This is a genomic window from Martinezella paranaensis (genome assembly GCF_014200235.1).
Taxonomy (GTDB): Bacteria; Pseudomonadota; Alphaproteobacteria; order Rhizobiales; family Rhizobiaceae; genus Rhizobium; species Rhizobium paranaense.
In genome coordinates this window covers 55,872-101,672 of the sequence record NZ_JACHBI010000018.1, presented here as the reverse complement: position 1 = coordinate 101,672, position 45,801 = coordinate 55,872, and the positions used below count along the sequence as shown (strand labels likewise).

Annotated in this window: 45 protein-coding genes (1 of these 45 cut by a window edge); 33 read left to right on the top strand and 12 right to left on the bottom strand. The window is 60.1% G+C overall.

Features of this window, described 5'->3' with window-relative positions:
- Positions 1 to 398, bottom strand: a 398-nt coding sequence (locus GGD50_RS28915) for a cytochrome b N-terminal domain-containing protein (RefSeq protein WP_183940621.1), incomplete at its 3' end; no start/stop codon positions are given.
- A gap of 10 nt (positions 399 to 408) precedes the next feature.
- Positions 409 to 987, bottom strand: coding sequence for a ubiquinol-cytochrome c reductase iron-sulfur subunit (gene petA / locus GGD50_RS28910; RefSeq protein ID WP_183940619.1), 579 nt, complete (start codon positions 985 to 987; stop codon positions 409 to 411).
- 358 nt (positions 988 to 1,345) lie between these two features.
- Here petA and GGD50_RS33435 point away from each other — a divergent pair, with 358 nt between their 5' ends.
- Positions 1,346 to 1,690 (top strand): hypothetical protein, encoded by a 345-nt coding sequence (locus tag GGD50_RS33435; RefSeq protein ID WP_183940617.1) that lies wholly within the window; start codon positions 1,346 to 1,348, stop codon positions 1,688 to 1,690.
- Positions 1,691 to 1,701: 11 nt separating this feature from the next.
- Here the strand turns inward: GGD50_RS33435 and GGD50_RS28900 are convergent, their stop codons facing one another.
- Positions 1,702 to 1,857 (bottom strand): hypothetical protein, encoded by a 156-nt coding sequence (locus GGD50_RS28900; RefSeq protein WP_183940616.1) that lies wholly within the window; start codon positions 1,855 to 1,857, stop codon positions 1,702 to 1,704.
- Positions 1,858 to 2,048: 191 nt separating this feature from the next.
- Between GGD50_RS28900 and GGD50_RS28895 the strand changes: the two genes are divergently transcribed.
- From GGD50_RS28895 to GGD50_RS28870, 6 genes are all read left to right on the top strand, one after another.
- A complete protein-coding gene (locus GGD50_RS28895) occupies positions 2,049 to 2,594 on the top strand; it encodes a cytochrome c oxidase subunit 3 (RefSeq protein ID WP_246451594.1) in 546 nt (181 codons plus the stop codon).
- Positions 2,591 to 2,878: a cytochrome C oxidase subunit IV family protein gene (locus GGD50_RS28890; RefSeq protein ID WP_183940614.1), complete on the top strand. Its 288-nt coding sequence runs from the start codon at positions 2,591 to 2,593 to the stop codon at positions 2,876 to 2,878. The genes GGD50_RS28895 and GGD50_RS28890 overlap by 4 nt, the downstream gene beginning before the upstream one ends.
- Before the next feature lie 152 nt (positions 2,879 to 3,030).
- Entirely contained in the window at positions 3,031 to 3,483 is a 453-nt protein-coding gene (locus GGD50_RS28885; RefSeq protein ID WP_183940612.1) for a c-type cytochrome, read from the top strand.
- Positions 3,484 to 3,502: 19 nt separating this feature from the next.
- Positions 3,503 to 4,843 (top strand): cbb3-type cytochrome c oxidase subunit I, encoded by a 1,341-nt coding sequence (locus GGD50_RS28880; protein ID WP_183940610.1) that lies wholly within the window; start codon positions 3,503 to 3,505, stop codon positions 4,841 to 4,843.
- Between the two features lie 25 nt (positions 4,844 to 4,868).
- Positions 4,869 to 5,681, top strand: a complete 813-nt coding sequence (locus GGD50_RS28875) for a CbbQ/NirQ/NorQ/GpvN family protein (RefSeq protein WP_183940608.1) — start codon at positions 4,869 to 4,871, stop codon at positions 5,679 to 5,681.
- 11 nt (positions 5,682 to 5,692) lie between these two features.
- On the top strand, positions 5,693 to 7,588 hold the full coding sequence (locus GGD50_RS28870) for a nitric oxide reductase activation protein NorD (protein ID WP_183940607.1): 1,896 nt from the start codon (positions 5,693 to 5,695) through the stop codon (positions 7,586 to 7,588).
- Between the two features lie 168 nt (positions 7,589 to 7,756).
- Here GGD50_RS28870 and hemN read toward each other — a convergent pair whose 3' ends face one another.
- A complete protein-coding gene (hemN, locus tag GGD50_RS28865) occupies positions 7,757 to 9,109 on the bottom strand; it encodes an oxygen-independent coproporphyrinogen III oxidase (protein ID WP_183940605.1) in 1,353 nt (450 codons plus the stop codon).
- 215 nt (positions 9,110 to 9,324) lie between these two features.
- Here hemN and GGD50_RS28860 point away from each other — a divergent pair, with 215 nt between their 5' ends.
- The 4 genes from GGD50_RS28860 to GGD50_RS28845 are packed head-to-tail and all read left to right on the top strand — an operon-like array spanning position 9,325 to position 11,788.
- A complete protein-coding gene (locus GGD50_RS28860; protein WP_183940603.1) occupies positions 9,325 to 9,609 on the top strand; it encodes a DUF2249 domain-containing protein in 285 nt (94 codons plus the stop codon).
- A gap of 14 nt (positions 9,610 to 9,623) precedes the next feature.
- Positions 9,624 to 11,000 carry a hypothetical protein gene (locus GGD50_RS28855; protein ID WP_183940601.1) on the top strand — a complete coding sequence of 459 codons (1,377 nt, stop codon included), beginning with the start codon at positions 9,624 to 9,626 and terminating at the stop codon, positions 10,998 to 11,000.
- Complete coding sequence (locus GGD50_RS28850) at positions 10,984 to 11,505, top strand: DUF2249 domain-containing protein (RefSeq protein WP_183940599.1); 522 nt, start codon at positions 10,984 to 10,986, stop codon at positions 11,503 to 11,505. Before GGD50_RS28855 ends, GGD50_RS28850 begins: the two co-directional genes overlap by 17 nt.
- Complete coding sequence (locus tag GGD50_RS28845; RefSeq protein WP_183940598.1) at positions 11,492 to 11,788, top strand: metal-sulfur cluster assembly factor; 297 nt, start codon at positions 11,492 to 11,494, stop codon at positions 11,786 to 11,788. The genes GGD50_RS28850 and GGD50_RS28845 overlap by 14 nt, the downstream gene beginning before the upstream one ends.
- Positions 11,789 to 12,237: 449 nt before the next feature.
- Here the strand turns inward: GGD50_RS28845 and GGD50_RS33590 are convergent, their stop codons facing one another.
- Positions 12,238 to 12,585 carry a hypothetical protein gene (locus tag GGD50_RS33590; protein ID WP_414125626.1) on the bottom strand — a complete coding sequence of 116 codons (348 nt, stop codon included), beginning with the start codon at positions 12,583 to 12,585 and terminating at the stop codon, positions 12,238 to 12,240.
- Positions 12,586 to 13,598: 1,013 nt separating this feature from the next.
- Positions 13,599 to 14,834: a cytochrome-c peroxidase gene (locus GGD50_RS28835; RefSeq protein ID WP_183940632.1), complete on the bottom strand. Its 1,236-nt coding sequence runs from the start codon at positions 14,832 to 14,834 to the stop codon at positions 13,599 to 13,601.
- Between the two features lie 160 nt (positions 14,835 to 14,994).
- Between GGD50_RS28835 and GGD50_RS28830 the strand changes: the two genes are divergently transcribed.
- Positions 14,995 to 16,572, top strand: a complete 1,578-nt coding sequence (locus GGD50_RS28830; RefSeq protein WP_183940594.1) for an acid phosphatase — start codon at positions 14,995 to 14,997, stop codon at positions 16,570 to 16,572.
- A gap of 268 nt (positions 16,573 to 16,840) precedes the next feature.
- Here the strand turns inward: GGD50_RS28830 and GGD50_RS28825 are convergent, their stop codons facing one another.
- Positions 16,841 to 17,944, bottom strand: a complete 1,104-nt coding sequence (locus GGD50_RS28825) for a saccharopine dehydrogenase family protein (protein WP_183940592.1) — start codon at positions 17,942 to 17,944, stop codon at positions 16,841 to 16,843.
- Positions 17,945 to 18,081: 137 nt separating this feature from the next.
- Here GGD50_RS28825 and GGD50_RS28820 point away from each other — a divergent pair, with 137 nt between their 5' ends.
- Positions 18,082 to 18,513, top strand: a complete 432-nt coding sequence (locus tag GGD50_RS28820; protein ID WP_183940630.1) for an Lrp/AsnC family transcriptional regulator — start codon at positions 18,082 to 18,084, stop codon at positions 18,511 to 18,513.
- 337 nt (positions 18,514 to 18,850) lie between these two features.
- Here GGD50_RS28820 and GGD50_RS28815 read toward each other — a convergent pair whose 3' ends face one another.
- Both GGD50_RS28815 and GGD50_RS28810 read right to left on the bottom strand, forming a co-directional pair.
- Positions 18,851 to 19,837, bottom strand: a complete 987-nt coding sequence (locus GGD50_RS28815; protein WP_183940590.1) for a sugar-binding protein — start codon at positions 19,835 to 19,837, stop codon at positions 18,851 to 18,853.
- 47 nt (positions 19,838 to 19,884) lie between these two features.
- Positions 19,885 to 20,865, bottom strand: coding sequence for an NAD-dependent epimerase/dehydratase family protein (locus GGD50_RS28810; RefSeq protein WP_183940588.1), 981 nt, complete (start codon positions 20,863 to 20,865; stop codon positions 19,885 to 19,887).
- Positions 20,866 to 21,044: 179 nt separating this feature from the next.
- Here GGD50_RS28810 and GGD50_RS28805 point away from each other — a divergent pair, with 179 nt between their 5' ends.
- The 3 genes from GGD50_RS28805 to GGD50_RS28795 all read left to right on the top strand — a co-directional run bounded on the left by GGD50_RS28805 (position 21,045) and on the right by GGD50_RS28795 (position 23,826).
- Complete coding sequence (locus GGD50_RS28805) at positions 21,045 to 21,848, top strand: ATP-binding cassette domain-containing protein (protein WP_331371174.1); 804 nt, start codon at positions 21,045 to 21,047, stop codon at positions 21,846 to 21,848.
- 38 nt (positions 21,849 to 21,886) lie between these two features.
- Positions 21,887 to 22,885 carry an ABC transporter permease gene (locus tag GGD50_RS28800; protein WP_183940584.1) on the top strand — a complete coding sequence of 333 codons (999 nt, stop codon included), beginning with the start codon at positions 21,887 to 21,889 and terminating at the stop codon, positions 22,883 to 22,885.
- 353 nt (positions 22,886 to 23,238) lie between these two features.
- Positions 23,239 to 23,826: a DUF1349 domain-containing protein gene (locus tag GGD50_RS28795; protein ID WP_183940582.1), complete on the top strand. Its 588-nt coding sequence runs from the start codon at positions 23,239 to 23,241 to the stop codon at positions 23,824 to 23,826.
- A 37-nt stretch (positions 23,827 to 23,863) separates the two neighbouring features.
- Here the strand turns inward: GGD50_RS28795 and GGD50_RS28790 are convergent, their stop codons facing one another.
- The gene (locus tag GGD50_RS28790) at positions 23,864 to 24,736 is read right to left on the bottom strand and encodes a helix-turn-helix domain-containing protein (protein ID WP_183940580.1); all 873 of its coding nucleotides are present in this window, start codon (positions 24,734 to 24,736) and stop codon (positions 23,864 to 23,866) included.
- 95 nt (positions 24,737 to 24,831) lie between these two features.
- Here GGD50_RS28790 and GGD50_RS28785 point away from each other — a divergent pair, with 95 nt between their 5' ends.
- Both GGD50_RS28785 and GGD50_RS28780 read left to right on the top strand, forming a co-directional pair.
- Positions 24,832 to 26,394 (top strand): 4-hydroxyphenylacetate 3-hydroxylase N-terminal domain-containing protein, encoded by a 1,563-nt coding sequence (locus GGD50_RS28785; RefSeq protein ID WP_183940578.1) that lies wholly within the window; start codon positions 24,832 to 24,834, stop codon positions 26,392 to 26,394.
- Positions 26,395 to 26,404: 10 nt separating this feature from the next.
- Positions 26,405 to 26,917, top strand: a complete 513-nt coding sequence (locus GGD50_RS28780) for a flavin reductase (protein WP_183940576.1) — start codon at positions 26,405 to 26,407, stop codon at positions 26,915 to 26,917.
- 133 nt (positions 26,918 to 27,050) lie between these two features.
- Here GGD50_RS28780 and GGD50_RS28775 read toward each other — a convergent pair whose 3' ends face one another.
- Together GGD50_RS28775 and GGD50_RS28770 are read right to left on the bottom strand one after the other, a co-directional pair.
- On the bottom strand, positions 27,051 to 28,529 hold the full coding sequence (locus GGD50_RS28775) for an aldehyde dehydrogenase (RefSeq protein ID WP_183940574.1): 1,479 nt from the start codon (positions 28,527 to 28,529) through the stop codon (positions 27,051 to 27,053).
- Positions 28,530 to 28,586: 57 nt separating this feature from the next.
- Positions 28,587 to 30,041 carry an APC family permease gene (locus GGD50_RS28770; RefSeq protein WP_183940572.1) on the bottom strand — a complete coding sequence of 485 codons (1,455 nt, stop codon included), beginning with the start codon at positions 30,039 to 30,041 and terminating at the stop codon, positions 28,587 to 28,589.
- 315 nt (positions 30,042 to 30,356) lie between these two features.
- Between GGD50_RS28770 and GGD50_RS28765 the strand changes: the two genes are divergently transcribed.
- The 15 genes from GGD50_RS28765 to GGD50_RS28695 all read left to right on the top strand — a co-directional run.
- Entirely contained in the window at positions 30,357 to 31,127 is a 771-nt protein-coding gene (locus tag GGD50_RS28765; protein WP_183940570.1) for an IclR family transcriptional regulator, read from the top strand.
- Positions 31,128 to 31,139: 12 nt separating this feature from the next.
- On the top strand, positions 31,140 to 32,396 hold the full coding sequence (locus tag GGD50_RS28760) for a Tm-1-like ATP-binding domain-containing protein (protein ID WP_183940568.1): 1,257 nt from the start codon (positions 31,140 to 31,142) through the stop codon (positions 32,394 to 32,396).
- Positions 32,393 to 33,043 carry an HAD family hydrolase gene (locus GGD50_RS28755; RefSeq protein WP_183940566.1) on the top strand — a complete coding sequence of 217 codons (651 nt, stop codon included), beginning with the start codon at positions 32,393 to 32,395 and terminating at the stop codon, positions 33,041 to 33,043. The genes GGD50_RS28760 and GGD50_RS28755 overlap by 4 nt, the downstream gene beginning before the upstream one ends.
- 16 nt (positions 33,044 to 33,059) lie before the next feature.
- Positions 33,060 to 34,415, top strand: coding sequence for an aspartate aminotransferase family protein (locus tag GGD50_RS28750; protein ID WP_183940564.1), 1,356 nt, complete (start codon positions 33,060 to 33,062; stop codon positions 34,413 to 34,415).
- A 2-nt stretch (positions 34,416 to 34,417) separates the two neighbouring features.
- A complete protein-coding gene (locus tag GGD50_RS28745) occupies positions 34,418 to 35,701 on the top strand; it encodes an aspartate aminotransferase family protein (protein ID WP_183940562.1) in 1,284 nt (427 codons plus the stop codon).
- Between the two features lie 7 nt (positions 35,702 to 35,708).
- Entirely contained in the window at positions 35,709 to 36,716 is a 1,008-nt protein-coding gene (locus tag GGD50_RS28740) for a homoserine kinase (protein WP_183940560.1), read from the top strand.
- 66 nt (positions 36,717 to 36,782) lie between these two features.
- Positions 36,783 to 37,169 carry a 5-carboxymethyl-2-hydroxymuconate Delta-isomerase gene (locus tag GGD50_RS28735; protein WP_183940558.1) on the top strand — a complete coding sequence of 129 codons (387 nt, stop codon included), beginning with the start codon at positions 36,783 to 36,785 and terminating at the stop codon, positions 37,167 to 37,169.
- 42 nt (positions 37,170 to 37,211) lie between these two features.
- On the top strand, positions 37,212 to 38,729 hold the full coding sequence (gene hpaE, locus GGD50_RS28730) for a 5-carboxymethyl-2-hydroxymuconate semialdehyde dehydrogenase (protein ID WP_183940556.1): 1,518 nt from the start codon (positions 37,212 to 37,214) through the stop codon (positions 38,727 to 38,729).
- Between the two features lie 40 nt (positions 38,730 to 38,769).
- On the top strand, positions 38,770 to 39,750 hold the full coding sequence (hpaD, locus tag GGD50_RS28725) for a 3,4-dihydroxyphenylacetate 2,3-dioxygenase (RefSeq protein ID WP_183940554.1): 981 nt from the start codon (positions 38,770 to 38,772) through the stop codon (positions 39,748 to 39,750).
- 58 nt (positions 39,751 to 39,808) lie between these two features.
- Positions 39,809 to 41,263 (top strand): NADP-dependent succinate-semialdehyde dehydrogenase, encoded by a 1,455-nt coding sequence (gene gabD, locus GGD50_RS28720; RefSeq protein WP_183940552.1) that lies wholly within the window; start codon positions 39,809 to 39,811, stop codon positions 41,261 to 41,263.
- Positions 41,264 to 41,417: 154 nt separating this feature from the next.
- Positions 41,418 to 42,824 (top strand): pyridoxal phosphate-dependent decarboxylase family protein, encoded by a 1,407-nt coding sequence (locus GGD50_RS28715; protein WP_183940550.1) that lies wholly within the window; start codon positions 41,418 to 41,420, stop codon positions 42,822 to 42,824.
- Positions 42,825 to 42,878: 54 nt separating this feature from the next.
- The gene (locus tag GGD50_RS28710) at positions 42,879 to 43,709 is read left to right on the top strand and encodes a fumarylacetoacetate hydrolase family protein (protein WP_425503999.1); all 831 of its coding nucleotides are present in this window, start codon (positions 42,879 to 42,881) and stop codon (positions 43,707 to 43,709) included.
- On the top strand, positions 43,709 to 44,512 hold the full coding sequence (hpaH, locus tag GGD50_RS28705; protein ID WP_183940546.1) for a 2-oxo-hept-4-ene-1,7-dioate hydratase: 804 nt from the start codon (positions 43,709 to 43,711) through the stop codon (positions 44,510 to 44,512). The genes GGD50_RS28710 and hpaH overlap by 1 nt, the downstream gene beginning before the upstream one ends.
- Before the next feature lie 11 nt (positions 44,513 to 44,523).
- A complete protein-coding gene (gene hpaI / locus GGD50_RS28700; protein WP_183940544.1) occupies positions 44,524 to 45,330 on the top strand; it encodes a 4-hydroxy-2-oxoheptanedioate aldolase in 807 nt (268 codons plus the stop codon).
- A gap of 172 nt (positions 45,331 to 45,502) precedes the next feature.
- On the top strand, positions 45,503 to 45,801 hold the beginning of the coding sequence (locus tag GGD50_RS28695) for an SDR family NAD(P)-dependent oxidoreductase (RefSeq protein WP_183940542.1). It continues 490 nt past the right edge of the window; 299 of the gene's 789 nt are visible here — the first part of the coding sequence; its start codon is at positions 45,503 to 45,505; its stop codon lies beyond the right edge, outside the window.

Here is a 45,801-nt window from a genome sequence, read left to right as displayed (position 1 = left end):
ATCACGCCGAGGATCCAGAGGATTTCGCGCGGCGCCTTGTAGGAGCCGTAATAAAGACCGCGGGCGATGTGCAGATAGACCGCCACGAAGAAGAAGGAGGCGCCGTTGGCGTGCATGTAGCGCAGCAGCCAGCCGTGATTGACGTCGCGGACGATCTTTTCGACCGAGTTGAAGGCGATCGTCGTATCGGCCGCATAATGCATGGCGAGAACGACACCGGTCAGGATCTGCAGGACCAGCATGACGGCCAGCATGGCGCCGAACGTATAGGCATAGTTCAGATTGCGCGGGACCGGATAGGCGATGAAACTGTCATACATCATCCGAGGAAGAGGAAGTCGTGAATCGACCCACTTCTCAAGCGTGGTCGAAGGCTGATAGCTGGAATGCGCGCTCATGGATTCGTCCTCAGCCGATCTTTACGACCGTGTTTGACACGAACGCGTACGGCGGGATCGCCAAATTCTGCGGCGCCGGTCCCTTGCGGATGCGACCGGCGGTATCATAGACCGAACCGTGGCAGGGGCAGAACCAGCCGCCATATTCTCCGGCCTGACCGAGCGGCACGCAGCCCAGATGCGTGCAGGAGCCGATCATGACGATCCAATTCTCCTTGCCCTCACCCGCCGAGCGTTCTGTGCCTGTAGCCGTGGCATTCGCCGGCAGGTTGGCATTACGCGCGGTAGGATCCTTTAGCTCCGAAAGAGGCACGGCAGCAGCCACAGCCACCTCTTCCGGGGTGCGATTGCGGATGAAGACCGGTTTGCCGCGCCATTTCGCCGTCAGCGACATGCCAGGTTCCAGGCTCGAGACGTCGACTTCGATGGAAGCAAGAGCGAGCGTGGACGCGTCGGGGCGCATCTGGTCGATAAACGGCCATGCAACGGCGGCAACGCCGGCGGCACCTGCCGCGCCAGTCGCGAGATGGAGGAAATCGCGCCGGGTCGCACCGCCACCCTGCCCCTCATGTTCATTTTCAATGTTCAATGCCCGCACCTTTCCGGTCTTGATTGATCAGTGGAGACGGACGTGCCGACTCCAGCGCTGGCGACGTGTAAGATGCGGGAACAAAGCCGTATTTGCGCTGGGTCAAAGATCGGGACGAAGCGCTTGTTCAGGCGAAGAACGGGGTCGAGGCAGCGACCGAGCTTCGATCGCGTTCCCGTGTACGCTGGGAGATATCGTCCAGTTTGCCGCACTCAAAGCCCGGATACTAAGCGGCTTCCGTGGCGACGTCAGTCCGTTGCGCTAGTGCCGCGGCCTCGAGCGCTTTGCGGATTCGTCCGATGAGCTGTCGCTCCTCTTTGATGTGACTACGCATCGGGCAGAAGAATGAGCGCAGGAGATGGCCGACAGCATCCCACGAAAGCGGGCACTTGCCCGCTTTCAATGCGACGAGCACGTCCACGACATCCTGGGCCGACTTGCGTGCGAACATCCGGCTCATCTTCATACGTTCGATCGCGCCGGCCAGTTCTTCGCTTGTCATTATCAGAACAAGGCGCGAAGCTATCTCCTGCTCTTCCATATCGCAGGTGCTGTCCAGGCAAGAGAGCAACCCTTTCGTGATCGTTTCACAAAACCGCTCATCGATATGGCAGGGAAGGAAGTCGGCCACAGCCTCCAGAAGATCGCACCAGGAAAGAAGCTGATCATAGCAGCCTTCGAGGCCGTGAAAGGCATTGTTTGAAGATCGCATGTCTACCTCTGCATATATAGGCTGGCCGCGATGGCGACGGCAGCCAGAACGGCGGAAACAACGCCCGTGCGTTGCAGAACGCCCATGCGGTAGAGCGCTAGCGCGAACACCACGATCACCGGGGTCGCTATCGATAGTCCAATCTGTGCGTCGGTCATTGGGCCTCCAATCGTGGCGACCATAGGAGCGCTCAGCGGACGTTTCATTGCGATCGATCAAATAAACCGATCGGTTTCGGGAGCCCCGGCAGTCATAGGCCACTAACTCAGGGTTCTCAGTAGTCCCGCGACCATGTTCGTCGTTGCGTTACGGCAAAGAAGGAAGCAGCGAATGGACATACAGCTCTTCCATGACCATGACCGCAACATCACAGCCGGACGGGAACGTTGCGGACACCGACGAGGGAGACCTGCTCGTTTGGATACTCGCCTGGAGCGAGCTTGTGGCATTCGGCGCGCTTCTCGCTGCATTCGTTGCCGCAGGGTGGCTCCATCCTGCCGATTTCGAGGCCGGAAGAGCGCATTTGCATCAGGGCATCCCTGTATTGAACACCATAGTTCTGCTCACAAGCGGCTGGCTTGCAGCCTCCGCCGCTTCCCCGACCTCGCGAAGCAGACTTCGGCTCCTCGGAGCCGCAGCGGGCGGTCTGCTCTTCGTCGTCATCAAACTATACGAATACCAAGTGGAGGGGATATCGATCGTCGCGACTGACACCTTCACCCAACTCTACCTGCTGCTGACAGGGTTCCACCTCGCGCATGTTTTCTTTGGATCTGTGATCCTGGCGATTGTCGCGTGTTTCCCCAACCGGCAAAACGCCCATCTCATCAGCACGCTCTGGCATGTCATCGATATCGTTTGGCTGGTGATGCTCCCCGTGGTGTATCTGATATGAAATTTCACCGGGACGAGACAGCGCTCACGCAGACCTTCGCACTCCTCGTGCTTCTGACTGCCGGCGTCTTGGCGTCTTCGTGGTATTTGACCGGAGCCATGCCCAAATATCTTCTGCCGGCCCTTATCGCCTCGATGATCGTAGCGAAGGTGAGACTCGTCGTGCTCGACTTTTTGGACCTTCGACGGAGCCGCTCTCCCATTGGTCCGGCTCTGATTGCCTGGGCGGCGGCTATCCTGCTTCTTGCGCTCGCGAGGCCCCTGGTTCTCGCCGTCTGGCAGTAAAGCGTCGATAACCAAGGACGCGACCGCATTCGCCCGGATGCTTGCGAATTAACAAAGACCCCTCCCCCGAATTCAATCATGCAGAGGTCACGAGCAGATGGCTCGAACTTCGACGTCACGGCGGTTCCGCCAATGACATGAAAGGGTGATCGATGGCTGAACGCCTGACAAAAACCGCGGCCCGCAACGTCTTTTACGGCGGTTCCGCCTTCTTCTTCGCAATCTTCGTGGGACTGACGGCCCACAGCCACTACTACATTCGCACCGTTGCCACCAACGAGGCGACACTGACGGACGGCGTCGCCCGCGGAAAGCGGATCTGGGAGCGAAATTCCTGCATCAACTGCCACACGATCGATGGCGAAGGCGCCTACTTCGCGCCCGAACTTTCCAACGTGTGGATCCGCTGGGGCGGGGACAAAGATCCCGCCAGTGCCCGCGAGGCACTGCATGCATGGATGGCAGCTCAGCCATCCGGCATCGAGGGACGCCGGCAGATGCCCCAGTTCAACTTGACGGACCAAGAAGTGAACGATCTCGCCGACTTCCTCGAATGGGTCAGCAAGACGAAGACGCAGAACTGGCCACCGAACCAGGCCGGCTGAGACGCGAGAGGACAAAATCATGAGATACAAGACACAGAGCGTCGCAATGCTCTATTTCTACGGGGCTCTCGGCCTTTTCATGGCCCAGCTCCTGTTCGGCGTGCTGGCCGGCACGATCTACGTGCTGCCGAATACCCTTTCGGTGACGCTGCCATTCAATATCGTCCGAATGATCCACACGAACGCGTTGATCGTCTGGCTTCTGATGGGTTTCATGGGAACCACCTACTTCCTTCTTCCCGAGGAATGCGAGACGGAATTGTACAGTCCCAAGCTGGCGATTGCGCAGTTCTGGCTGTTTTTCGTCGCTGCGGGCGTGGCGGTCGTCGGATACCTCTTCCACATCCATGAAGGCCGCGAATTTCTCGAACAGCCCTTCCCCATCAAGGTCGGCATCGTCGTCGTCGCGCTGATGTTCCTTTTCAACGTCACGATGACGGCGCTCAAGGGCCGCAAGACGACGATCACGAACATCCTGCTCTTCGGCCTCTGGGGCGTGGCGATCTTCTTCCTTTTCTCCTTCTACAATCCATCAAACCTTGCGCTGGACAAGATGTACTGGTGGTGGGTCGTTCATCTGTGGGTGGAGGGCGTCTGGGAACTGATCATGGCCTCGGTTCTCGCCTTTCTGATGATCAAGCTCAACGGTATCGACCGTGAAGTCGTCGAGAAGTGGCTGTACGTCATCATAGGCCTCGCACTCTTCTCTGGTATCCTCGGGACCGGCCATCATTATTACTGGATCGGCGCGCCTGGTTACTGGCAGTGGATCGGCTCGCTCTTCTCGACGCTGGAAGTCGCACCGTTTTTCACGATGGTCGTCTTCACCTTCGTGATGACGTGGCGGGCCGGACGTAAGCATGAAAACAAGGCGGCACTGCTTTGGTCTATCGGCTGCTCCGTGATGGCGTTCTTCGGAGCGGGCGTCTGGGGATTCCTCCACACGCTGTCATCGGTAAACTATTACACCCACGGAACACAGGTCACGGCAGCGCACGGGCACCTCGCATTCTTCGGCGCCTACGTCATGCTGAACCTTGCGGCCATGACTTACGCGATCCCGCAGATACGCGGCCGGGCTCCCTACAATCAGTGGCTCTCGATCGGCAGCTTCTGGATCATGTGCGGGGCCATGTCCGTAATGACCTTTGCGCTCACCTTCGCCGGCATCATCCAGGTGCATCTGCAGCGCGTTCTCGGTCAGTCCTACATGGACGTCCAGGACCAGCTCAGCCTGTTCTACTGGGTGAGACTCGGTTCCGGGATATTCGTCTTCATCAGCGCGCTCATGTTCATTTGGTCGGTCCTTGTTCCAGGCCGCGAGCGCGTCATCAACGCCACAGTTCAGCCCGCCGAATAGGCGGGCTACCTCACGGAGATCGGAAATGACGATAGCTCTCAATCTTCCGCTGAACCCAAAGGCGGAAATCCCTCACTATACGCCTCAAGGCAACGAATGCGCACTGTTCGAACGCGCATGGACCCGGCAGTTGCCGGTCCTCCTTAAAGGGCCGACAGGCTGCGGGAAGACTCGGTTCGTACATCACATGGCCGCGCGGCTTGGACTGCCAGTCTCCACCGTTTCCTGCCACGATGACCTCACGGCCGCCGACCTGACCGGCCGCTACCTGCTCAAGGGCGGTGAGACGGTCTGGGTCGATGGCCCCCTTACAAGGGCGGTCCGCGACGGCGGCGTCTGCTACCTGGATGAAATCGTCGAAGCGCGCAAGGATGTCGCGGTCGTGCTGCATCCGCTCACCGACGATCGTCGAATCCTTCCGCTTGAACGGACGGGCGAGATCTTGGAGGCTCAGTCCGGATTCATGGTCGTCGTGTCCTATAATCCGGGCTACCAAAACCTGATGAAGGCTCTGAAGCCGAGCACCCGTCAGCGTTTCGTGTCGATCGAGTTCGACTTCCTTGCCCGTGAAAAGGAGATCGCCACGGTGGCGACCGAGAGCGGACTTCCGGAAGGAAAAGTCGCTCCGCTCGTCGATCTGGCGCGGCGCCTGCGCGCGCTCAAGGGGCAGGATCTGGAAGAAGGTGTGTCGACCCGACTGCTGATCTACTGCGCCACACTCCTCGACGCCGGACTGCCGACCTTTGACGCCGTCCGCGCCGCCATCATAGAGCCGCTCACAGACGAGCCCGACGTGAAGGCCGCGCTCCTTGAAGTGGCCAAGGCAACGTTTGCATAGGATCGGATACGATGCTGGAATTTCTGGAACTTGAAGAAACCGTAGGGCGCGCATGGCATCGCTTCGTCGGCGACACGAGCTCATGGCCGCGCCATCCGGATCAGGCGGTACAACTCGCGGACGTCAAGTCGCAGCTCGCCGTCTGCTTCCGCGCCTTCGGCGGCGAGTCTACTCTTCAGATCCAGAAGTCGAGGCAGAAGACCTCCGCCCATCGCCTTCGCCTGCGCCAGGTCGTAGGCCTCGGCGAAGAGAGGAGCGATCATCCGACCTGGGACAACTCGGCGCTGTACCTTCCGGCGACGATCGAAATCTTCGACGACACTCAGCTCAATCGCGACCTATACTTCTGGCTGGCGGGATATTTCGCGGTCGCAGTCGCGGTTGCGCCTGATCAGATGTCCTCCGACCTAGCCGTCCGGGATGTCGCCCGCGTCGAAGCGGGCCGCCGTAACTCACGGTTATTGGTGGAGACATTTCCCGGCATGAGCAGCCGGTATGCACGCCTGAGCCATGCTCTGGTTTCCTGCCGGCAGCGAGGCAGGCTTCCCTCGGTCGAGGCTCGGATCGAGACCTTCGCAATGACGGCCCTGTCCTTTCCGATCGAGCATGATCTCCCGCCCAACGCCCGGCCCGAGATTCATGCGGCGCCGGCGGGTTATCTCCCGATGCTGCCGATTCCACTCTGGCCGGATTTCCGGGGCGGGGCGGACGGCATGAACGCGGAGCGCGACGATCTTCCCTCCGATGCTTCGCAGCGTGACGAAACGGAAAAGCCAACACATGAAGGCAAGCGCCAGAAGGACGCCGACGATCGCAAGCGCGATCCGTTCATACTGAACCGGTTCGAGAAGATTCTCGCCATGGCGGAGATGGTGGCTGTGGACCGCCCAACGGATGACAGGGAAGACAACGAGCCCTCCGCCGCGGACGATCTGGACGAAATCACGCTCAGCGAGACGAGGGAGAAGCCGAAATCGAAGTTTCATTTTGACCTCGATCTTTCCCCCGAAGCCGCTGATCCCAGGCGCATTCACGGGGAATTCGTCTATCCCGAATGGAACTATCGCAAGGGGGAGTATCTCCCCGATCATTGCCGGGTCGTGCTCGGGACGGCTCAGGACGATGACCGGATGGCACTGGCCAGCGATCAGTCCGTCATTCGCAAGGTGAAGAAGCAGTTCGAAACACTTCGTCCAAAGCGCGAAATACGACGGGCGCAGTTGGACGGAAGCGATCTCGATCTCGAAGCGGTCGTCCGCTCGCGTATCGATCTTCTCGCCACGGGGCAGCCGAACGATCACATCTACGAGTGCGCCCGACCGGCTGCGCATGAACTCGCAACCTCGCTGCTCGTCGACGTCTCCCTGTCTACGGATTCATGGGTGGACAACAGAAGGATTCTCGATGTGGAAATGCAGGCCCTCGACGTGCTCGCACGCGGTCTTGACGCCTGCGGCGACAGGTTCTCCATCGAAACCTTCACCTCGCGCCGACGCGACTGGATCCGTATCGATTCGGTCAAGCGCTTCGACGAAAGCTTCTCACCGGCGGTCGCCTGCCGCATAGCCAGCCTGAGGCCCGGCTACTACACCCGCATGGGCGCCGCGATCCGGCACGTCTCGCAGCAGCTCGACAAGCAGGGCGCTAGGAAGAGACTGCTGATGATCTTGACCGACGGGAAGCCAAACGATGTCGATCACTATGAGGGAAGGTTCGCGCTGGAGGACTGCAGGCGGGCGGTCATCGAGGCGCGGGGCCGTGGCCAGGTCGTTTTTGCGGTCACGGTGGATCGAAGTTCGGGCGACTACCTTCCCGCGATCTTCGGCCGCCACGGATATGCGCTTGTCTCTGATATCGCCAAGCTGCCAAGCACCCTCCCTGCGATCTACAGGAGCCTGACGGCGTAGCCGGTGCCTTCGGGTGCATAGCTTCAAGAAAGGGAAACGACCTTCCTGGGGGAAGGTCGCGCATGGCTTTCGCGTTGTGGAGACGGTCATATGAAAATCGAACGTCTCGGAGCCAGCGGTTTCGCCGGGGCTTTACGACCCAATCAGCAGTGAAGGTTGCGGCGGCGCCTAAGCCGCCTTGCTATGCGTTCGTCCCAGCGCTCCTAAATAGGCATCGAACACCGCTGCCACAGCACGGACCATAAAGCGCGAGTCCTTGGAAACGGTGACGCGGCCTTCGACAATGGCAACCACTCCGTCGGCCACCAACTCGCGAAACCTGTCGTTCCGCTCTAGCAGGAATCCTGCATCGTATCCGGCCTCGCGGCTAAGCGCCTCGAGATCGACCTCAAAATCACACATGAGCCGTTCGATGACCCGGCCGCGGAGCCTGTCTTCCTGGGTGAGAAGATAGCCCTTCGCAGTTGGAAGGATGCCGGAAGAGACCATATCGGCATACCGTCCGATCGCGACATGGTTCTGGTAGTAACCGGATGGCAGACGTCCGATGGAGGAGGCCCCCAGGCCGACGAGGGTTTCGCAATCGTCCGTCGTATATCCCTGGAAGTTTCTTCGCAGCGTGCCGGAGCGGGCCGCGATCGCGAGTTCGTCATCAGGCAGCGCAAAATGATCGAGGCCGATTCGGACGTATCCTGCGGCGACGAGGGCCTCTGCAATGGCTTCAGCCTGCTCGTTGCGCTCTTCGGCCCCTGGAAGCGCGGACTCGTCGATGAGCCGTTGATGCTTCTTGAATGCGGGGACGTGAGCGTATCCGAAAACCGCGAACCGCTCCGGCCGCAGCTCGATCGCCATCTTCACCGTTTCGACGCAGGAGTCGACGGTTTGAAAAGGCAGGCCATAGATGAGGTCGAAGTTGATGCTCGAAACGCCGTAAGCCAGCAGGCCTGCAACCGCCGCCTTCGTCTGGCTGAACGTCTGGATGCGGTTGATCGCCTTCTGGACGACCGGATCAAAGCTCTGGACGCCAAGACTTGCTCTGTCGACGCCGTTCTCGCCGAGCGCGATGATCATTTCGCTTGTAAGCGTCCGAGGGTCGATCTCGACCGCCACGCTGGCTTCCGGCACAAAGGAAAACGACGTTCGAAGCTTCGTCATGAGAGCTGAAAATTCGTGCGGCTTCATGATCGTCGGCGTGCCGCCGCCGAAATGCACATTCTTGACCGGCATGTTGCCGCCGGCAGCCTTCGAAACCAGTTCGATCTCCCGGCTCATCACGTCGAGGTAGTCGAGAATAGGGCCGTCGTGGCGGGTGATGGTCGTATGACAGCCGCAATACCAGCACATGGCGCGGCAAAAAGGGACGTGGAGATATAGCGACACCGGGCCGCCTGTCGCAGCGGCTGCCAAGGCCTGCTCATAGTCCTCTGGCCCCACATTGGCCGCGAATGCAGGCGCGGTGGGATAACTCGTGTAGCGTGGCAGGCGGGCTTCGCCGTATTTGGCCACCAGGGCGTTGGACATCTTCTTTTCCCTTATGAAGCTCATGGCTCCTTATGCCCGCCGGCGGGAAAGCCTTCCTTGTCATAAGTCAATGAAGGGGAACTCCGACTATCCGAAACTTTCCTGATGTTTGTTCGCTGTCAAAGTTCGCAGATTCCCGAACGCGTATCTTGAACATCGACGAACGGGCGAGCCGTCGTCCACGCACTTCATGAGCAGCGGCAAAAGGAACCAGCATGACCGACGCCTATCCCACCCAAATCGACATCGCGCATATCGACGTCCGAGTTCTTCGGCCAGCCGAACGTCATCCGCGCATTTTTGGCGCTCTTCATGCGCTGACGCCGGGTGCAGTCCTCCACATTACGAGCGACCACGAGCCACGACCGCTCCAGTATCAATTGGAAACTGCCCTACCCGGCAAGTTTTCCTGGGAATATCTGGAGCAGGGACCGGAGGTGTGGCGTGTCGAGATTACGCGCCTCGACGCCGGCTGCGACTGCTGCTGCGGCAGCCACTGACGCGGGGAGGCACGATGATGCCAATGGGCACGAGCCTGTCGCGATGGACGATGTCCTATTTCGCAGCGGCGCTCTTATTTCTGCTCTTCGCGGAAGGCTTGCTTGCGACCGGAAGCCGGGTGCCGTCACTTGATATCGCCGAGCCCCGTGCGCTCATCATCGTGCACTCAACGACGATCGGATGGCTGGGCCTGCTGATGATCGGAGCCCTTCTGCAATTCGGACCTGTCGTGACGGGGCTAAGCCTGCCGACCGGCAATCTCGGTCTGACGGTCCTTGGCGGCGTGGTTTTCGGGCTGGGACTGCTTCTGTGCGGTTTCAGGCTGATCGAAAACGGCTCTGTGATGGCCGGTCCAGTCATGGTCACCGCCGCGTCAGTTCTGGTTATTTCGATCCTGTCGATCGCCTCCGTGCTCTTCGCACTTCTCTGGCGCGGGCGAAACGCCCATGAAGCGTCGCGCTTTCTCCTCATCGGAATTTGCAGCCTGGCGGCGACTGTCGCTCTGGGCGCGCTCTTTGCGCTCGTGATCTCCGGCACCATCGGCATACCGTCCGTCGTGTCCTTCGTGGTCGACGCCGCGCCGTTGCATGCCGGCCTCGGACTGGGCGGCTGGATGACGTTCGGTGCGATCGGGGTCACCTATAAGCTGCTGCCGATGTTTCTGCTGTCGAACGACATGAAGCGGTCCGTTTTGCTTTACAGTGGCGGGTGGGCAGTGGTTGGCCTTCTTGTCTGCGCTGCCATCGCGCTCGTCTTCGACGCCAATGTCGCCGCGGGCACGTTGGCCCTTCTCGCGCCCTTCTTCCTTTTGATCGCCACCGCGGCATACCTGGCCGAACTGTTTCGCACCTATCGCGGCCGTCGCCGGAAGACTCTTGAGCTAAATACCTTCTGGTCTCTGCCAGCGTTCGTCCTGCTCGGCGCTTCGGTTCCGCTTCTGGCTTTCGCGCTTGTCTTCCACGCTGGCCAACATGCCATCATCGCACTCTCCTATCTCTTCGTCTTCGGCTGGCTGAGCGGCCTCGGGCTCGCGCAGCTCCTGAAGATCGTACCCTTCCTCACATGGATCGAGGCGTTCGGTCCGCTCCTCGGACGGCGTCCGACGCCACGCCTGGCGGACCTTGTTGCCGCCGGCCGGTCGTCCATTTGGCTCGGTGCTTTCTACGTGGCGGTCGTCTGCGCCGCGGCCGCGATCTTTCTACAATGGGATGACGCCTTCCGCATGGCTGCGTTCGTTCAGGCGCTTTCGACCGCAGCGCTTGCCGTGGAGCTCGCACTGTCGCGAGGCCTCGTTGGCGTAGACGCCGAAGCCAAGCAATTCCCGTTCAAACATCCATCATTCTTTTTTGCCGGCAACAATAGAGGTAACGCCAATGGTTCAGCTTCGTGAACTCGACGTACGACAGATCCTGCGCGATGGCGGGATGCCCTTTCAACTGATCATGGATACCTTTGCCAGCCTTGCTCCAGGCGAAGGTGTCAGGCTTCACGCCATTTTTGAGCCCAGGCCGCTGATCCGGCAGCTCTCGCAGCGGGGTTTCACCTACACCGCGCGGCGGCTCGCGGAAGACGATTGGGAGATCGAGTTCCTTCCCGTTGCCGCTGCAGACGATGCCCGGAAAGGCGACGCGGAAGCGATTTGGCCCGAGCCAGTTTGGAACCTCGACCTCACCGATCTACCTCCCCCCGAACCCATGGAAAGAATCCTGGCAAGGCTGGAGACGATGGCAAGCGGCGAAGTGCTTTTCGCGCTGTTGAACCGCGAGCCGGTCTTCCTGTTCAACGAGCTGAAGGAACGAGGGCACGAGTGGATCGGCAACTTTGATGAGACGGGTAGCGTATACCGGATCATGATCCGGGCGACGCCGATGGATGGCAGCGATGCGCGGAACTGACCCGACACGGGAGGACGTGCTTGATGCCCTCCGGGAGATCGACGATCCCGAGGTCGGAACCAACATCGTCGACCTCGGCCTGATCTATGATGTCTCGATTTCAGATGGCGGCGTCGTAACGGTCGAGATGACAACCACCACCCGCTTCTGTCCGGCCTCGGAATTTCTATCCCAGGCGGCGAAAGCCAGGATCGAGACGCTTGCGAACGTCAGCGAAGCCGTCGTCAACCTGGTCTATGATCCGCCGTGGTCACCCGAAATGGCCGATCTAATGAGCTTTTGAACGGGGTCTCGATGCCGATAGGCTGGGAGGGCTCCTGCAAGGGCGCTCCAGGCCGCCTGTCCGTATCCTTGCCACCAACGAATTTCGACAACACCCTTGTTTACGGCAATATGATCGTGAATCCGCAGGTTCCTATGGCTCTGTCCGTCCTCTCTTCAGTTGGTGAGCGATAGACTTGTGGACTGCCCTGTTAATGTCCGAACCCGATTGAACGGATTTTCGTTCAACAATGAGTGGATACTGGTGTTGTGGCAGATTCGGATGCGTTGGTGCACCGATGCGCGTTCGCGCGCGGCGATCGGATGCCTATAACACAACGCGTGTTCCGGCAGCTTCAGCAAATTACGGCATCGGACGAGATGACGGCAGGATTGATGGGGCGCAAGTCCTTGCGGCTCCTTATTCCCATGTTAGCCAACGCAGACGCCTGCCTATTTGGATTGTGACCATCAGTATAGCGGCATAGGCCAGCGCGCCTGCGCCGATCTGGAGGATATACCCAACTCAACGATCGTACCGGCTCGCCCAGCAGCTCCGAAACAATGGCGACGATACTGCGCTATTCCGAGAAAGCTTCCGACGACGAGCGTGCCCGAATACGAGGCGAGAAATACAACCAGACGATTGCCGACGATCTGGCGCGAAAACGCCATGTCCTCAACAAGAATGGGTTTGGTCACATGTAGGCGCGGTAGCCGCCTCGCGGCGCGCGCCGATCCAAAAAGGAGAACGAGCTGGCAAACTATTTTGGCCCCGGCGAGCGCCGACGCATGGGCATGGAGGTGGAGCAACACCATTGCGGTGGTCAGGCCCGACGTCTCTCCCGTAGTCCTGACGATCGCGCGTTGACGCAGGCGGCCGAGGACAACGAGCGTTCCATCGAAAGCCGCGGTCACTGCCGCGGGCAGCATCCAGCAACATGAACAGAGAAGGCAGGGCACTCTGCTTTACGTCGCCCGTCAGGCCGTAGAAGGCGGCAGTGGCAAGGATGCCGACGGCGGTGAAAAAGCAACCGCTGAAAAGCGAGATGGGGGTGACTTGGTCAAAGCAATCCTCCTCATCACCCGCTTTCATCATATATTCCGACCTGGATCTGGTCAGTCGTCCGTGCACCACATTCCAATGATCGTAGAGACGACCGTTGTCCCCACAGTATGTTGGAAGGGGCACTTGAGACGGTTGGCGTTTGGTACCCCAAACCGTCGTCGAATCCGCGCCGGCGCGGCATGATTTAGCATCTAGAAATTCGTCTTTTGGTAGTATAAAATTAGGAGGCGGACAAGTTTCCCCGACACTTGAGCGCACTCAGTGAGCCGTTGTTCGGTTCCCGGCTCTGCCTTGCCCCACAAGGCGGAGCCGAACCTTCCACGGTATGTGATGGAAGACGGAAAGCGTCCAAGCGGAATCGGAACTACGCTCAGGATCCATTCGTCCGCGTGACGCAATAGTCGCTGTGAGGCTCACGCCGAACCCGCTCCTCGACGCACGGCTAGATTTTTGAGCATTTTGCAGCGTGCTTGTGGACCACGAAGACCGCTAGTACAAATGCTCGAGGGGTTCTTGCATGGGGGATGATCATGGACGTCGATAAGGCGATTGCGCTTGTCTCTGCGGCCGGTATCGAACTAACGGACAGGCGCCGCCTAGACGCCGATGACGGCTGGTCCCTCAGCTTCTCAAACGGAACTGAACTCCAAATAGGCGATAGCGGCAAGATAACGGTTTCTGGCAAGGGTGCGGAAACTATCGCCCGGCTACTCGATCTGCCGAGCAAGCGACAGCATCGGGCAAATCATGGCCGCTCACGCCCTCACTCCGATGGTTCGTAGCCGTCAGTGAGCGTGCCGAGGAAGGCTACGACGTCGTCGATTTCAGCGGGAGAGAGCGCCGGCTCGTCTCCTGTCTTGCGATCGAAAGGTGGGTCGGTGTTGATGTTGGCCTTCGCCGCCGCCGGCAGATCATCGTATTTGTCAACGCTCCCGTCGGGCCTGCGAGGATACCAGCGCTCCGGATGGGTCTCCCGTTCCACGTAGAAGCGTACGGCGTCACGCAGAGAGTGAATGTCGCCATTGTGGAAGAAGGTCTTGCGAAGAGCGACGTTGCGCAGTGTTGGTGTGCGAAAGAGCCCGCAATAATCCTCACGCCCAATGAAGTCGGTGCGCAGGGGACCGCATAGGCCGAGATCGTAGAACGCCGGATCCTTGTTCGCAGGAATGTCGCGATTGCGGGGAACGCCGATGGCGATCAGCCCGTAATCGGTGAACTGCGGCGGCGTGCCATCATTGCCGCGCTGACTGACGTGACAGGAAGCACAGTTCCCCTTCTCGGCTGCATTGAACACGTCGAGCCCCCTTGCCTCTTGTGGTGTGAGCTGAGCCTTGCCGGCCAGCACCGCGTCATATTTGCTCGAATAGGGATAGAAGGTCCGATAGTCCTGCTGAAAGACTTCCAACGCCTTGACCGCCGTTCGAAAGACGATCGCCGGATCACTGCCGGCCTTTAACCCGGCAATATCGGTGATCGCCTTGCCGTAGCGCGCCGCGAGCACGCGGCCAGCCACGTCAGCTTCACTTTTATTGCCCATCTCGAAGTCAGACAGCAGGGGAATCTTGGCTTGCTCCCAGCCGCGATCGACCCGGCCGTCCCAGGTCAGGCCACCGGTCGGCCCATTGTCGACACTTTCGTCGGCTTCGTCCTCGGATTCGAAGAAGTGCTCGGTGAAGGGCGGCACCACCTGCAGATATTTGAGCGAAGGCACCGCCCGCAGGCCCGGCTGATGCAAGTCGCCGCCGCCGAGTTGCACGGCCTGGTCATTGGTCGGCCCGAAGGCGTGGTTGGGATCGTGGCAGGAAGAGCAGGCCATCTTGCCGGATGCTGACAGGGAGGGATCAAAGAAGAGGGCTTTCCCGAGCGCGTTCAATGCTTGTGCTTGCCGTCGCACGTCCGCCCGCGACACAGCTTGACCCGTATGGACCGAGGTCGTCGTCAACAACAATGCAGCAGTACAAATCCCGACCCACTGTCTTGTTCGCGATTTGGATTGCATCGTTACGGTCGTGTCCTTCACTGCAATCTCAGGTCCGTCCAAAATATCGTTAGACGGATTTTAGAATCATTTCAATTAGAGCTTGCGTTAGCTATTCGCCCGGATAAGCTGTCGTCCGCGGTGGAGGTACACCCACCGAATTCTGGGGAGGCCAATCCAAATGAAATCGATCTCTGCTGCGGCCGTCTGCGCCTTAAGTCTTTCTGTGACGGCTTTTGGTCCTGCCATCGCCGGCGGTAGCGCCTCCGGCGCAACGGCTGGGTCTGCGCGGAATACCACCGGTGATCTGAAGCTGATCGATACCGTGGTGGTAATCTATGCGGAAAATCGAAGCTTCGACAATCTCTACGGCAGCTTCCCAGGGGCTAACGGGGTTTCGAAGGCGCCGGCAAGTGCCCGCATCCAGCGCGATCGCGACGGCAGGCCTTTCCGTGAGTTACCGCCGATCTGGGAGGGCCTCACCGCCAAAGGCGTCACACCGCCGGTGACCCAAGCGGAGACCGAGCACCTCCCCAATCGGCCGTTCCGCGCAGACGACCCCAAAGGGTTCAACCTCACTTCGAATACAATCACGCGCGACCTCTGGCACCGCTACTATCAGAACCAGATGCAGATCGATGGCGGACGCAACGATAAATTCGTCGCCTATGCCGATTCAGGCGCGCTAGCGATGAGCTTTTGGGACGGCTCGAAGACGGCGATGTGGAAAGTCGCTCAGAAATACGCGCTGGCCGATAATTTCTTCATGGGCGCTTTCGGCGGCTCCTTCTTCAACCACCAATGGCTGATTTGTGCCTGTGCGCCCTATTATCCCAACGCCGACACCAGCGCCGCTAAGCCTTCGATCGCAGTGGTCGAGCCGGACGGGGTGACGCTCAAGGCCGCCGCCAACTCGCCAAAATCCGCGATGGATGGCATTCCGAAGTTCGCCGGCGATGGCAATCTCACGCCCGATTTCTACGCCGTCAACACCATGCAGCCACCCTATCAGCCGAGTGGCAATGGTCCCGCGCCGGACGGCGACAAAGCACTGGCAGACCCGAACAAGCCAACAACATTGCCGCCACAGATAGAGCCCACCATCGGCGATATGCTCAGCCTCAAGCATGTGACTTGGGCTTGGTATAGCGGGGCTTGGCAGGATGTGCTCGACCATGGCAACAAGGAGCCGGTGCCGAATCTTCAATATCACCACCAGCCTTTCAACTATTATGCCAATTTCGCTCCCGGCACCGCGGCCAGGGCCGAGCATCTGAGGGATGGCGGCTTAGGCGGCACTGAGTTCATCAAAGCGATCGATGCCGGCACGCTGCCGCAAGTCTCTTTCTATAAGCCCCAAGGCAATCTTAACGAGCACTCCGGCTATGCCGATATCGAGGCCGGCGATGCCCATATCGCCGACCTGATCGCGCATCTTGAGAAGAGTCCACAATGGCCTCATATGCTGGTCGTCGTCACCTATGACGAAAATGGCGGCATTTGGGATCACGTGGCGCCGCCCAAAGGCGACCGTTGGGGACCGGGTTCACGTATTCCAGCCATTATCGTCTCGCCCTTTGCGCGGCACGGCTTCGTCGATCACACGCCAATGGACACGACCTCGATCCTACGTTTCATCACGCGCCGCTTCGAACTCCCGACGCTCCATGGCATCACCGTGCGCGACGCTGCTATCGCGGCGCGCAAACAGAAGCCGCTCGGCGATCTGACCAGTGCACTTATGCTTACGCAAAAGTGAGGCAGGCGATGTGTTGATTGTGGAATGGGCCAGTCCTTCCATAATCAGCACCCACCTAGAACCAGAATCAGGAAATCGAAGCCGTCGGTTTTCAAATCGAACCATTCCGAATCGTCATCGACGTGGTCTCGGGCACGATGCATTCATATGTTCACTCGAGGCAGACACCGGCCTACATACGCCTAAACCTTGGGCCTGCGCCGCCTCCGCAGGACCAACACGCCCGATATCTAACGATGTCAGCGTGTTGGTCATTCTGACGTTGAGGCTAAACGGCCTGCTTTAGACGAAGCGCTTCCGGGTCGTAGACCCGTCCAAAGCGATTGTTGAGGAAATCGGCTAGAGTGACCTCTTCCTGCCGAACGAAGCCCTTCTGAGGGAGCTTTCCAGAAGCAAGAAGATCAAGAACCGTCGTTATGCCAGCCGCCGTCGTGACCTGGATGGCACTCATCCTCTTGCCAGCAACGACCCCTGCGTAGACCTTGTTTGCATAGGTTTCCTGAAGATAGCGACCGTCCTTCCAGCCGCAAACGGTGACGAAGATCACGACGACGTCCTGCATGGTGGCAGGAAGTGCGTGCTCGAAAAGATCCTTCAGCACATCACGACGGTTTTTCAGGTTAAGGTCGTTCAGAAGCGCCTTAATTATAGCCTGGTGGCCGGGATACCGGATCGTCCGGTAGTTCATCGTGCGCACGCGGCTCTCGAGTGTCTTGGCCAGCGTGCCGAGGCCGCCGGACGTATTGAACGCTTCGTAGGTGACGCCATCGAGGGAAAACTCTTCCCGCTCTTCCATGGCCGGAACAGTCACCAGCTTGCCTTCGACGATCGCTTCGCAGGGCTCGATGTATTCGTTGATGAGCCCATCGGTGCTCCAGGTGAGATTGTAGTTCAGAGCATTAGACGGATACTGCGGCAGTGCGCCCACCCGCATGCGGACGCTATCCAGAGTGTCAAATCGCTTGGCAAGATCGTTCGCCACAATTGAAATAAAACCGGGAGCCAAGCCGCACTGGGGAATGAAGGCCAGGTCGGAACCCTTTGCCAATTCTTCGACCTTTTTGGTCGTGGCGACATCTTCCGTGAGATCGAGGTAATGGACCGATGCCTCAAGAGCTGCTTCGGCCACCTTGCCGGTGAGATTAAATGGTGCTGCCGAGAGGACAGCAAACTTGCCGCGGAGCACATCGACAAGTGCCTTCTTGTCGGCAATATCGACCACTGCACCAGATATCGCCGGATGATTGTCCAGCTTTGCTAACTGAACCTGGTCGCGATCCGTCACGATCACATTGTAATCGCCAGTTTCAGCGAGCATCACAGCGATCGCGCCACCGATCTTGCCGGCACCAATTACCACTATGTCCATCATATAAGTCCCCTCGGTTTGCATATAGGATTTTTATAAATGTGAGGGGAGTTCGATCGAATCATAGCGACCAATAGCGCATTATGCTGCATATTATTTGGCAGATCGACGAGGCTGATTATCATAATGTCGAGGAAGCGATGAACCTCACAGACAAGGATCGGGAATTGCTGGCGTTGCTGGGCGACAATGCCCGGATGCCAGTGGCGACATTGGCAAAAAAGCTGCTTCTATCGCGAACGACGGTACAGGCCCGCTTGGAGCGACTGGAAAGAGAAGGCGTTATTGCAGGCTATGGCGTCAGGTTGTCAGATGCTTATTCATCGAGCCTGGTGAGAGCGCATATCATGATCACGCTTGCACCGAAGGTGCTCTCACAGGTTTGCAGCACGCTTCAGCGCATTCAGGCGGTCAAGTCGCTTCATTCCGTGAGCGGTACGTTCGATCTTATCGCGGTTATTGAAGCGCCATCGATCTCGGAGCTTGATCGACTTGTCGACGAAATCGGCATGGTCGATGGTGTCGAGCGCACACTCTCGTCGATTATTTTGTCCACTCGGATCAGTCGGTGATCGATCCTATATAGTGGTCCCTCGTTCGACCGAGACGAAGGGACGAAATCAGTCGCTGAATTGAAACTGGCCGAAGCAGCCGGCAGCCAAGACGCCCCCATATCAATCAGGGCGTCAGGCGCGCGGGGCCCTCCTCTCCTGAAGACCTTGCCGACAGATGGGATCGGGCGGTTGATCTCGGGGCTATGCCAGAAATTGATCTCAGCCCGGCGGGACGAAGGCGTCCAGCCGGGCCTATTTCGGTCATTATTTTCCCATCTGCTTTGCGTTGCCAGGTGTAATGGTCGTGGTGTCGACCGGCACCGTAACCGCGAGGCAGACCCTCCAAAGGCGAACGTCATTTCTGGATACAGGTATCGACCGTATCCTTGGTGCATTCGTCAAGGCCGGTGAAGACTGGATCATCGACCTTCTTGCCGGCAATCAGATCCATCATTACGGAAGGTGCCTTGTAGCCCATTTCGAAAGGCCGTTGGCCGACGAGAGCGGTAACCAGACCTTCGCGTGCGATCGCTACTTCGTCACCGATGGTGTCGGCGGCACCGATGACGAAATCGTTGCTGGCGAGACGCTTGGCCATGGGCTTGAACAGATCCCGGTAGGGCTGCGGCGCTCCGAACAGCGGCCAGCCGCCTTCGATGGCGAAACCATCGAGATCCGGATTAGCGGCGAGGATGTCGGTCATCGCCTGAACGCCCTTGGCACCGTCGTCATTGGTGAAGACCGGGCAGCCTGCGACTTCGGTCCAGCCGCCTTCGCCCTTCAGCGCCGTTAGCCCTTTCTTGCCGGTTAGGGCATCGCGTGTACCCTGGGCGCGGCGCAGAATGTTGTCGGCGCCGGGATTGCCTTCGATCAGGCAAATTTTCCCGCCATTGGGTTTGGCCTTCTTAATATATTCTCCGATACGAACACCCATCAGGTAGTTGTCCGTTCCGAGATAGGTCTTGCGCAGAGCGGAATCTTCAGCGGCAAGATCAGCGTCGATCGTCATCACCGGGACCGATGGATTGGCCGTCTTGAGGGTCTGGGCGATAAGCTTTGCATTCGACGGCGAAATCGCAATCGCAGCCGTGTCGGCCTTGCCGAGCATGTCCTGGACGATCTGCGCCTCTCCTGCCTCGTCGGATGTCGATGCCGGGCCAGTGTAGAAGCACTCATATTCCGCGCTGGCATTTTCCTTGTTCCACTTCTGGCACCCCTGGTTGATTGCCTCGAAGAACGGGTTGTCGAGGCCTTTCACCACGATGACGAGCTGCTTTTTGGCAAGGGCATCCCCCGCGGCCAGTGCCAGCACTGCGGTGGCAATCAATAACGTTTTCTTCATTGGTACCTCCACTTGAAACAGGCGGACACGGCGTGTCCGTCATGCGATCAACCCGGATACCAGACGACGCGCGGATCATTGCGTGGCCGCTCGTAACGCCAAGCCGAGTCGATGAGCATTTCCAGATCGTATTTGGGTTGCCAGTCCAGCAGGTACTTGGCCTTGCTGTTGTCCATCCAGTTCGAATAATATCGGCTTGGTATGTCGACGGAGTCGAGGCCTCGCGTGCGGGCAAGGTAAGCAGCGACTTCCCCATAATCGACCGGGCGGTCCATGCAGATGTTGAAGAGCTCTTTCTTCGCACGCGGATTGTCGATCGCCGAAAGGATTGCCGAGACGAGATCATCGACATGCACGAAATTGCGTTTCAGCGGCCGGCCGTCGGCATCGCGCAGCAGAGGCACGGTCCCCGTTCGTGCGTATTGCTCGGCGTCGGCCTCCGGAACCAGCGTTTTCCAGCGGGGGCCGCCGAATACGTCGTCGCCAAAGGATAAGCTGCATTTGAAGTCATCCTTTTCCATGATCCAGGGCGCACGGAGACAGCAGCCATTGATGCCGTATTGGATCGTGAACTGCTCCAGCATCACCTCTTCCAGCACTTTCGACAACGCGTAACATCCGGGATAGGCTCGGTGCGGCGCATGCTCGGTAATCGGACCATCATGGCGATAATAGAAATGGCCGATGCCGGCATCGCCGCCGATGAGGATGAACTGCCGCGCGGTCGCGCTTGTGCGGAATTCCTCAAGCAGCCAGAAGAGACCCTTGACCGTCACGTCCATGACGTCGTCGGGCGTTTCCTTACAGGTGGCAAGATGCAGAATATGAGTGACCCCGGAAAGCGCCGCAATCACCACGTTCCGATCCGCGATCGAGCCGCGTGTCACCTCAACGCGGTCGTTTTCAGGACACAGACGATTATGGCAAAGCGCACGGATGCGCGCTTTCGAAAACCGCGGGTCGTCAAGCAGCTCGGCGATAAAATGCTGCCCGACCTTGCCCGTCGCTCCGGTGACAAGGATCAGCATACCCCTACCTCTATAAATAGCTAATATTCTAGCGCTTCGCTCGTCAACGAGTATTTGCCTTTGCTAAACAATTTTTGAGTTAGTTGAGCCAATTCATCGGGCGATTGATTGACGCTCTCACCAGGTTTTGCATAAATATAAGCAGTCGCTTTTCTAGGAGGAGATCGGGGAAGCGAACCGTGGTCCGAGACGAGCATGGGCATCTGTCCCAAGCCGGCAGGGTTCGGGAGGCTAGAAGGCTGGTGGCGGTTCTCGAGCTTACAAATATTTCCAAGCATTTTGGTGCAATCCAAGCGGTCAACGACGTTTCGTTTTCGCTGGAGGCAGGACAGGTCGTCGGCCTCATGGGCGACAACGGCGCCGGCAAATCGACACTGGTCAAAATGATCGCCGGCAACTTCCGGCCGAGCCACGGAATGATGCGGCTCGATGGCGCCGAACTTGTACTCCATCGCCCGGTGGAAGCGCGGCAGCACGGCATCGAGATCGTCTATCAGGACCTCGCGCTCTGCAACAATCTGTCGGCGGCGGCGAACGTCTTTCTCGGCCGCGAGCTACGGCATGGCATCGGCCCTTTGCGCGTGCTCGACTATAAGGCGATGTACAAGCGAGCCGGGCAAATCTTCAAGGAGCTCAAGTCGGAGACCAGGCCGCGCGATCTCGTCAAGCAGATGTCCGGCGGTCAACGGCAGGCGGTGGCGATTGCCCGCACCATGCTGTCCGAGGCAAAGATCGTGCTGATGGACGAGCCCACGGCGGCAATTTCGGTCCGGCAGGTGGCAGAAGTTCTGAACCTGATCCGTCATCTGCGCGACCGTGGCATCGCTGTCATCCTGATCAGCCATCGCATGCCGGATGTCTTCGATGTGGCCGATAGGGTCATCGTGATGCGGCGGGGCAGAAAAGTCGCCGACAAGCCAATTGCAACAAGCTCCCCGGAAGAGGTCACCGGGCTCATCACCGGGGCTATCGAACAGGTCTAAGGCGGCAAGCGCGTTTCGCGAAGAAAAGAAGGTCGACAATGGCAATTACCCTGGACCGGACGATCGAGCAGAAGCAGCAAAGCTGGCTGGCCACCATTTTGGCGAGCCAGACCTTCTGGGTGCTGATCGCCGTCATTCTCGCCTGTCTTTTCCTGTCCTTTGCGACGGATTCCTTCGCGACGGCCAAGAACCTCTACAATATCACCCGGAACGTCACTTTCATCGCCATCATCGCTCTCGGAATGACGATGGTCATCGTCACCGGCGGTATCGACCTGTCGGTGGGGTCCGTGCTCTGCCTATGCAGCATGGTGCTCGCGGTGGTCATGCATGCCGGCTACGGTATCGAGGTCGGCATCGCGGCCTCAATCGGCACTGCGCTCCTGATCGGCGTCTTCAACGGCATATTGATCGCCTATCTCGGTTTTCCGCCCTTCGTCGTGACGCTGGGCATGCTGTCGATCGCGCGCAGCATTGCCATGGTCGCCTCAAACAACACCGTGGTTTTCCAGTTCGGACCCGATCACGACAAGCTGCTGGCGCTCGGCGGCGGCGCCTGGCTTTTCGGCATCGCCAATCCTGTGATCTACATGATCGTGCTGGCGCTGATCACCGGCTTCCTGCTGCGCTGGACCAGGTTCGGCCGCTATATCTTCGCGATCGGCGGCAATGAGCAGGCGGCAACGCTCACGGGCGTGCCGGTCAGAAAGATCAAAGTTGCCGTCTACATGATATCCGCCCTTTCGGCAGGACTCGCCGGCATCGTTCAAACGGGCTGGCTCGGCGCCGTCACCACCAATATCGGCGCCGGCATGGAACTCCAGGTCATTGCGGCCGCCGTCATCGGCGGCGCCAATCTCGCCGGCGGCGTCGGCACCGCCTTCGGTGCACTAATCGGAGCCGCGCTGATCGAGGTGATCCGCAACAGCCTCGGCCTGCTCGGCATCAATGCCTTCTGGCAAGGGACCTTCATCGGCGGTGCGATCGTGCTTGCTGTGCTCTTCGATCGGATCCGCAATTTCCGACAGAGCGAATAGCGAGAGCAATTCCAGAAAAGCAGCAAGTCTTAGTCAAACTTGTTCTGGCGTCCAAAATCGATCCCTCGCGGATAAGTGCATGCCCGCTCGTTCGCTGCGAACTCCAAAGATTAGCGTTCGCCTGGACTAAAAGCTGTCAAACGTCGAGTGGTTGGCATGCTCCATACGTGGTGCGCAACAGCTCATACGGGTCTTTCCGAAGCAAAAAGCTACTCAAAGGCTGCACTTCACGACGATGGCCGGCGGACAGCTTGCACCCGAATTCATTCACCGTTACCGAGACTACCTGCATGCCGGCGGCCGCTCGGCAGCGGTGCGATTCAATCGCGGGCGGAAGGAAATAGGAGAGAATAATGAATCTGAACGCGGCAAATCGCGTGAACCCCGAATTCGGCACATTTACCGTCACTGACGACAGTGTGGAGATCGAAGCGCTTGGCGGAACGAATTATTTCGTCAGCCCGGACGGGTCCGCGCCGGAGCTAAACGCGCCGTCGCTGGAGGTTGCCGTGGCCTCGCATGTCTTTGTTCTCCAGGTGAAGGTTACCGCCGCTCTCGCCACGATCTATGACGCCGGTGGGCTGATTATCCGCGCCGCGTCTGGCCACTGGGCCAAACTGGTCCACGAGCTGTCCGCGCTCAATGACGCTACCATCGTCTCCGTTGTAACGCGGGACACGTCCGATGATTGCAATTCGGAGGAGCCGAATACCGAGTCGGTCTATCTACGAATCCACAAGAACGGCAATCTGGTCGCGTTTCATTGGTCGCTCGACGGGCGCTTCTGGAAGATGGTGCGAATCTTTGTGCTCGGCTCCGCGGGCGAGCCCTTTTGTGTAGGGCTGATTGCTCAGGCGCCGCTCGGCCAGCCATGTAGGGTGAAGTTCGAGGAAATCGCCACGTCATCCGTGCGGATCGAAAACTTGCGCGACGGCATCTAGATCGGCGAAATATTCTGATTGAACCTGTTTCTCGTTATCATTCCGGCTGTAGGTGACGCCGGCGCCAAGCGGCGGGCGCTTCGCCGATCCGCTTGCGAAAGAAACGTGAAAAATAGGCCGGATCCTCGAAGCCGATCTCACGACCGATGTCTTCCACCGGTCGAACGGTAAACATCAGGAGACGCTTCGCCTCCAGCAGCCGCCGCTCCAATAGCAACTCCTTGACAGACCGCCCGAAGACTTCGCGGGCTGCCTTATCGAGGAGATGCGGCGTGGTCGCCAGCAGGTTCACATAGGCTCCGACGGGCCAATCCTTCTTGTAGTGAAGATCAATGGCACGGCGCAGCGCAAGCCCAAGCGCGACCGTCGGCGAGGTGGATGGTAACGCCATGCGGCCGCCGATACGGCCCATGAGGGACAACACGACGCCGATCAGGCCGCCCAGAACCTTCTCGCCTTCGGCTCCCCGCTCTCGATATTCTTCCGCAATCATGTCGAGAAGCGTGCCGAGCTTTGACCATGCCGGATCCGACGGTTGGCCGGTCAGGAAAATCGGAACGTCGAGGCTGAGATCCACCTGTGGCGCGAGCGCCTTCAACATGTCGTCGGAAACCGAGACCACAATGGCATCCGATGTGTCCTCGACGTCAAACCCGTGGACGACATTGCTCGGGACAAAGCTGATCGCCGGAGCAGAAAAGTTCCAAGTCTCATCTTCTATTCGATAGGTTCCGCCACCCTGGAACCAAAAGGTGATCTGCCCCATCAGCGGATGCTGGTGGGGCGCAACATGGCCGAAATGCAGCGTTTTGCGCTCCATCACCGTTTCGACATGCAAAAAGCCGACCTCAAGCGAACGGCTCGGCTCGCCATAGACAAAGAAATTCGGAACTTCGCTTCGCAACGTCATGCCGGAAAAAGTACCAGCGAATTAGAGAGTTTGTCCATGGCCGCGCGTCGCGTTCCGAATTAGCTTTTGTCAATATCTCAATGGAGGAATACGAGATGCGAGCTGAAGATCATCGCAGCGACAAGACCCGTCCGTTTACCGGCGCCGAATATCTGGAAAGCCTGCGCGATGGTCGCGAAGTCTATATCAATGGCGAGCGCATTGCCGATGTGACGGCGCATCCCTCGATGCGCAATTCCGCACGCTCCATCGCGCGCATGTATGATGCGCTGCACGACGAAAAGTCCAAGGAGCGCCTGACCTCACCGACCGATACCGGCAACGGCGGCTACACCCACAAATATTTCCGGGTCGCGAAGTCTTCCGCTGAGCTCGTGGCGCAGCAGGGCGCCGTCGCCGATTGGGCGCGCATGTCCTATGGCTGGATGGGCCGCACGGCTGATTACAAGGCGGCGCTCATGAACACGCTCGGCGCCAATGCCGACTGGTACGGTCCGTTCAAGGACAATGCGCTTTCCTGGCACAAGCGCGCGCAGGAATCCGTGCTGTTCATGAATCACGCGATCGTCAATCCACCGATCGACCGTCACAAGCCGGCCGATGCCGTCAAGAATGTCTTCGTTCATATCACCAAGGAAACCGATGCCGGCATTTACGTCTCCGGCGCCAAGGTGGTGGCGACGTCTTCGGCGCTCACCCACTACAATTTCCTTGCTCAGAGCTCGGCAACGGTCACGGAAGACCCCTCGCTGTCGGTGATGTTCATCGTGCCGATGAATGCGCCTGGCATCAAGATGTTCTGCCGCGTCTCCTATGAGCAGACCGCCAATACGGTGGGACATCCGTTCGACTATCCGCTGTCGTCACGCTTTGACGAAAACGACGCGATCCTTGTGCTCGACAACGTCTTCGTGCCTTGGGAGGATGTGCTCGTGCTGCGCGATGCGGCGAAGATCCTCTCCTTCCATCCGGCTTCCGGCTTCATGCATGGCTATTGTTTCCAGGGCTGCACGCGTTTCGCCGTCAAACTCGATTTCATCGCCGGACTGCTGGCCAAGGCGCTGCGGGCCACCGGCGGCGATGCCTTCCGGGGCAATCAGGCCGCACTCGGCGAAGTCATCGCGCTTCGCCACATGTTCTGGTCTTTCTCCCACGCCATGGCCTACAATCCTCAGCCCTGGGCCAATGGCGCGGTGCTGCCAAACATGGAAGCCGCCCTTTCCTACCGCACCTTCATGTCGGAGGCCTATCCGCGTGTCATCGAAACGGTGCGCAAGGTCGTCGCCTCGGGCCTCATCTACTTGCCCTCTTCAGCCAAGGATTTCAGCAATCCGGAGATCGACCGCTACCTCGCCCAATATGTGCGCGGCTCCAACGACATGGGCCATATCGAACGCATCAAGATCATGAAGTTGCTCTGGGATGCGACCGGCACCGAATTCGGCGGACGGCATGCCCTTTACGAGCTCAACTATGCCGGTGCGCCGGAAGAGGTCCGGCTGCAGGTGCTCAAGGGCGCCGAACGAGGCGGCCGTTTGAAGGAGATGGAAGCCCTCGTCGATCGCTGCATGAGCGATTACGACGAAAACGGCTGGACTGGAGACACCTGGCTCCCGCCGCTTGGGCAAACCTCCCCCATCCGCAATGCCGCCGAGTGAGGCCGCTGCCATGGAGGAGCAACTCTCGAAAACCGAATTCCGCAACGCGATGGCGCGGGTCTGCGCGCCGGTCAACGTGATCACCACCAACGGCCCCGCCGGCCGCGGCGGCTTCACCGCCACGGCCATGTGCAGCGTCACCGACGAACCGCCGACACTGCTGGTCTGCATGAACAGCCGCTCGACACAAACAGCCCTCTTCTTCGAAAACCGTCGCTTCTGCGTCAACGTCCTGACGCAGGAGCACAAGGAACTAGCCGGCTACTTTGCCGGCCAGCGCGAAGACATGGACGACCGCTATGCCGCAGCGGAATGGATCGACTTCCGTTCCGGCAGCCAGGCGCTTTCAGACGCGATCGTTTCCTTCGATTGCCGCTTGACGGAGGCACGTCTCGTCGGCACCCACCATATCTTCATCGGCGAAGTGATGGATATTCGCAGTCGCAGGGATGGGCACGCCCTTCTCTATTTCGACCGTAACTATGTGCATGTGCCAACCCAATCAGGCAGCTTCGGCGGGTAGACCTCCGCCTGATCGCTGGAAACAAACAGGGTGCCGACGATCGCGCGGCACCCTGTTTGCATGACAAGAAGAGCATTCCGACAATCTGGACTGCCGCGTCGCCTAAATTGAAACGACGCGGTCCCGCATCACGTCAGAGCTGGATCCACGCCGTCTTCAGATCCACGTATTTGTCAAACGCATGCAGCGACTTGTCGTGGCCGTTACCCGATTGCCTGACGCCGCCAAGCGGCACGCTGTTATCGGCGCCGCCATAGGTGTTGACATGCACCACGCCGGCGCGAATTCCGCGCACCATTCGATGGGCCCGCGACAGGTTCGACGACCAGACAGCGGAAGCCAGACCATATTCCGTGGCATTGGCAATCTGCAGAGCTTCAGCCTCTGTTTCGAAGGGAATGATCGACAGGACAGGCCCGAACACCTCTTCGCGTGCCAAAGTCATGGACGGGGTGACATCGAAGACGGTCGGTCGCATGTAGTAGCCGCCGGTTTCCTCAAGAATGCGCGAGCCGCCGCTACGCAACGATGCGCCCTCCGATACCGCCTGCGCGACATAGCCGAGGTCCTTCTTCAATTGGATCTCGCTGGAAATAGCGCCCGCTTCCGTCGTCAACTGCAGGGGATCGCCGACTTTCATGCTCTCGGCGATGCGGGCGACCTTCTCCGAGAAGGTGGCATGGATCGACTTTTCGACGAGTAGCCGGGAGCCGGCGACGCAGACCTGGCCGGAATTGCGGAAGATGCCGTAGGCCGACACCTTGGCCGCCTGATCGAGATCCGGCGCATCGGCAAAGACGATGTTCGGGGACTTGCCGCCGAGCTCCAGATAGACGCGCTTCAGATTTGAGCGCGCCGAATATTCTAACAGTCGCCGTCCAATGGGACCGGACCCGGTGAAGGCGAGCACATCGATATCCATATGCAATCCCAGCGCCTCGCCGCAGATGGCGCCGCGCCCGGTGACAACGTTGAACACGCCTTCAGGCAATCCGGCCTCAGTACAAATTTCGGCAAGTTTGAGAAGCGTCAGCGATGCACCTTCAGCGGGTTTCAGCACGACGGAATTGCCCGCGGCGAGCGCCGGAGCAATCTTCCAGGCGCCGATCATCATCGGGAAATTCCACGGCACGATCGCGGCTACGACGCCCACCGGCTCGCGATGGATCAGACCCAGAATATTCTCTGCCGTCGGGGCGATCTCGCCATAGACCTTGTCGGTCGCCTCAGCATAATAGCGGAACGTGCCCGCGGCGCTGCCGGGCTCGGCCTTCAGGGCCATAGAGATTTCCGTGCCGTTGTCACGTACGCCAAGCACGGCCAGTTCGAGCGCGTTCTTCTCGATCAGCTCGGCGATCTTCAGCAGCACCTTCTTGCGCTCCGCCGGTGCGGCTTTTGACCAAGTCCCCTTTTCAAAGGCATGTCGCGCAGCCTTGACCGCAAGATCGACATCTTGCTTGCCGGCATCGGCGATGGTGGTCAGTCTCGTTCCATCGATCGGCGAAACAACGTCCATCGCAGCACCGCTGGCCGCCTGGCGCCATGCACCGCCGATAAACAATGCCTGTGGGGGAACGGGTAGTGCCCGGAGCTGGTCGATCTTGTCCTGCATCTCATTTTCTCACAAAGAGGGTGGCGGGTCTTTCCCGCCACCGCGATTGGAACGGCTTCAGGCTTCCTGGCCGGCGCCGAGGCGGGCAAAGCCTGCCGCATCCGAAGACTTCAGGCGGGCCGCTGCGACAAGCCCGATGACTGCAGCGATCAGCACGAGGCCCGGCAACAAGACGGCGAGCACGCCATTGGCACCAGCGATCGCGCCGAAGTTCGCCGAGATGTAATAGACGAGCGCCAAAAGGATCAGGCCCGTCACGATCGGCAAAACCTTGACTGCCAATGCGTTGCGTTCCAGCCCAGGATTTCGGGTGAAGAACACCACGATCGAGAAGGCCGTGAATGCCATTAGCAGAATGATTGCCAGCGTGGCGACATTGGTGAGCCAGGAGAAGAGCGCCAGCACCGGATCCTGACCCGTCACCGCAAAGAGCGCGACCACGAGCACGGCGATGACGGTCTGGATGGTCGAGCCGACATGCGGGCTCTGGAAGATCGGATGCGTGACGCCGACCGACTTCGGCAACAGGCCCTCGCGACCGGCGACATACATATAACGTGCCACGCCATTGTGGAACGCAAGGACGCCGGCAAAGAGGCTGGTGATGAAGAGAACGCTCATCACGACCGTAATCCAATGACCGACATAGCGCTCGGCAAGACCGAAGAGGAACGTGGTCGGATCGGCAAGGCCTTGCAGGGTCGGAACGAGTTTATCGACGCCGGCACCGTTCACCATCAGCCACGAGGTCAGCATGTAGAAGAGGCCGATGATGAGAACTGAAATATAGGTTGCGCGCGGTACGGTCTTTTCCGGCTCGCGGGCTTCCTCGCTGTAGATGGTCGTTGCCTCAAAGCCGATGAAGGCGGCGAAGCAGAACAGGAGGCCGATGGCAGGCGTCCCGCTCCAAAAAGCGGTCGGGGTGAAGGGTGCTGCGGAGAGACCGGCATCGCCGCCCTGGACGAAGATGGCAGCGTCGATGATGAGCACGACCAGATATTCGAGAATGACGAGCACCATCAGCACCTTGGCCGATAGGTCGACGCGTCGGTAGCCAAAAACGGCAACGAAAGCGATGCCGACAAAGCTCCAGACCCACCAGGGAAGATCAAGGCCGAGCTGCTCGGCAAAGAAACCCTTCGTAGCCGCCCCGAAAAGCCCGAGAACGCCGACCTGCATGGCATTGTAGGCGAGGATGGCGATCAGCGCGGCAGCGCCGCCCATGAGGCCGCCGAGACCTTGGGCCGTATAGGCATAGAAGGCGCCGGCATTGCGGATATGGCGCGCCATGGCGACATAGCCGACGGAAAACAGCAATAGAATCCCTGTCACCAATAGGAAGGTCAGCGGGATGCCCGGCCCGTTGCCAAGCATCATCGAAAGCGGCACGCCGCCAGCGACCGCGGTGAGCGGCGCTGCGGCCGAAACCACCAGAAACGTCACGGCACCCACGCCGAGGCTATTTTTGCGCAACTGGTTTTCAGCCGGCCCTTGCGAATTTTGTGTGTTCATCTGCGTTCGTTCCCCTTGTTGAGAATATCCGATCATCGCTGCGATTGCGCGCAGGCGACCTCCACCAAAACCGGACTGACGAGCGGGGCTTGAGCTTTTGTTGATTTTACCGCCATCAGCGCTTAAGGTTCATTATTTGAACCGTAGCTTCAAATATAGACTTGCAAACATTGCCGGCCTCTGTCAAGTTATTTCGCATGTTAAGTATCTTGGGTCGCTGCTATCGTGTCGCGGCGCAAGGTCGGCGACCTGATGTGACGGAAGCTTCGGCCGGACGCACGAAATCAGAACCCGACCCGCCCAAGAGGAGGAACGATGAGCACGATCGGAAAGGCGCTTTCATTGCTCGATACCCTGTCACGGCTGGACAAGGAGGCGGGCCTCACCGACATCGCCCGCCTGTGCGCGCTGGACAAGGCAACCGCACGCCGCTTTCTGGTGGAGCTGGAAAAGCACGGCTTCGTCGAGCAGGATCAGGATACGCGCCGCTATCGCATCGGATCGGCGCCGGTTCGCCTCGCCCGCATTCGCGAAGCACGCTTTCCCCTGTTGCGGGTCGCGATCCCGTTCATCAAGTCGCTCGCCGAATCGTCAACCGAAACGGTACATCTTTCGGAATTCTCCGGTGGGCAGCTCTCGACCATCCATGTGGAGGATTCGCCCCGCGCGCACCGCATCATGATCGATGTCGGCAGCCTCTTGCCTTTTCATGCCACGGCGTCCGGCCTCGCTTTCCTGGCATTCTGCCCGCGGTCAGAGATCGAGGAAGCCCTCAGAAAGACGCTCGAGAAATTTACCGATCACACCGTTGTCGACCCGCAGCGTGTGCGCGATCTGCTCGATGAGACGGCAGCACGTGGCTTTTCCATCAGTGACCAAGGTCTCGAAGCCGGCGTCATCAGTACCGCGGCGCCGATCCGCACGCCCAACGGCCATCCGATCGGCTGCGTTGCTGTTGCGGCACCGCTCTCTCGCACCGCGAAAGCAACCATTCACGAATTCGGCGCGCAGGCAGTCGCTGCGGCCAATGCGATCTCAGAAAAATATTACGGGTCGGAAAGACCCATGGGAACCATTCCATCATAGGAGGACAGATTGATGAGCCCTGATGAGGCCCCCTCGCCAAGGATACTCGTCGTCGGAACCGGTGACACCAAATGCGATGAACTGCAATTCATGGCATCCGTCATCCAGGAAGCCGGCGGCCAGCCGGTCATGGTCGATGTCAGCGTTCTCGGCGATCCGCCCTATAGAGCGGATTACTCCAAGCACGACGTTGCAAACGCCGCCGCAACCTCGATCGAGGCAATCGCCGAAAGCGGCGATGAAAACAGCGCCATGGCGGCCATGGCAAAGGGTGCGGCTGCGCTGACCCGCCGCCTCTATGACGATGGACTGGTCGACGGCGTCATCGTGCTCGGCGGCTCCATGGGAACGGATCTGGCGCTCGATGTGGCTGCCGTCCTGCCGCTCGGAGTCCCGAAATTTGTAGTTTCGACCATCGCTTACTCCCATCTCATCCCGCCTGAACGCATAGCTCCCGACCTGATGATGATCCTCTGGGCCGGCGGCCTCTATGGCCTCAACAGCATCTGCCGCTCGGTCCTTTCGCAGGCCTGCGGTGCGGTCGTCGGCGCGGCGAAGCACGGCACCAAGCCCGATCGCAAACGGCCGCTCGTCGGGATGACTTCACTCGGCTCGTCCTGCCTGAAATATATGAAATATCTACGCCCTGAGCTGGAAAAACGCGGCTATGACGTCGCCGTGTTCCATTCCACCGGCATGGGCGGACGCGCCTATGAAGCGATCGCCTCTCAGGGCGACTTTGCCGCCGTCTTTGATTTCTGCATCCAGGAAGTCAGCAATCATCATTATGGCACCGTCGTCACGTCCGGCCCGGACAGGCTCGAAAATGCCGGACGCGCCGGCATTCCGCAGATCGTTGCACCCGGCGCGGTCGACATGGTCGATCTTCAGGCGTGGCAGGCCCTGCCGGAGATTTTCGCCGATCGCCCCTATCACGCCCATAACCGGCTGATCGGATCGGTGACGACATCGCCGGAGGGACGACGGGAGGTCGCCCGGTTGATCGGGCAGAAACTGCAACGCGGCGGTGCGAAAGTCGCTTTCCTGCTGCCGACCGAAGGACTGCAGGAATGGGATAAGCCGGATGAGCCGCTGCATGACCCTGATGGCCTCGAAGCTTTCATAGACGAAATGCGCCGGGCCATTCCGGCTACCGTTACGCTGCGGGAAGTCGATGCGCATATCAACGCACCAGCCTTTTCGGCGGCGGCGCTTACCATCTTCGATCAATGGGTAGCCGAAGGCGTCATTCCGGAGGGGCGGCCATGACACAAGACCGCGCTCTTATCCTCGACTTCGGCGGCGTCGTCACCCGCACCCTTTTCGAAACGCACGACATCACCGAACGCACGCTCCGCCTTCCAAAGGGATCGCTGACCTGGCTCGGCCCGTTCGACACGACAACGGACCCGCTCTGGGTGGCGATGCAGAACCGCGAAATCACCGAACGCGACTATTGGCTCACACGTGCCGGCGAAGTCGGCGATCTGGTCGGCGAGAACTGGACGGATATGCAGACCTTCGTGCGCCGAGCGCGTGGCGCTGAACCGGAACTGGTTCTCCGGCCGGAAGCGCGCGACGCCATCCTGCGCACGAAGGAGGCGGGCCTCAAGCTGGCGATCCTGTCGAACGAACTCGATCTCTTCTACGGCATCGAGTTCCGCCAGCGTTTCCCCCTGGTTGATCTTTTCGATGTCATCGTCGATGCCACCTACACGAAGATCCTCAAGCCCGATCCGCGCTCCTACGAGCTCGTTCTTTCCGAGCTCGACCTGCCGCGCGAGGCCTGCGTCTTCGTCGACGACCAGAAGAAAAACATCGAGGGCGCCAAAGTCGTGAACCTGCCTCACGTGCATTTCGACGTGACCTGCCCTGCTGAAAGCTACGCCCGCGCACTTGCCATGCTCGGGCTCTGAACCAAGAGGAATCGATATGCGTGAAACCAATTTCATCATCGAAAACAACGCCCGCCACCTGTGGCATCCGATGGCCCATCCGGCGGAAATGCAGGCAAATCCACCGCGGATCATCAATGCCGGCGACGGCGTCGAGATCGTCGATATCCACGGCAGGAAGGTGCTGGACGCGGTCGGTGGCCTCTGGAACGTCAATCTCGGCTATTCCTGCGAGCCGGTAAAGAAGGCGATCCGCGACCAGCTCGACGAGCTGCCCTATTATTCGACCTTCCGCGGCACGACGAACTCGCCGCTGATCGAACTCTCCTACGAGCTTGCCGAATGGTTCAAGCCGGATGGCCTCAGCCGTTCCTTCTTCACCTCGGGTGGCTCGGATTCGGTCGAAACCTGCCTGCGGCTGGCGCGCCAGTACCACAAGGTCAACGGCGAGCCGGAGCGCACCAAATTCGTCGCGCTGAAGAAGGGCTATCACGGCACGCATTTCGGTGGCGCCTCGGTGAACGGCAACCAGAACTTCCGCCGCAATTACGAGCCGCTGCTGCCGGGCGTCATCCACCTGCCCGCTCCATTCACGTATCGCAACCCGTTCAACACTACCGACGGCGCGGAGATTGCGGCTGCTATCGGCAGGCTCTTCGAGGATGAAATAGCCTTCCAGGGTGCCGATACCATCGCCGCCCTGATCGTCGAGCCGGTGCTCGGCGCCGGCGGCGTTATCGTCCCGCATGACACCTTCCTGCCGCTGATGCGCGAGATCTGCGACCGACACGGCATCCTGTTGATCGCCGACGAGGTCATCACGGCTTTCGGCCGCACCGGCGCCTGGACCGGATCGCGCCTCTCGGGCGTCCAGCCGGACCTGATGTCGACGGCCAAGGCGATCACCAACGGCTATTTCCCCTTCGGCGCGGTGATGATCTCCGACAAGGTGGCGCAGGTCTTCGAAAGCAGCAAGGGTCCGGTCGGCAGCATCGGCCATGGCTACACCTATTCCGGCCATCCCGTCGGTGCCGCCGCAGCACTCGCTACCTTGAAGGAAACCAGGCGGCTCAATGTCGCCGATAATGCCTCGGCTCGCGGCGAAGAACTGCTGGCCGGGTTGAAGAAGCTGCAGGACAAGCACGAATTGGTGGGCGACGTGCGTGGCAAGGGCTTGATGTGCGCCCTCGAACTCGTCAGCGACCGCGCGAAGAAGAGCGGTGCTGCCAAGGATGTCGTGCAGAAGGTTCAGGATGCGACCTATGACGCCGGCGTTCTGGTTCGCACGTCTGGCACCAACGTCATCATGTCGCCGCCGCTGATCCTGACCGCCGAGAATGTTCAGACCATCCTGACCGCGCTCGACGCAGGTCTCGCCGCAGCGAGGGGCTGATCATGTCCGAGAACGCAGCCCTCATCGCGCGACGCGAACGGCTTCTTGGCCGAAACATGTCGCTCTTCTATGACGACCCGGTGCATCTCGTGCGCGGCGAAGGCGTCTGGCTTTGGGACGCCGACGGCCGCAAATATCTCGACTGCTACAACAATGTGCCGCATGTCGGCCATTGCAATCCCCGCGTGGTCGAAGCGATCACGCGGCAGGCGTCGACGCTGAATGCCCATACGCGCTACCTGCACGAAGGCATTCTCGACTATGTCGAGCGGCTGACGGCAACCTTCGACAAGAGCCTCAATGCGGCGATCCTGACCTGCACCGGTAGCGAAGCGAACGACGTGGCGCTACGCATGGCCCAGGCCGTGACCGGCAAGACCGGCGTCATTGCTACGAACCATACCTACCACGGCAACACGACCGCGGTGTCGCAGCTATCGACCCGCATGCCGCCGGTCGGCGGCTTCGGCGGCCATGTCCGCCATGTGCCGGCGCCGGACAGCTACCGTCCTCTCGGTGGCGAAGGTGGCGATGCCTTCGCCACGGCATTTGCAGCCGAAGTCGAGAAGGCGATCGCCTCGCTTCAGGATAGCCCGCACGGTTTCTCGGCCATCATCATCGATCCGTTCTTCGCCAATGAGGGCTTTCCGGATCTACCGCTTGGCTTTCTCGACAAGACGATCGCAGCCGTGCGCAAGGCCGGCGGTCTGGTCATCACCGACGAGGTCCAGCCCGGCTTCGGCCGCACCGGCTCGCACATGTGGGGCCATCAGCACGCCGGCATCGTTCCCGACATCGTGACGCTCGGCAAGCCGATGGCCAATGGCCATCCGGTCGGCGGCGTCATTGCCAATGTCGATACGATAAATGCCTTCCGCAAGGCGTTCCGCTATTTCAACACCTTCGGCGGCAATCCTGTCTCCTGCGCGGCGGCCATGGCCGTGCTCGATGTCATTGAGGATGAGAACCTCATCGAGAATGCCCGCAACGTCGGCGAATATACGCGCGATGCGTTCAAGAGATTGGCGCAGAAGCATTCGATCATTGGCGATGTGCGCGGCAGAGGCCTCTTCATGGGCACGGAATTCGTGTTGGACAGGCAAACGAAGGAGCCGGCCTCCGCAGAGGCGACCCGGATCGTCAACGCCATGCGTGAACGCGGCGTGCTGATGGGCAAGATCGGCATTCACCAGTGCGCTACCAAGATCCGCCCGCCGATGCCATTCTCCAGGGCAAATGCCGACTTCATGTTGTCGATCTTCGACGACGTATTGTCCGGCCTGTGAGGCTGATATGGCTGATCAGTTGCCGCAGACTATACGGGATGCTCTACAAAAGCGTGCGCTGGAGGCACTGGACCATTGGTCCGCGCAGGCTCGCGAACCAGTCCTGATGAAATATCGGGAAAATGCCGTCTTCCGCATTGTGCTGAGAGACGGGCAATTCGCCGCGCTTCGGTTGCATCGGCCGGGCTATCACGACGAGACGAGCCTGCGCTCGGAACTGCATTTCATGGCCGCCCTTAAGCTCGGCGGCCTCGACGTGCCGAGCCCGGTTCCGACGCGCAACGGGCAAAGCCTCGTCCTCCTGCCGGCTAACAAGCATTTTCCCGAACAGCATGCCGACGTGGTGAGCTGGATCGATGGCCTTCCGCTCGGCCAAACTGGCATGCCGCTGTCGCAATCGGCTGAGATGCAGGTGGACGTCTTCTTCCGCGTCGGTCAAGGCATGGCAACCATGCACGAGCTTGCCGATACCTGGGAGCCGCCGGAGCGCTTTCGCCGGCCGGCATGGGACGCCGAAGGCTTGCTCGGAAAAAAGCCGCTCTGGGGGCGCTTCTGGGATTGCCGAGGCCTTTCATCCGACAGCTCCGCCGCGCTCTCGGCATTGCGAGATGAGCTGCGTCATGCGCTTGCGGCGATATCTCCAGACGACCTCGACTACGGCCTAATCCATGCCGATCTCGTGCGGGAAAACATCTTCCTGACGGAAAACGAAAGCAACGTTGCCTTCATCGATTTCGACGATGCGGGACATGGCTACCGCGTCTTCGATCTCGCGACCACCCTGTTGAAAAACCGCAACGAGCCGGCCTATCCCGCAATCGAGAAAGCGCTGCTAGGCGGCTACCGCAGCCGACGCGCGCTTTCCGGCGCAGCGCTGGCAAGCCTGCCGCTCTTCATGGTGCTGAGAAGCCTCACCTATATCGGATGGCTGGCCGAGCGTCCTGAAACTCCGGACGCCCCGGCGCGCCTGTCGCGTTACATCGCTGAAAGTCTGGAGATGGCAAGAAAGCTCTAGGCCGCCGCTTGACATCTTCGGCATAATTGTTAACGTGTTAAATAAATGAGGGGTTGGGAGGACTTCATGCCACATCTCGCCATCGAATATTCGGCCAATCTGGAGGGCCGTGCCGACATCGGCGCGCTCTGCGAGATGCTGCTGAAGACGGTCCTGGAGACGGGCCTTTTCGAGGTTGGTGCCGTGCGTGTGCGCGCCTTTCGCGCCGACCACTACGCCATCGCCGACAAGCTGCCAGAGAACGCCTTCGTCGACCTGAACTTCCGGATTGGGAAGGGCCGCACGGACGAAGAGAAAAAGCGCACCGGCGAAGCGATCTTCGCCGCGGCCATCGACACTCTCGGCCCCCTCTTCGAGACTCCGCATTTCGCGCTGTCGCTGGAGATCCGCGAGATCGATGCGGAACTGAGCTGGAAGAAGAACGCCATTCATCCGCGGCTGCGCGGCAAGTGACACTTCCCCTCACGGGACGACATAACATCAAAGGAATAGACGATGTCCAAACTGCAGGAAAACATCGCAAAGGCGGAAGCCTATCTTGCCCGGTTCAAGGAGCGCGGTGTCCTGAACCGCATCAATGGCGAGGATGTGCCTGGTGATGATGGCTCGACCTTCGAGACCATCTCACCGGTCGATCTGAAGCCACTTGCCACCGTCGCCCGCGGCAAGGCGGCCGATATCGATCGCGCTGCAAGGGCCGCAAAAGCCGCCTTTGCCGAATGGGCCGCCATGCCCGGCGATACGCGCAAGAAACTCCTGCACAAAATAGCTGACGCAATCGTTGCCCGCGCCGAAGAAATCGCCTTCGTCGAATGCATGGATACCGGACAGTCGCTGAAGTTCATGGCCAAGGCCGCCCTGCGCGGGGCGGAGAACTTCCGCTTCTTCGCCGACCGCGCGCCGGAGGCCCGTGACGGAAAAGCGATACGCGCTGACGGTCAAGTGAATTTGACGTCCCGCGTGCCGATTGGCCCCGTCGGCATCATCACGCCCTGGAACACGCCCTTCATGCTGTCGACCTGGAAGATCGCGCCGGCGCTTGCCGCCGGCTGCACCATCGTCCACAAGCCGGCCGAATTCTCGCCGCTGACCGCGCGCCTGCTGGTGGAAATCGCCGAGGAAGCCGGCTTGCCGAAGGGTGTTTGGAATCTCGTCAACGGTTTTGGCGAGGATGCCGGCCGCGCGTTGACAGAGCATCCGCTGATCAAGGCCATCGGCTTCGTCGGCGAAAGCCGCACCGGCTCGATGATCATGAAGCAGGGTGCCGACACGCTGAAGCGCGTGCATTTCGAGCTTGGCGGCAAGAACCCGGTCATCGTCTTCGCCGATGCCGATCTGGAGCGCGCCGCCGACGCCGCTGTCTTCATGATCTATTCGCTAAACGGCGAACGCTGCACCTCGTCCTCGCGCCTGCTGGTCGAGGAAAGCGTCTATGACAAGTTCACCAACCTCGTCGCCGAGAAGGCCAAACGCATCAAGGTCGGCCATCCCCTCGATCCCGAGACGGTGATCGGCCCTCTCGTGCATCCGGTGCACGAACAGAAGGTGCTGGAATATATTGAGATCGGCCGATCGGAAGGCGCAACGCTCGCCGCCGGCGGTGAGAAGGTCAACGGCCCGGGCGGCGGTTGCTATGTCTCCCCCACTCTGTTCACCGGTGCCAACAACAAGATGCGCATCGCCCAGGAAGAGATATTCGGGCCGGTGCTGACCGCTATCCCCTTCAAGGACGAAGCCGATGCGCTGGCGCTCGCCAACGACGTCCAATACGGCCTGACCGGCTATCTCTGGACGTTGGACGTGACCCGCGCCTTCCGTTTCACCGACCATCTCGAAGCTGGGATGATCTGGGTGAACTCGGAAAATGTGCGCCACCTGCCGACCCCCTTCGGTGGCGTGAAGAATTCGGGCATCGGCCGCGACGGCGGCGACTGGTCTTTCGATTTCTACATGGAAACCAAGAACGTCGCCTTCGCCACCAAGCCGCACGCCATCCAGAAACTCGGCGGCTGAGCCGTCAATACACATAAATGCGCATAAAGAGGAGGAACCCATGCCCCTGCCGAAACCCAATCTCTATCCACCCTTCAACATCGTGCGCCTTAGCCATGTCGAATTCGGCGTCACCGATCTTGCCAAGTCCCGCGCCTTCTATGTCGACACGCTCGGCCTGCAGGTGACGGACGAGACCGCCGACACGATCTATCTGCGGGCGATGGAGGAACGAGGCCATCACTGCATCGTGCTCAAGAAGTCCGACAAGGCCGAAGCCCGCGATCTCGGCTTCAAGGTGTTCGGCGACGAGGACCTCGACAAGGCCGCGCATTTCTTCAAGGACAAGGGCCTGCCGGTCGAATGGGTAGAGCGTCCCTACCAGGCGCGGACCTTCCGCACACGCGATCCACATGGCATACCGCTCGAATTCTATTCGAAGATGGACCGGCTGCCGCCGATCCATCAGCAATACGCCCTCTACAAGGGCGTGAAGCCGCTGCGCATCGATCACTTCAACTGCTTCTCGACCAATGTCGACGAAAGCGTCGCCTTCTATAACGAGCTCGGCTTCCGCGTAACCGAGTATACCGAGGATGAAGAGACCGGCCGTCTTTGGGCCGCCTGGACCCATCGCAAGGGCGGCGTCCATGACATCGCCTTCACCAATGGCCGCGGTCCGCGCCTGCACCACACCGCATTCTGGGTGCCGACGCCGCTCAACATCATCGACCTGCTCGACCTGATGGCAACCACCGGCTGGGTCGCCAATATCGAGCGCGGTCCCGGGCGTCATGGCATCTCCAACGCCTTCTTCCTCTATATCCTCGATCCCGATGGCCACCGCATCGAGATCTATTGCTCGGACTATCAGACCGTCGATCCCGATCTTGAGCCGATCAAGTGGGATCTGAAAGATCCGCAGCGTCAGACACTTTGGGGCGCACCCGCTCCCAAATCCTGGTTCGAACATGGCAGCTTGTTTGCCGGTGCTGACGTGGCCGAGCCTGACTTGAAGGCACAGCCGATCATAGCGCCTTGAACGGCTACTCCAGGTGCGGGCGAAAACGCCCGCTTTCTACCGTCGGCAGGAGACAGTCATGGATTTGAAAGACGCAACATTATTCCGGCAGGCCGCATTGGTCGGCGGCGACTGGATCGAAGCCGATCCCTCGAATGCGATCAAGGTCGACAATCCGGCGACGGGCGAGATCATCGGCCTCGTTCCCAATCTCGGTGCTGCCGAGACCAAGACGGCGATTGCCGCGGCCGAGATCGCACAAAAGCAATGGGCCGCCCGCACCGCCAAGGAACGTTCCGGCATTCTGCGGCGCTGGTTCGAGCTGATGATGGAAAACCAGGATGATCTCGGACGCATCCTGACGGCCGAACAGGGCAAGCCGCTTGCCGAGGCCAAGGGCGAAATCGCCTATGGCGCCAGCTTTGTCGAATGGTTCGCCGAAGAAGCCCGCCGCGTCTACGGCGACATCATCCCCGGCCACCAGAAGGACAAGCGCATTCTGGTGATGAAACAGCCGGTCGGCGTGGTCGCGGCGATCACCCCTTGGAACTTTCCAAATGCGATGATCACCCGCAAGGCCGGTCCTGCCTTTGCCGCCGGCTGCGCCATGGTGCTGAAGCCGGCCTCGCAGACGCCGTTTTCGGCAATCGCGATCGCAGTGCTGGCGGAGCGTGCCGGCCTGCCGAAGGGCCTCTTCAGCGTATTGACCGGCTCGGCCCGCGCCATCGGCGGCGAGATGACCGCAAGCCCGGTTGTGCGCAAGCTCACCTTCACCGGCTCGACCGAAGTCGGTGCCGAACTCTATAAACAGAGCGCACCGACCATCAAGAAACTTGGGCTGGAGCTCGGCGGCAATGCGCCCTTCATCGTGTTTGACGATGCCGATCTCGATGCAGCCGTCGAAGGCGCGCTGATCGCCAAGTTCCGCAACAACGGCCAGACTTGCGTCTGCGCCAACCGCCTCTATGTGCAGGACGGTGCCTATGATGCCTTTGCCGAAAAGCTTGCCAAGGCCGTCGGCGCGCTGAAGACCGGCAATGGTTTCGACCAGGGCATCAATCTCGGCCCGCTGATCGACGAGGCGGCCCTTGCCAAGGTCGAGGAGCATGTTGCCGATGCGCTCTCCAAAGGCGGCCGCGTCGTTGCCGGTGGCCATCGCCATCCGCTCGGCGGCCGCTTTTATGAGGCGACGGTGCTTGCCGATGTCACGCCGGCGATGGCTGTCGCGAAGGAAGAGACCTTCGGGCCGGTCGCTCCCCTCTTCCGCTTCAAGGATGAGGCCGATGTCATCGCCCAGGCCAACGACACCGAATTCGGTCTTGCCTCTTATTTCTATGCCAAGGATCTTGCTCGCGTCTTCCGGGTCGCCGAGGCACTGGAATACGGCATGGTCGGCGTCAACACCGGCCTGATCTCGACGGCCGAAGCCCCCTTCGGCGGCGTCAAGCTCTCCGGCCTCGGCCGCGAGGGATCGCGCTACGGCATCGAGGAGTTCACCGAAATCAAATATGTCTGCCTCGGAGGCGTCGTCTGAGGTCAAGGAAGGCCCTAGATAAAGCATAACCCATCCTGGATTCAGTCTCATGTCGAGGCAGCGGCATTGAAATGCTCAGCCGGCTGTTCGCCTCGAAAACATTGCGCAAGGGATGGCCCGGCGCCGAGATAACGCAGTACCAAGGGAATGATATATGGACAGCGAAGAATTCCGTCATTGGTCCCGAAAAGTCGCCGACTGGGGGACCGATTATCGCGCGGGCCTGCGCGAGCGGCCGGTGCGGGCGCAAACGAAGCCTGGCGACATCGCCCGACAAATCGCTGATGCGGCACCGGAGGCGGGCGAGGCCATGGAGGCGATCTTCGCCGATTTCGAGCGCATCATTCCTGATGGTCTGACGCACTGGCAGCACCCTCGCTTCTTCGCCTATTTCCCGGCGAATGCCGCGCCAGTCTCGGTAATAGCGGACTACCTTGTCACCTCCATCGCCGCGCAGTGCATGCTGTGGCAGACCTCGCCGGCGGCGACGGAGCTTGAAACTCGCGTGGTCGATTGGCTGCGGCAAGCTATGGGACTTCCGGACGGTTTTGCCGGTGTCATCCAGGATTCCGCCTCAACTGCGACACTCGCAGCCGTGCTTGTGATGCGCGAAAAAGCTCTCGGCTGGAAAGGCAACCGCGAGGGGCTTTCAGCGCACAAGGCCGTACGCGTCTATGCCTCAAAACAGGTGCACACTTCCATTGACCGAGCGATCTGGATAGCGGGCATCGGCGAGGCGAATCTCGTGCGCATTCCCACCAAGGGCCCGCTCAATGGCATGGACCCCGAAGCGCTGGATGCCGCGATCAAGGCCGACCTTGCCGCCGGCCATATTCCGGCCGGCGTCATAGCCTGCACGGGCGGCACCTCGATCGGTGCCTGCGACCCGATCCGCGCGGTTGCGGAAGTCGTGAAGGCGCACGGGCTCTACCTGCATGTCGACGCCGCCTGGGCCGGCTCCGCGATGATCTGCCCGGAGTTCCGCAGGCTTTGGGATGGTGTCGAGGCCGCGGACTCCATCGTCTTCAATCCTCACAAATGGCTCGGCGCCAATTTCGACTGCTCGGTACAGTTCATCCGCAGTCCGGAAGACCAGGTACGCACGCTCGCCATTCAGCCGGAATATCTGAAGACGCATGGCCATGACGGCATCATCGACTACTCCGAATGGTCCGTGCCGCTCGGCCGTCGTTTTCGCGCGCTGAAACTCTGGTTCCTCTTGCGCTATCACGGGCTTGAAGGGCTGCGCACCATGATCCGCAACCATGTAGCCTGGTCGGAAGAGCTGGCTAAACGGCTTGCCGCCGAACCGGATTTCGAACTCGTCAGCGAGCCGGTGCTGTCGCTCTTCTCCTTCCGCCATAAAGGCGGTGAAGACGCCGACCGGCACAACATTGCACTGGTCAACGCCATCAACGACGATGGCCGCATCTATCTCACGCAAACCCGCGTCGACGGGCGTATCGCTATCCGCTTCCAGGCGGGCCAGTTCGAGATGACCCACGATGACGCCGACACGGCCTTCACGGTGATCACCGAGATTGCCCGCAGTTTGACATAGGAGACCATTTTGACCGAACGGCCCCGCCTCGCCAGCTTTTCCCATCACGGCACCCTGAAATATGGTCTCGTCAAGACCGATGGCGTCGTCGACCTCTCCGCGCGCCATGGCGCGACATGGCCGACGCTCCGCGAAGTGATCGAGGCCGGTCGCCTCGTTCAACTCGCCGAGGAGGCCAACGCGCTAAAGCCGGATCTCGCCCTCGACGACATCCGCTTCGAGATTCCTATTCCCTCACCGGAAAAGATCATTTGCGTCGGCGTCAACTTTCCCGACCGCAACGAGGAATACAAGGATGGGCAGGCGGCACCTTCCAATCCTTCGCTCTTCATCCGCTTTCCGCGTTCCTTTACCGGACACGACCAGCCGCTGATCCGCCCGCCGGAAAGCGCGCAGCTCGATTATGAGGGCGAGATCGTCATCGTCATCGGCAAGGGCGGCCGCCGGATTGCCGAAGCCGATGCCTTCTCCCATATCGCGGCCCTGTCGCTCTGCAATGAGGGTACGATCCGCGACTGGGTGCGCCATGCAAAGTTCAACGTCACACAGGGGAAAAACTTCGATCGCACCGGCGCGATCGGCCCCTGGCTGATCCCCTTCACCGATGCAGCGCAGCTCGAGGACATCGAGGTTAAGACCCGCGTGAATGGCCAAGTGCGCCAAAGCGACCGCACCAGCCGGATGATCTTCTCCTTCCGCAAGATCATCAACTACATCTCCACTTTCACCACCCTTGTTCCTGGCGACGTCATCGTCACGGGTACGCCGACGGGCGCAGGCGCCCGCTTCGATCCGCCGATCTGGCTGAAGCCCGGCGACATCGTCGAAGTCGAAGCCGATGGCCTCGGCACCCTGAAAAACACCATCGTCGACGAGGTGCTCTGATGCTGTCTCATGACGAAATCCAAGCCGCCGCCGAAAACCTCGACCAAGCCGAGCGGACGCGCGTCCAGGCCGGGCTGCTGTCGCTCAAGCACCCAGAGATGACCATGGACGATTCCTATGCCATCCAAAACGCCTGGGTGCAGAAGAAGATCGCACGCGGACGCAAGCCGATCGGCTGGAAGATCGGGCTGACGTCGAAGGCGATGCAATATGCCCTCAATATCAACATCCCCGATTCCGGCGTGCTCTTCGACGACATGGTGTTCGAGGACGGCGCGACCGTGCCGGCCGACCGCTTCATCCAGCCACGCATCGAGGCCGAGATCGCCTTCGTGATGAAGGCGCCGCTCAAGGGACCGAATGTCTCGATCTTCGATGTGCTGAACGCCACCGATTTTATCACCCCTGCCCTCGAGATCCTCGATACCCGCATCCTCAGAGTCGATCCGGAGACGAAGAAGGCGCGCACCATCGTCGACACCATCTCCGACAACGCCGCCAACGCCGGCATCGTCACCGGCGGCCGCGCCGTGCGGCCCGACCAGATCGACATGCGCTGGATGGGCGCGATCGTCAGCCGCAATGCCGAGGTCGAGGAAACCGGCCTTGGCGCCGGTGTGCTCAACCAGCCTGCACGCGGCATCGCCTGGCTTGCCAATCGACTGTCGCAATATGGCGACGGTATCGAAGCCGGCCAGATCGTGCTTGCCGGTTCGTTCATCCGCCCGATCGAGGCACGGCACGGCGATACGATCAATGCCGATTTCGGTCCATACGGATCGGTCAGCCTGTTCTTTGCATGAAGGAGTGAGACATGCCTGCGCCTAGGAATCTTTTCAAACAGGCCCTGAAGGGAGGGCGGGCGCAGATCGGCCTCTGGCAGGCGCTCGCCAATGCCTACACTATCGAAATCTGCGCCGGCGCCGGTTACGACTGGCTGCTGCTCGATGCCGAGCATGCCCCGAACGACATACCGCTTCTCGTCTCGCAATTGCAGGCGATGAAGGGCACGGCCAGCCATGCGGTGATCCGTCCGCCGATTGGCGAGACCTGGATCATCAAGCAGATGCTCGATATCGGCGTGCAGACCCTACTCATTCCGATGGTCGATAGCAAGGAGATGGCCGAAACCATGGTCAGGGCGGTGCGGTATCCGCCGCATGGCGTGCGCGGCGTTGGTGCGGCCCTTGCCCGCGCTTCCGCCTTCAATCGCATTCCCGATTATCTGCAGACGGCCAATGACGAAATCTGCCTGCTTCTGCAGGTGGAAAGCCGCGCGGGGCTTGCCGCAATCGATGAAATCGCTTCGACCGAAGGCGTCGACGGCGTCTTCATCGGACCCGCCGATCTCGCCGCCGACATGGGCTATCTCGGCAAGCCAGGCGCACCGGAGGTTCAGGCAGAGGTCGAAAAGGCGCTTGCCAGGATCCAGTCGCATGGCAAGGCCGCCGGCATCCTGATCGGCGACCTCTCGCTTGCGAAACGCTATCTCGAGCTTGGCGCGACCTTCGTCGCAATCGGCAACGACGTCACGCTGCTTGCCAATGCGACGACCAAGCTCCTCGACGATTTCAAGAAGGCGGACGCCGCCAAGCCGCCCGCAGACGCAAAAGTCTACTGATTTCCCGAAGCTAATCTCCTTGGGCGCCTCGCGATCGGCGGCAGTCGATCGTGCGGTTTTCCGCGTCCGGCAGCCTGCGTTGTGCACGCTCAGTCAAAACGGAGTGCAGAGCTGGACGCGACGCGTCTGCACGCATCCGCCATGATGATCCGCAAAGCCGAGAGGAGGAAACATGCGTTTCAAGAACAAGACTGCCTTGATCACCGGTGGTGGCACGGGCATTGGCGCGGCGGTCGCTCGCCGCATCCGGCAGGAGGGTGGCAATGTCGCGCTTGTAGGGCGTCGGCCCGAACCGCTTCGCGGCGTTGCGGAGGAAATCGGTGCCGCTGTCGTTGCAGCCGATGCGGCTGACAGCGCGGCCATGAGGGCCGCCGTCGAGAAAGTCGTCGAGACCTTTGGCGGCCTTGACATCCTGATCGCCAATGCCGGCGGTCACGGTGTCGGACCAACGGTCAGCATGTCGGATGAAAC

Excerpts from the sequence above, each read along its gene's own strand:
- GGD50_RS33435 (WP_183940617.1), top strand. The coding sequence starts at position 1,346 with ATGGCCGACAGCATCCCACGAAAGCGGGCACTTGCCCGCTTTCAATGC.
- GGD50_RS28900 (WP_183940616.1), bottom strand. The coding sequence starts at position 1,857 with ATGACCGACGCACAGATTGGACTATCGATAGCGACCCCGGTGATCGTG.
- GGD50_RS28895 (WP_246451594.1), top strand. The coding sequence starts at position 2,049 with ATGACCATGACCGCAACATCACAGCCGGACGGGAACGTTGCGGACACC.
- GGD50_RS28890 (WP_183940614.1), top strand. The coding sequence starts at position 2,591 with ATGAAATTTCACCGGGACGAGACAGCGCTCACGCAGACCTTCGCACTC.
- GGD50_RS28885 (WP_183940612.1), top strand. The coding sequence starts at position 3,031 with ATGGCTGAACGCCTGACAAAAACCGCGGCCCGCAACGTCTTTTACGGC.
- GGD50_RS28880 (WP_183940610.1), top strand. The coding sequence starts at position 3,503 with ATGAGATACAAGACACAGAGCGTCGCAATGCTCTATTTCTACGGGGCT.
- GGD50_RS28875 (WP_183940608.1), top strand. The coding sequence starts at position 4,869 with ATGACGATAGCTCTCAATCTTCCGCTGAACCCAAAGGCGGAAATCCCT.
- GGD50_RS28870 (WP_183940607.1), top strand. The coding sequence starts at position 5,693 with ATGCTGGAATTTCTGGAACTTGAAGAAACCGTAGGGCGCGCATGGCAT.
- hemN (WP_183940605.1), bottom strand. The coding sequence starts at position 9,109 with ATGTCCAACGCCCTGGTGGCCAAATACGGCGAAGCCCGCCTGCCACGC.
- GGD50_RS28860 (WP_183940603.1), top strand. The coding sequence starts at position 9,325 with ATGACCGACGCCTATCCCACCCAAATCGACATCGCGCATATCGACGTC.
- GGD50_RS28855 (WP_183940601.1), top strand. The coding sequence starts at position 9,624 with ATGATGCCAATGGGCACGAGCCTGTCGCGATGGACGATGTCCTATTTC.
- GGD50_RS28850 (WP_183940599.1), top strand. The coding sequence starts at position 10,984 with ATGGTTCAGCTTCGTGAACTCGACGTACGACAGATCCTGCGCGATGGC.
- GGD50_RS28845 (WP_183940598.1), top strand. The coding sequence starts at position 11,492 with ATGCGCGGAACTGACCCGACACGGGAGGACGTGCTTGATGCCCTCCGG.
- GGD50_RS33590 (WP_414125626.1), bottom strand. The coding sequence starts at position 12,585 with ATGGTGTTGCTCCACCTCCATGCCCATGCGTCGGCGCTCGCCGGGGCC.
- GGD50_RS28835 (WP_183940632.1), bottom strand. The coding sequence starts at position 14,834 with ATGCAATCCAAATCGCGAACAAGACAGTGGGTCGGGATTTGTACTGCT.
- GGD50_RS28830 (WP_183940594.1), top strand. The coding sequence starts at position 14,995 with ATGAAATCGATCTCTGCTGCGGCCGTCTGCGCCTTAAGTCTTTCTGTG.
- GGD50_RS28825 (WP_183940592.1), bottom strand. The coding sequence starts at position 17,944 with ATGATGGACATAGTGGTAATTGGTGCCGGCAAGATCGGTGGCGCGATC.
- GGD50_RS28820 (WP_183940630.1), top strand. The coding sequence starts at position 18,082 with ATGAACCTCACAGACAAGGATCGGGAATTGCTGGCGTTGCTGGGCGAC.
- GGD50_RS28815 (WP_183940590.1), bottom strand. The coding sequence starts at position 19,837 with ATGAAGAAAACGTTATTGATTGCCACCGCAGTGCTGGCACTGGCCGCG.
- GGD50_RS28810 (WP_183940588.1), bottom strand. The coding sequence starts at position 20,865 with ATGCTGATCCTTGTCACCGGAGCGACGGGCAAGGTCGGGCAGCATTTT.
- GGD50_RS28800 (WP_183940584.1), top strand. The coding sequence starts at position 21,887 with ATGGCAATTACCCTGGACCGGACGATCGAGCAGAAGCAGCAAAGCTGG.
- GGD50_RS28795 (WP_183940582.1), top strand. The coding sequence starts at position 23,239 with ATGAATCTGAACGCGGCAAATCGCGTGAACCCCGAATTCGGCACATTT.
- GGD50_RS28790 (WP_183940580.1), bottom strand. The coding sequence starts at position 24,736 with ATGACGTTGCGAAGCGAAGTTCCGAATTTCTTTGTCTATGGCGAGCCG.
- GGD50_RS28785 (WP_183940578.1), top strand. The coding sequence starts at position 24,832 with ATGCGAGCTGAAGATCATCGCAGCGACAAGACCCGTCCGTTTACCGGC.
- GGD50_RS28780 (WP_183940576.1), top strand. The coding sequence starts at position 26,405 with ATGGAGGAGCAACTCTCGAAAACCGAATTCCGCAACGCGATGGCGCGG.
- GGD50_RS28775 (WP_183940574.1), bottom strand. The coding sequence starts at position 28,529 with ATGCAGGACAAGATCGACCAGCTCCGGGCACTACCCGTTCCCCCACAG.
- GGD50_RS28770 (WP_183940572.1), bottom strand. The coding sequence starts at position 30,041 with ATGAACACACAAAATTCGCAAGGGCCGGCTGAAAACCAGTTGCGCAAA.
- GGD50_RS28765 (WP_183940570.1), top strand. The coding sequence starts at position 30,357 with ATGAGCACGATCGGAAAGGCGCTTTCATTGCTCGATACCCTGTCACGG.
- GGD50_RS28760 (WP_183940568.1), top strand. The coding sequence starts at position 31,140 with ATGAGCCCTGATGAGGCCCCCTCGCCAAGGATACTCGTCGTCGGAACC.
- GGD50_RS28755 (WP_183940566.1), top strand. The coding sequence starts at position 32,393 with ATGACACAAGACCGCGCTCTTATCCTCGACTTCGGCGGCGTCGTCACC.
- GGD50_RS28750 (WP_183940564.1), top strand. The coding sequence starts at position 33,060 with ATGCGTGAAACCAATTTCATCATCGAAAACAACGCCCGCCACCTGTGG.
- GGD50_RS28745 (WP_183940562.1), top strand. The coding sequence starts at position 34,418 with ATGTCCGAGAACGCAGCCCTCATCGCGCGACGCGAACGGCTTCTTGGC.
- GGD50_RS28740 (WP_183940560.1), top strand. The coding sequence starts at position 35,709 with ATGGCTGATCAGTTGCCGCAGACTATACGGGATGCTCTACAAAAGCGT.
- GGD50_RS28735 (WP_183940558.1), top strand. The coding sequence starts at position 36,783 with ATGCCACATCTCGCCATCGAATATTCGGCCAATCTGGAGGGCCGTGCC.
- hpaE (WP_183940556.1), top strand. The coding sequence starts at position 37,212 with ATGTCCAAACTGCAGGAAAACATCGCAAAGGCGGAAGCCTATCTTGCC.
- hpaD (WP_183940554.1), top strand. The coding sequence starts at position 38,770 with ATGCCCCTGCCGAAACCCAATCTCTATCCACCCTTCAACATCGTGCGC.
- gabD (WP_183940552.1), top strand. The coding sequence starts at position 39,809 with ATGGATTTGAAAGACGCAACATTATTCCGGCAGGCCGCATTGGTCGGC.
- GGD50_RS28715 (WP_183940550.1), top strand. The coding sequence starts at position 41,418 with ATGGACAGCGAAGAATTCCGTCATTGGTCCCGAAAAGTCGCCGACTGG.
- hpaH (WP_183940546.1), top strand. The coding sequence starts at position 43,709 with ATGCTGTCTCATGACGAAATCCAAGCCGCCGCCGAAAACCTCGACCAA.
- hpaI (WP_183940544.1), top strand. The coding sequence starts at position 44,524 with ATGCCTGCGCCTAGGAATCTTTTCAAACAGGCCCTGAAGGGAGGGCGG.